Genomic DNA, 55,645 nt, shown 5'->3' on the forward strand with positions numbered 1-55,645 from the left:
CCGAACGATCTGCGCCGCGCGGCGAGGCTTTCGTCGGCGGTGCAGATCAGTGCAGTTGTGGTGTCAGCGGGTATTTCAGCGGGTATTGCCGTATCGATCGGCAAGTTTGGCTTCCTGCGCCGTCAGCGGCACTGATTCCGGCTCCGGCTTCTTGCGACGGCTGAAGGTACGAGTCGGTTCGGCGGGGGGTGCGGCAGGCGCGGATACCGGCGCTTCCGGGGTCGTCTCGGTAGCGGCGTCGTCCGCTGCGAAGCCGTCGACAGCTGCTTGAGCTGCCTTCTCCTTGCGACGTTCGCGCCACTCCGCGCGAATGAAGTAGGCCAGTCCGAGCGGCGCCATGATGCCGAACGCCAGCCACTGGAACCCGTACGAGAGATAGGGGCCTGCATCGAGTTGGGGGAGAGGGATCGTCCCCAGGCCGCCGGGCTGGTCGGGTTCGAGTTGGATGTACGCGTCGATCAGGTCCGTTCCGATGAACTCGCCGATAGGTTGTGCGTCGATCGAGTAGACCTGTTTCGCGCCGTCCTCGAACATCGGAACTCGGCCGGGCGCGGTGCCTTCCGACAGACGCACGCGACCGTTGAGAGTGACCGGATCGGTCGGCGGCGCGGCGATGGGCGGTGCCTCGGCGCCGTTGATCGGCCGAACGTATCCGCGATTGACGAGGATCGTGCGGCCGTCGTCGAGAAGGAAAGGCGTCAGGATCTCGTACGACGGTGCGCCCTCGATGGACTGCAGTCGAACGAGGATGTCGGCGTCGGGCAGATAGGTGCCTGCCGCGGTGATGTTTCGCCATTCGTCGTCCGGTGCGATCGTCGAATCGGCGATGACGTCACCGATCGGCACGGTCTCCGCGTTGATCGAGTTCGAGATCAGATCATTGCGGTGCTCGGTCTTTGTGTTCTTGCCGAGTTGCCATGGGGCGAGCACGGTGAAGCACAGGTAGGCGAAGAGCCCGACCACAGCTGCCAGTACCAACCAACCGGGCCGCAACAGGAATTTCAGTCTTCGCACACGTCCACGGTATCCGTTGCCCGAATGGGAGTGAATTTTGCTCCGGGTTCAGGCTCGCTCGCGGATCCAGTCGAGTATGTCGGGAATGGCTGCTTCGATCTGGTCTCGCACCAGTTCGAAGTCCTCCTGATCCCCGTAGTACGGGTCCGGAACCGATTCTCCGTCCGCCTCGGGGTCGAACGATCGCAGTAGGCGCCGACGCTCGGTGGGCACGCCGAGATGAGCAAGCTCACGTTCGTGCCCGGTGTCGAGGGCGACGACAAGATCGGCGGCGAGATGATCTGCATTGACCTGCGCGGCACTGTGGCCCGTCGGATATCCGGCCGCTCGGAGCACGACGTTGGTCCGCTCGTCGGCCTCGCTACCGGTGTGAAACCCCTCGGTACCTGCACTGCTGACACGGACTCGGTCGGCGAGGCCTTCACGGTCCAGATGCGCGAGCAAGATCTTTTCGGCCATCGGTGACCGGCAGATATTGCCGGTGCACACAAACGTCACATGAAGTGGTTCAGTCACGTGGAGTGGTTCAGTGGCGGCCATCGAGAAGTCCTCCCAGTTCGGATGCCGACGATACGGAGCGAAACGCTTGCCGCGCTTCCTCGGCGGAACCGTAGCCCCATTCGACGACGACGGTGGGGATGCCGTACTTCGCGGCGCCGAGCACGTCGTGATCACGGTCGCCGATCATGAGAACGTCGGGGGTTCCGCCGTCGGATGCGAGGACGGGAGTGATCCCGAGTGAGGTCAGCGAATGCGCGATCACATCGGGTTTAGCCCGACGAGTTCCGTCGTCACTCGCGCCGCCGATGAACTCGAAGTGCTCGGCCAGGCCGAAATGCTCGAGGATTCGAATGGCGAATCGCTCCGACTTGGAGGTGGCGACGGCCAGTCGGGTGCCGCTCGCGCGAGCCTTACCCAGGACGACGTCCATGCCTTCGTACACCGAGTTCTCCTGCCACCCGGTCGCGTCGTAACGCTCGATGTACGCGGCGATCGCCCGATCCACGTCCGCCGGGGCCATACCGAGTGACCTGAAGGTGTCGACCATCGGCGGGCCGATCACCGATGCCAACATCGCTTCCGTCGGCTCCGGATGGCCGACAGTTGCCAACGCATGTCGGAAGCCGCCGTGAATGCCGGGAGCGGAATCGGTGATGGTGCCGTCCAGATCGAACAGAACTACGGGAAAACGGTCGAGGGGTGGTGTCGTCACGGCACTCATTGTCCCGGACGGCAGGGGTGATGTCCGCGCACGGTGCTCGACCGTAGGCTGACCGGGTGAGTACCGGAACGGTTGACCTGGAGAGCTTGCGACATCACGGCGATGTCGAAGCGGAGCCCGGGTTACTCGATTTTGCCGTCAACGTTCAAGGCTCCGGCCCGCCGAATTGGTTGCGGGATCGGCTGGCCGCAGGGCTGGCGACGCTTGGTTCGTACCCGTCGGCCGCAGCGGAACTGAAGGCTCGCGAAACGGTCGCGCAGCGGCACGGGCGCCGGCCCGAAGAGGTGTTGTTGCTCTCGGGCGGTGCCGAGGGATTCGCGATGCTGCCGCGCCTGGGCGCTCGTTCGGCAGCGCTGATCCATCCGTCGTTCACCGAGCCGGAACTGGCACTGCGAGAGGCCGGTGTGCCGGTGACTCAAGTGATTCTGGAGCCGCCTTTCGAGCTTCGGACCGCGCAGGTACCCGAATCCGCGGACCTTGTCGTTCTGGGCAATCCGACCAACCCGACGTCCGTGCTTCACCCCAAGGCCGATGTGTTGGCATTGCGTCAGCCGGGCCGGATCCTGGTGGTGGACGAGGCCTTCGGCGACGCGGTCCCCGGCGAAACGGAGAGCATCGCCGGTGTCGAGTCGGCGGATGTACTGGTCCTTCGGAGCCTGACCAAGACGTGGGCGCTCGCCGGATTGCGGTGTGGATACGCGATCGGCTCTCCCGATCTTCTGGCTCGACTCAGTCACGGCCGAGCCCACTGGCCATTGGGCAGTCTGCAGATCGAGGCCATCACGGCGTGCTGCGAACCGTTCGCCGTCGAGCAGTCGAGGATCAAAGCCGACGCGATTGCCGTGGACCGCCGAGACATGTCGCGGCGACTGACCGAGATCGGGATTGCCGTGCACGAACCCGCTGCGGGGCCGTTCGTGCTCATCGACGTCCGTGACGGCGCCACGATGCGAGAGCACCTGCGTGCCCGCGGAATCGCCGTCCGCAGGTGCGACACCTTTCCCGGACTCGGCCCGGATCGGCTGCGCGTGGCCGTCCGTCCAGCCGAGCAGGTTGCGGTACTGATCGAAGCGATGAAGGAGATCTTGTGAGTGGCCCAACCCTTGCGGACGTCATAGCCGTGCTGGAATCCGCTTATCCGCCGGCCCTGGCGGAATCGTGGGACTCGGTCGGCCTGGTCTGCGGCGATCCGGCCGACGCTGTGACGAGAGTGGTTTTCGCGGTGGATCCGACCGAGGCAGTGGTCGACGACGCCATCACCTCCGGTGCCGACCTTCTGGTCGTTCACCATCCACTTCTGCTGCGTGGGGTGGACACCGTCGGTGCTCACACACCCAAAGGTGCGTTGGTTCACAAGCTCATCAAGGCGGGGTGCGCACTGTTCTCGGCGCACACCAATGCGGACTCGGCCGACCCCGGAGTGTCCGACGCGTTGGCGCAGGCTCTGGGCCTGACCGTGCTTCGCCCGATCGAACCCAAGCCGACGCAGCCGCTCGACAAGTGGGTCGTCATGGTTCCGGTGGAGAATGCATCGGCCGTGCAGGATGCACTTTTCGAGGCCGGGGCTGGGCGGATCGGTGACTACCGCCAGTGCAGTTGGACCGTCACCGGCACGGGTCAGTTCCTGCCCGCCGACGGAGCGAATCCGACGATCGGGACCGTCGGCGCTGTGGAGCAGGTTCGCGAGAATCGTGTGGAAGTGATTGCCCCTCGCGGAAAGCGAAGCGCAGTGCTGGGCGCATTGCGTGCCTCCCATCCGTACGAGGAACCGGCCTTCGATGTCTTCGAACTCGCAGCGTTCCCCAGTTCACTCGGACTGGGGCGGTTGGGTGAGCTCGACCACCCCGAAACCTTGCGGGAATTCACCGCGCGAGTGGCGCGCTCACTGCCCTCGACCGAGTGGGGTGTTCGCGCGGCCGGAGATCCAGACACGACCGTTCGTACCGTGGCGGTGTGCGGCGGTTCCGGCGACTCGTATCTCGACGTGGTGGCGGCACTGGGTGCCGACGTCTACGTCACTGCGGACCTGCGGCATCATCCCGCGGACGAGCATCTACGCGCCGGTGGCCCGGCTTTGGTCGACGTCGCGCACTGGGCGAGTGAATACCCGTGGTGCGCACAGGCGAAATCGGTGCTCGACGCCGCGTTTGCCCACAATCCGGAGTGGGAAAGCCGGGTTTCGACAATTCGCACCGATCCGTGGTGTTTGAGTGCGCATTAGTGCAGCGCTCTGCAAGGTACGGTTGCACGAACAATTCAAGAGCAGTTCTTCGAGAGCCGTCCTTCGCGAGCACTGCCGACATCGGACTTACAGCAGGAGTTATACAGCGTGAACGTCGAACCACAGGTGCAATCCAAGCTTCTCGACCTCGCCGGGGTGGATGCTGAGCTCACTCGGATCACCCACCGACGCGGAGCGCTTCCCGAGCAGCAGGAAGTCGAACGTCTCGAGGCCGAGCGAATCAGCCGTAAAGACGCGTCCGTAGCCGTCGAAATCCAGATCGACGACATCGATCGCGACATTCGCAAGCTCGAAGGCGAGGTCGACGCGGTTCGTCAGCGCGAGGATCGTGACCGCACACTCCTGCAGAGCGGGTCGGTCGGGGCGAAGCAGCTCACCGAACTCGAACACGAACTCGGCAGCCTGGTCCGGCGTCAGGGGCTCCTCGAAGACGAGTTGCTCGAAGTGATGGAGCAGCGTGAGGCGTTGCAGGCCGATCACGATCACGCCGGTGCCCAGCTGTCCCAGGCCGAAGAAGAGCTGATCGACGCCAAGCGTCGCCGCGACGATGCCGTCGCTGATCTGGACAAGGCGCAGGAGCGTTGCGCCGCCGATCGTGAACGACTCGTCGGTGAATTCCCCGCCGATTTCCTTGCTGTCTACGAGAAGCAGCGCACCCTGGGCGGACCGGGCGCGGCGCTTCTGCAGGCACGCCGATGCGGCGCTTGCCGGATCGAGATCGACCGCGGCGAGATCTCGCGAATCGCCGCGACGCCGGCCGACGTCGTAGTTCGTTGCCCAGAGTGCAATGCAATCATGGTGCGTACCAAGGAGTCCGGTCTGTGAATCCCACGCAGGTCATCGTCGAGGCCGACGGTGGATCGCGCGGCAACCCCGGCCCGGCCGGCTACGGCGCCGTGGTCTTCGACGCCTCGCGCTCGGTGTTGGCCGAACGCAAGGAAAGCATCGGTATCGCGACCAACAACGTCGCCGAGTACCGCGGACTGATCGCCGGGTTGACCGCTGCCGGTGAACTCGGCGCGTCGACGGTCGACGTCCGCATGGATTCCAAGTTGGTCGTCGAGCAGATGTCCGGGCGCTGGAAGGTCAAGCACCCGGACATGATTCCGCTGCAGCGGCGCGCTGCCGAGCTGGCGACGCAGTTCTCGCGAGTGACCTACACGTGGATTCCTCGCGGCGAGAACTCTCATGCCGATCGCCTTGCCAACGAGGCGATGGACGCGGCTGCCGGCATCGAAACCGGCCCAGTCGCACCTTCGGCCCCCGCACCTGCTGCACCTGCCGCGCCGTCCGAAGAGACGTCGGAGCCGCAGATCGCCGGCTCTCCGGGATGGATCGCCACCACCGGCAAGCCGACACGAATGTTGTTGCTACGTCACGGACAGACAGCGATGTCGGTCGATCGCCGGTACTCCGGACGTGGGAATCCGGAGCTCACGGAACTGGGCCGCGCGCAGGCTGCCGGCGCAGCCGGACGCTTCGGGAACCGAGGCGGTATCGACGCCATCGTCTGCTCACCCCTCGGCAGAACCCGTGAGACGGCAGAGGCATCGGCCCGCGTGCTCGGCTTACCCGTCGTCGAGCACAAGGGTTTGATCGAAACCGATTTCGGCGACTGGGACGGACTCACGTTCCGCGAGGCAGCCGAGCGTGACCCGGACCTGCATCGCGAATGGCTCTCGGACACTTCGGTGCGTCCACCGGGCGGCGAGAGTTTCGACGAGGTACGCGAACGAGTCGTCGCCGCGCGTGACGACCTGATCTCGACCTACGGCGGCGCGACGCTGTTGGTCGTCTCTCACGTCACCCCGATCAAGACTTTGGTGCAGCTGGCCCTCGATGCCGGGCCGTCGTTGCTGTACCGGTTGCATCTGGATCTGGCGTCGCTGAGTATCACCGAGTTCTATCCCGACGGGGGAGCCTCGGTCCGGTTGGTCAACGACACGTCACACCTTCGCTGAAAGAGCCCCGACGGCTGATCAGCCTCTGATCAGATCACCAACCACAGGGCGCTCACGGCGGCGAGCAGCGTCAGTGGCGTCGTGATGACCCCGAGCAGAGTGAATGTCGCCAGCGTGGGCGGTGCGCCCGCGCTGGTGGCGACTCGTCGCCAGAGCATCGTTGCCAGTGAGCCCACGTAGGTGAGGTTGGGGCCGAGGTTGACGCCGATCAACATCGCAAGCACCAGAGCTGGAGGTGCCGCCGTTCCGAGCGCTGCGATCATCAGCAAGGTTGCCGGCAGGTTGTTGACGAGATTGGACGCAACCGCCGCTACCGCGGCGACAAAGAGCAGTGAGCCGTAGCTGGTGTCGCCTGGCAGGATCTGCGCAATCCATTCGCCCACCGGCCCGTTCGCGACTCCGGCGACGATGATTCCGAGAACCAGGACGAACGCGCAGAACCAGAGGTCGGCAGCGTAGAGCATCTTGGCGGCGGTCGTACGGTGCCGAGCCAGAGCGATCGCTCCCAGGACACTCGCACCCACCACCGCGATCCAGGCGGGCTCGATCCCGAAGAAACCCGAAACCGCGAAACCGAGCAGCGTCATTCCGATCACCGTCAGCGGCAGAATCGGCGCAGGCGCAGATCTGGCTGCCACCGGCGGTTCGGCGCTGTCGCCCCGCGCGAGTTCCGAACGGAAGAACAGTCGAAAAATCAGGTACTCGACAGCGATCGTCACGACCCACGGCAAGGCCATCAATGCGGTGAAGTGCAAGAACGTCAAACCTGTTGCGGCAAACGCGATGAGGTTGGTCAGGTTGGACACCGGCAGCAGGGTCGACGCCGAATTCGACAGGTGCGCACTGGCATAGGAATGCGGCCGGGGACTTGCTCCGATGGATCGTGCGGCCGCGATCACCGCGGGTGTCAACAGCACGACGGTGGCGTCGAGGCTCAGGACCGCCGTGGTCAGGGCGGCGGCGCCGAACACATAGATCAGCAACCGGTGTGGATCGGCGAGGGATTTTTGCTGCAGGATCTGGCTGACCCAGCGAAAGACGCCGAGAGCATCGGCGGCATGAGCGAGAACCAGCACGGCAACCAGGAAGACGACGGTGGGTGCCATGCTCGCCAGTTCGTCGCGGGCTTCGTCGAGAGTTACGACGCCGGTCAGGAGAACGACGACAGCTGCCGGCCCGGCGATGACGATCTCGGGAAGCCCGCGTGGACGCACTATCGCGAAGACGAGGACGAGGGCGACGAGCAGGATCGGTAGAAGAGTCACGCGATGGTGCTCCGTGTCGGGGCGAGCGTCATTTGAGCAGTTTGTAGAGCGTGTTCAGGTTTCGGGTTGTGGTGAACGCCTTGAACTTCGGTTTTCCGGTGTTCCTGCCGAACGCGCTCTTGACGGTCTGCCCCTTCTCGACCTCCCAGTACAGGACTCCGTCGCCTGCCGCCACACGCTCGACCGAGGCATCGAGTTGCGCTGCTGCAGTGCTCAATTCCTCCAGGATTTCCGGCTCGGAGGCAACCATCGCATAAGCATGCCAACCCTCGCGTTCGCGCTCGAACGGGTAGTTGTCCACGATCGCCTGCAGTGTCGGAAGGTCGAGGACGAACACCCAAGCCTCGTAGCCGAACTCGCGGGCAAGGGCGGATTCGATCTGTTTCTTCAGCGTCGGGATGTCGGTGCTCGGACTGTCGAACAGAACGTTGCCTGAGGCCAACACGGTTTTCACCCCTTGGAATCCGAGGTCACCGAAGACTCTCGCCAGGTCCGCCATCTTGATGTTGATGCCGCCCACGTTGATACCGCGTAGCAGGGCCACGTACCGAGTCATACGGTGACCATAGTGCCGGCCACCGACAGGCGCCCGGTAGCATACGGGGGCGGACGAGTTGGCCGGGCGGCCGCGGCTTCTGGAACCAGCGCGTATCGCGCACAGGCCTGGGGCCGAGGAAAGTCCGGACTCCACAGAGCAGGGCGGTTGTTAACGGCAACCCGAGGCAACTCGCGGGACAGTGCCACAGAAAACAGACCGCCTGCCTTTCGAGGCAGGTAAGGGTGAAACGGTGCGGTAAGAGCGCACCAGCACCTCGGGTGACCGGGGTGGCTAGGTAAACCCCGCCCGGAGCAAGGTTGAAGGTCGCATCGCTCGCGGTGCGGCTGCGCAGGTGTTCGAGGGCTGCTCGCCCGAGCCTGCGGGTGAACCGCTCGAGGCACCCGGCGACGGTGTGCCCAGATGGATGGTCGCCACTCGGCACTTCGGTGCCGCAGGACAGGATCCGGCTTACACGCCGACTCGTCCGCCCGCGATCTGCAAGAGAGCACAAAGAAGACCCCCACCGGATCGGTGGGGGTCTTCTCTATGGTCGAAAGCTGTCAGACAGGCTTGATGACCAGCAGCGTAGCCCAGTACGTTGCCGCGTCATGGCCCATGAGCGGGAGGAGGTAATCGTAAAGAATTGCGGACATGCGCACTCCATTTTCTGTTCGTAGCTTGTGTTGGGCATTCAAGCAGAACTCACCGTTCGAATGTCCGGTTCTCACCTGCCAGGCCAAGTAGAAAGAATATCAGTCTCACAGCGATCTACAAGCTTCTATCTCACTCTGATGTCACACTGTGGATATGACTGATGAAGATCGACTCTGGTACTTCGACGTGTCCGACGGTTCCGTCACGCAGGGAAAGGGTGCGTCCTCGCTGACGAGGATGGGGCCGTACCCTGATCGGGACTCTGCCGAGCATGCATTGAAGATCGCTGCCGAACGCAACAAAGCCGCCGATCGGGCAGACGAAGACTGGAACAACTGAGCCTTGGAATAACTGAGCCTTGGAACAGCCGGGACTCGAACAACTGGGACCGGTACTGCTGCTACACCGGCCCGAACCGATCATGGAGGATGCGTGCCCGCAAGTCGAATGATGGTGCAGGGAATCGACTTCGGAGTGGTTCGGGCGGAGTTCGACTTGCCAGGAGCATTCTCGGCTGCGGCGCAGGCCGAGGCCGAGAATGCCGTGGATCGTTTCGGCGCCGGGCGTGTCGACGAAACGGGTATCGCCTTCGTGACCATCGACCCTCCCGGATCGATGGACCTCGACCAGGCAGTGCACATCGAGAAGATCTCGACCGGGTACGTCGTGCACTACGCGATCGCCGACGTCGCGGCGGTGGTGACGCCGGGTGGCGCTCTCGACATCGAAACCCGCAAGCGGGGCCAAACCTTCTATCTCCCGGACGGTTCCGTCCCGCTGCATCCCCGAGCGTTGTCGGAGGGATCGGCGAGTCTGCTGCCGGACGTGGTTCGTCCCGCCGCGCTGTGGCGGATCGAACTCGACGCGCAGGCCGAGCCGACGTCGTGGCAGGTGAGACGCGCTCTGGTGAAATCGGTGGCACGTCTGGACTATTCGACCGTGCAGCGCGATGCCGACGCGGGAACCTTGCATCCGTCCATCGCCGCACTACCGGAGTTCGGACGATTGCGCAGTGTCTCGGCGGTTGCCAGGGGTGCCATCGAGCTGAAACTGCCCGAGCAGTCAGTGGTTCGGGATCAGCCGGAGGACGAGTCCTCGGCTCGCTGGCGGATCGAACTGGAGCCACGCACCGAAGCGGACGACTGGAACGCAGAAGTGTCGCTGCTGACCGGGATGTGTGCCGGCCGCATGATGATCGACGCAGGTATCGGGTTGCTTCGCACGCTGCCGCCGGCCGAGGAGTCCGCGGTTCGGACCTTGCGGAGAACTGCAGTGGCGCTGGGTATCACGTGGCCGGAGGGGCAAAGCGTCGGGCAGATTCTTGCCGGACTCGATTCCAACGAGCCGTCGACTATGGCGCTGATGTCGGTTGCGCCGTCGTTGCTGCGCGGGGCAGACTACGCGGCCTTCGACGGCCGACTACCGGAGTTGACGGTGCATGCGGGGATCGGAGCGCCCTACGCTCACGTGACTGCTCCGCTGCGCCGGCTGTCCGACCGCTTCAGCACCGAGGTGTGTCTGGCGATCACAGCTGGTACGCCGGTACCGGAATGGGCGCGCACTGCCCTTCCCGAGCTGCCCGACATCATGAGTGGGTCCGACTCGCTGGCGAACAAGGTCGACCGTGCGTGCATCGATCTGACCGAGTCCACGCTGCTCGACGGCCGGGTCGGCGAGGTCTTCGACGCAGTGGTGATGCGCGCCAAGGACGGAAAGCGCTCGGCGGAAGTGTTTGTCCCGTCGGTCGCCGTGATTGCGAAATGCGTCGGAACGCCCGACGACGGTGAGCGCGCAAAGGTGCGACTCACCGCCGTCGACACCGTCAAACGGACGGTGGAGTTCACGTTCCCGGCGTAGCGAGCTACCGGTACGAATCGGTGGCTTCCACCAAGTGATGTGCGATGCCGGGCTCCATGGCGGAGTGTCCGGCGTCGTCGACGATCACGAGCTTGGATTCGGGCCACGCCTTGTGCAGCGCCCACGCGCTGGTGGCGGGGCAGACGACGTCGTAGCGGCCCTGGACGATCGTCCCCGGAATGCCGTGCAGTGCGGAGCTTTCGCGTAGGAGTTGACCCTCGTCGAAGAATCCGCCGTTGACGAAGTAGTGGTTCTCGATACGAGCGAAGGCCAAGGCGAACCTGGTCTCGGAGTTCTGTTCGATCTTGTCCGCCTGTGGGTACAGGTAGCTCGTCGATCCTTCCCAGGCCGACCAGGCGATGGCTGCCCGGGCTGCGACGGCGGGGTCTTCGGAATGGAGCAGTTGGTGATAGACCGCGACGAGGTCTTCGCCGCGCTGCGCCTCGGGTACCGGTTCGAGGAATTTGTCCCAGCGCTCCGGGAAGATGTTTCCCGCGCCGCCGTTGTAGTACCAGTCGATCTCGCTACGACGCAGGAGGAAGATCCCGCGCAGGACCAGCTCAGTGACGCGCGTAGGAAATGTTTCGGCGTAGGCGATGGACAGCGTGGAACCCCAGGACCCGCCGAAGACCATCCACTTGTCGATCGAAAGATGTTCACGCAGGGCTTCGATGTCGGCCAGCAGCTTGTCCGTCGTGTTCACCGACAGGTCGGCGCCGTCGGCAACGTGAGGGGTGGACCGCCCGCAGCCGCGCTGGTCGAGTAGAACGATGCGGTATGCGGCCGGATCGAAGAACTGGCGTACCGCCGGTTGCGCACCACCGCCGGGGCCACCGTGCAGGAACACCACCGGCTTGCCGTCCGGATTTCCGCTGACTTCCCAGTACATGCTCTGGCCGTCACCGACATCGAGGAAGCCGGTGACGAAAGGCTCGATCGGGGGATACAGACTCCGGAGAGCCGACGGCTGCGCGGAAGTGTCGGTCATCAGAAGCCCACCAGGCCGGAGGCGAGATCGGGGATCTCGAGTGCGGAAATCGCGCCGCTCCGGACGTCGGGGCACGCGGCTGAGGTTGCCGCGTCGATGCTTTCGCGGTTCTGAGCGAGATCGAGCAGGTTGATGCCGTTCTGCGTCGCCCACGTGATGACGATCGTGTTCAGTCCGCCCTTGCCGAGCGTCGGGGTGACGGTCCGCCAGTTCTGCAGCTGCCCTTCCATATCCGAGCACAACTGCTGGATTTGAGCGTCGGTGAACGTCGAACCGGACGCGGTTGTTGCCGGCGCCGTCGTGGTGGAACTCGCGGGCGTAGTGCTGCTGGGCGCGGGAGAGTTGGTGGACCCTCCCGCGCATCCGCTCAGCACCGTGACGAGAGCTGCCGCGCCGACTACAGCTGCGGCAGTAGAACTTCGACGGTTACCGATCATTGAACGCACCCCTGGCTGGTTGAGAGACAGGCGGCGTTCGCCGGTCTCGGATCAGAAACTGTGTTCTGCGGCCGGGAAAGCGCCAGTGCGAACTTCTGATGCATAGGCTGCGGCTGCGGAACGCAGTTCGTCACCGACGTTACCGAAACGCTTGACGAACTTGGCTGTCTTACCACTCGTGTAACCCGCCATGTCCTGCCATACGAGTACCTGAGCGTCGCATTCGGAACCGGCCCCGATGCCGACGGTGGGGATGGTGAGTTTGCGGCTGACCTGGCCCGCGATCTCGGCCGGAACCATTTCCATGACGACGGAGAACGCCCCGGCTTCCTGGACTGCAATGGCGTCCGCCACAAGCTGCTCGGCCGCGTCGCCGCGACCCTGGACGCGGAAACCGCCGAGCGAGTTCACGCTCTGCGGGGTGAATCCGACGTGAGCCATGACGGGGATGCCGGCCGAGGTGATAGCCGCGATCTGCTTACTCATCCGCTCGCCGCCCTCGAGCTTGACGGCGTGCGCGAGGCCTTCCTTCATGAACCGCGTCGCAGTCGCCAGGGCCTGCTCGGCGGAACCCTCGTACGTGCCGAAGGGGAGGTCGGCGACGACGAGTGCGTGCGGGGCGCCGCGAACCACGCCACGCACGAGCGGGAGCAGTTCGTCGACGGTGATCGGCACGGTGGTGTCGTAGCCGTAGACGACGTTGGCGGCAGAGTCGCCGACGAGCAGCACCGGGATGCCTGCGTCTTCGAAGATGCGTGCCGTGGAGTAGTCGTAAGCGGTGAGCATCGACCAGCGTTCGCCGTTCTGCTTCATCTCGGCGAGGTGGTGAATGCGCGTCTTACGCTTCGGTGCATCGGTAGAGCTTGCAGTGGGTACAGAAACTGCACTGGGTACAGAACCGTAGAGAGGTGTTTCGGACATCGTTGTCCCTTTCTGGCCTCGAGGCCCTGAGCGTTGATCGCCTTCGGGTCCCCGGGTGTGGGTGATGACGTGTTCAGTCTGCCACCGGACATCGCCGACACGAATAGTTGACGGGGTGCAATGGGTCACATCACCGCGCGCGTATCAGGTAGGTGCCGAGACGAGGCGAACCGCTGGCTATCGCGGTTTCCTGGCACCATCGATGGCATGTCGAAGTTCGTTCGCCTCTCCGGTGCCCTCGCCGGAAGCGCAGCAGTGCTCGTGTTGGTTGTCGGTTGCACCAGTTCGGAAGGCACGCCCGAATCAGTGGAACCTGCTGGTTCTGCCGCGTCCGCGGTGCCGTCCGGCCTCGAGAAATTCTACGAGCAGACGCTCGACTGGGGTTCGTGCGACCAATTTGTCGAAGAAGGAACTGCGCCGCTGGGGCGTGGGATCGACTGCGCCGAGGTGAGCGTTCCCGTCGACTACGCGAATCCGAACGGCGACACCGCGAAGGTGGTGATCTCGCGTTCGAAGGCAACCGGCGACCGCATCGGCTCACTGTTGCTGAACCCCGGCGGGCCGGGTGGGTCCGGGCTGTCGATGGCGACCTCGGGTTCGGGCACCGAATTGCAGGAACGTTTCGACATGATCGGCTTCGATCCGCGGGGGATCGGGGCGTCGACCCCGCAGGTTCGGTGTTTGACGCCGGAGGAGACCGACGCGGAGCGTGCGGAGGTCAACGTCGACATGACGCCGGAGGGCATCGCTCTCGCCGAGGCGGACAGCAAGGACTACGCCGCCAAGTGCGCTGAGCGGACCGGTACGGAGTTCCTCGCTCATGTCGGTACCTACGAGGTGGTGCGAGATATGGACGTCATTCGGGGCGTTCTCGGCGATCCGAAGATGAACTACCTCGGGTTCTCGTACGGGACCCGGCTCGGATCCACGTACGCGGAAACCTTTCCGCAGAACGTCCGAGCGATGGTCCTCGACGGCGCGCTCGACCCCGAGCAGGATCCGGTCGACGAAGTGGTCTTGCAGGGGCAGGGCTTCCAAGGCGCGTTCGACGCCTTTGTCGCCGACTGTGTCTCGCGAACGGATTGCCCGCTGGGTGATGATCCGGCGCAGGCGCAGGCACGCTTTCAGGCACTCGTCGATCCGTTGATCGAGAAGCCGGCACAGACCACCGATCCGCGAGGGCTGAGTTATTCCGACGCGATCACCGGCGTCCAGCAAGCTCTGTACTCGCCACAGTTGTGGACGCCGCTGCGTGGGGGTCTGTCGAGTCTGGCCGACGGACGCGGCGACTCGCTGCTCAATCTCGCCGACATGTACGAAGGCCGTGAGGATGACGGCAGCTACTCCAACATCAACGACGCGTTCAACGCCATTCGCTGCGTGGACGATCCGGCAACCACCGACCGCGCCGAGGCCGGCGAATCCGACACTCGGTACCGCGAGGCGGCGCCGTTCCTCGACGACGGCCGCGGGACGGGTCAAGCGCCGCTCGACCTGTGCGCGTTCTGGCCCGTTCCGGCTACCGGCAGCCCTCACGCGCTCGACCCCCAGGCGCTCGCTGACGCCGGTCTGCCGCAGCTGGTCGTCGTGTCCACGACGCAGGATCCGGCGACCCCGTATCAGGCCGGAGTGGATCTCGCGAAGCAGTTGGGCGCTGCTCTGATCACGTTCGACGGAACCCAACACACGGTGGTTCTGGACGGAAACTCCTGCGTCGACGATGCCGTCGTCGACTACTTCGTTTACTTGAAGGCTCCGGAAGAGGGTCTGACATGTTAACCGGCGCGACGCCGTACGCTGCGCCTATTCGATGGTGACCAATCACTCTGTTAACCGGGACCACTGATGTAACACAGATTTAACGTGGCTTGCTTAGTCTCGCGTGCATGGATCGCCAAAAAGAATTCGTGCTTCGTACCCTGGAAGAGCGCGACATTCGGTTTGTCCGCTTGTGGTTCACCGATGTTCTCGGGTACCTCAAATCGGTGGCGATCGCCCCCGCCGAACTCGAAGGCGCCTTCGAGGAGGGAATCGGATTCGACGGTTCCGCCATCGAGGGATTCTCTCGAGTCTCCGAAGCCGACACCGTCGCTCGGCCCGACGCCTCGACATTCCAGATCCTGCCGTGGGCGCACAAGGACGGTGCGCAGCATTCCGCTCGCATGTTCTGCGACATCACGATGCCCGATGGTTCGCCGTCGTGGGCCGATCCGCGCCACGTACTGCGTCGCCAGCTGAGCAAGGCCAGCGACTTGGGCTTCAGCTGCTACGTCCACCCGGAAATCGAGTTCTTCCTTCTGGAGAACGGCCCGATCGACGGCACTCCACCGATCCCGGCCGACTCGGGCGGATACTTCGACCAGGCCGTGCACGATTCGGCTCCGAATTTCCGCCGCCACGCCATCGACGCACTCGAGTCGATGGGCATCTCGGTCGAGTTCAGCCACCACGAGGCCGCGCCGGGTCAGCAGGAGATCGATCTGCGCTACGCCGACGCACTCTCGATGGCCGACAACGTGATGACGTTCCGGTACGTCGTCAAGGAGGTCGCGATCGGTGAAGGCGTCCGGGCGAGCTTCATGCCCAAGCCGTTCAGCGATCAGGCCGGCTCCGCGATGCACACCCACATGAGCCTGTTCGAGGGCGACACCAACGCCTTCCACAATCCGGACGATCCGATGCAGCTCTCCGAGACCGGCAAGGCGTTCATCGCCGGCATCCTCGAGCACGCCAACGAGATCAGTGCGGTCACGAACCAGTGGGTCAACTCGTACAAGCGACTCGTCCACGGGGGAGAGGCACCCACTGCTGCGTCGTGGGGCCCGTCCAACCGATCGGCTCTCATTCGCGTCCCGATGTACACGCCCAACAAGGCGTCCTCGCGCCGCGTCGAGATCCGTAGCCCAGACTCGGCTTGCAACCCGTACCTGACTTTCGCGGTCCTGCTTGCTGCCGGTCTTCGCGGCATCGAGAAGGGCTACACCTTGCCGCCCGAGGCAGAAGACGACGTGTGGTCGTTGACCTCCGCCGAGCGCCGCGCCATGGGTTACAAGGAACTGCCGAGCAACTTGGACAGCGCTCTGCGCGAGATGGAGAAGTCGGAGCTCGTGGCCGAAGCACTCGGCGAGCACGTCTTCGATTTCTTCCTGCGCAACAAGCGTCGTGAGTGGGAGGAATACCGCAGCCACGTGACGCCGTTCGAGCTCAAGACCTACCTCGGTCTGTGACGGTGAAACCGCCCGCTGCGAGATCAGCAGTTCCAGGACCGGGTCGTCTCGGGCTGGTCGAGCCCACCGCCGCCGACGAGTTGCGTCAGCTCGGTTGGGTCGACGCCGAGAGCATCGAACTCTTGTGGTCGCTTTCGCGTGCCGCGAACGCCGATCTAGCTCTGCGCACTCTTGTGCGGATCAAGGACGGGCTCGGCGACGGGTGGCGTGAACTCGATCAGGCAGTGCGCAAGGACAAGAGCCTGCGCGGCCGTTTGTTCGCGCTGGTGGGTGCATCGTCGGCATTCGGCGATCACCTGGCCGCGGATCCGATCGGCTGGAAACTTCTCGACGGCACAGCTCTGCCGACCAAAGACGAGGCGACTGCGGCCTTGCTCGAGGCCGTGGGTGCCACGCTCGACGAGGGTGCCACCGAAGGCTCACTGACCTACCGCGCCACCGTGACCGGACCGGAAGCTGTTGTTGCTCTGCGTAAGAGCTACAAGGATCAGCTGATGCTTCTGGCCGCGGCTGATCTTGCGGCGACCGTCGAGAACGAACCGGTGGTGCCGTATCAGACTGTGGGGCATCAGCTTTCCGACCTGGCCGACGCTGCGCTGACCGCTGCACTCGCGGTAGCCATCGCAACGGTGTGCCCTGAGGGCAGTTGTCCGATCCGGCTCGCAGTCATCGCCATGGGCAAATGTGGTGCGCGCGAACTGAACTACGTCTCCGACGTCGACGTCGTGTTCGTCGCCGAACCGGCCGACGCGACGGCAAGCCGCGTTGCCGGTGAGATGATGCGTATCGGAACCTCCGCATTCTTCGAGGTCGATGCTGCGCTGCGTCCCGAAGGTAAGCGCGGAGAACTGGTTCGCTCGCTCGAATCCCACATCACGTACTACAAGCGTTGGGCCAAGACCTGGGAGTTCCAGGCGCTGCTCAAGGCTCGTCCGATGACGGGCGACATGGAGCTCGGTCGCCAGTACTCCGAGGCGATGAGCCCGATGGTGTGGATCGCCTCCGAGCGCGAGGACTTCGTCCCCGAAGTTCAAGCCATGCGTCGACGCGTCGAGGAAATGGTTCCCCCCGAACTGCGTGAGCGCGAACTCAAACTCGGCCGCGGAAGTTTGCGCGACGTCGAATTCGCCGTCCAACTCCTGCAATTGGTGCACGGGCGCGCTGACAGTTCGTTGCATGTCCAGAGCACCGTCGATGCACTGACTGCATTGGCGGCGGGTGGATACGTCGGCCGCGACGACGCCGCCAACCTGACTGCGTCGTACGAATTCCTGCGTCTGCTCGAGCACCGTCTGCAGTTACAGAAGCTCAAGCGCACACACACCCTGCCGCCGCCGGACGACGAGGAAGCGCTGCGTTGGCTGGCCCGCGCCGCGCACATGCGACCCGACGGTCGTCTGGATTCCCTGGGAGTCCTGCGCGCCGAGATCAAGCGGAATTCGCATCGGATTCGCCGCCTGCACGCCAAGTTGTTCTACCGCCCGCTTCTCGAATCGGTGGCGCGGATGGACAAGGAAGCACTGGTCCTGGGGCCAGAAGCCGCGGTTCGCCAGTTGGCCGCTCTCGGTTACACGGCACCCGAGCATGCTCTCGGGCATCTGACTGCACTGACGAGTGGCGCTTCACGCAAGGGTCGCATTCAAGCGCTCCTGTTGCCGACTCTGCTCGAATCACTCGCGGACACACCGGATCCCGATGCCGGTCTGCTCGCCTACCGCAGGCTCTCGGACGCGCTCGTCGACCAGACGTGGTTCCTGCGCCTGCTCCGCGACGAGGCTGCGGTGGCCGAGCGTCTGATGACCGTGCTGGGCTCGTCGGCGTACCTACCCGACCTGCTCATCAAGGCTCCCGACGTGATTCGCTTGTTCGCGGATTCGCCGAGTGGACCGCGCCTGGTCGAGCCGAAGCCCGAGGACGTCGCTCGCGGAATACTCACCGCCTCCGGCCGACACAGTGATCCCAATCGTGCTGTTGCCGCGGCCCGCTCGCTGCGGCGACACGAACTTGCGCGCATCGCTTCGGCCGACATCCTCGGCATGCTCGATGTTCCTGCAGTCTGCAAGGCGCTGTCCTCGGTGTGGGCCGCGGTGCTCAATGCATCGCTCTCCGCGGTGATCAAGGCCAGCGTCACCGAACTCGGGACCGAGGCGCCGGCCAGTTTCTCCGTCATCGGCATGGGCCGACTCGGCGGCGGCGAACTCGGCTATGGATCCGATGCGGACGTGCTGTTCGTGTGCGAACCCCGCGAGGGCGTCGACGAGACCGTTGCGGTCAAGTGGGCCAACAGCATTGCCGACAAGGTGCGCAAGCTTCTCGGGGCACCGAGCACGGATCCTCCGCTCGAAGTCGACACCGGATTGCGTCCGGAAGGCCGCAACGGGCCGATGGTTCGCACGCTCGAGTCGTACGACGCGTACTACGCGAAGTGGGCTCAGGCGTGGGAGATTCAAGCGCTGCTTCGTGCGCACCCGGTTGCCGGTGATCCTGAACTGGGACTGCGGTTCCTGCACATGATCGACAAGACGCGCTACCCCGAAGGCGGCGTCAGTGACGCGGCGGTGCGCGAGATCCGGCGCATCAAGGCGCGAGTCGATTCCGAAAGGCTTCCTCGCGGAGCCGATCCGGCGACGCACACCAAACTGGGTCGCGGTGGCTTGGCCGACATCGAGTGGACTGTGCAATTGCTGCAGCTGCGCCACGCCGACAAGATCGAGTCGCTGCACAACACGTCGACCCTCGAGACTCTCGACGCCATCGGCGCCGCGGAACTGCTCAGCGAAGGTGACGTCGAACTGCTGCGTGACGCCTGGATCACCGCGACGAAGGCACGCAACTGCCTCGTTCTGGTGCGAGGCAAGCCGACCGATCAGCTTCCCGGCCCGGGCCGTGTTCTCGCGGCGGTGGCGCAGGTCGCTGGATACGGCGACGACGCAGGGGAATTCCTCGACAATTACCTGCGCATCACGCGTCGGGCAAAAGCAGTGGTGGAGAGGGTCTTCGGCGGGGAGTAGCGTTTTTGCTCAGTCTTGGCGAACCGGCGCATTCGCGGCGAACTTGCGGACTTCGGCGTCCTGCCACACGTGGGCGGGAACTCCGCCGCCGAGTAGCTCGCGCGCGAGCGCGGGTTGCCCGCCGATCGGTACGTCGCTGCCCGCGATGATCATGTTGCCGTAGCGGCGGCCCTTGAGCATCGCGGGATCGGCGATGATCGCCATGTGTTCGAACTGTGCGCCGATGGTTGCGGCCTCGCTGCGCGCGCCCTGGAGATCCGGGGTGTCGCCGCAGTTGACGATGTAGATGCCGCCCGGTGCGAGCACGCGTCGTACGTGGGTGGTGAATTGCGCCGTCGTCAGTGGTGTCGGAGTTGTGCTGCCGGCGAAGACATCTCGAATCACGATGTCCCGGGTGGACTCGGTGAGAGTTTCGGTGACGGCGCGGGCTTCTCCGACGCGGATGCGCAGAAGAGGCGCGCGCGGGAGGTCGAACCAATCGCGTACAAGTTCCGCCAGAGCACCGTCGATTTCGACCACCACTTGACGCGCGTCAGGGTAGGTGGCGGCGAAGTATCTGGCCATGGAGCAGGCGCCACCGCCGAGATGAAGCACCCGCAGGCGCTCGGCCTTGTCACGTTCGGAATCGACCAGATGCGCGATCCACCGCATGTACTCGAAATCGAGCACCGTGGGATCCGCGACGTTCACGTGGGAACTGGGCACTCCGTTGATCTGGATGATCCAACTGTCATCGGAGTACTGATCGCGGACTAGTTCGCACGTCCCGGTATCGATCGGAAAAGTGCCGGCGACGGGACCGGACTCGCCTCGCTCGGGAGCACTGCTGCGAGTTCTGGTCTTGCGAGTTCCCTTGGCCACTGTGTCCATGTTAGCCGTGCGCCTTTTTGGTAGTGCCCACCACCAAAAAGGCACACGGACCGACGGTATTCTCGGGCTACTTCAGGCACACTCGTACATGGAGTGTGATCGGCGACACAAATGCCGGCGCGTTCTTTCGTCGTCCGTGCATCACGAAGAATTTCGAGGAGTGCAGGTGAAGGTCAAGGCAGCGGTAGTCAAGGCGCCAGGTCAGGCGTGGGAGATCGAAGAGGTCGAGCTGGGCGACCCGGTCTCGGGTGAGGTGCAGGTCCGACTCGCCGCATCGGGACTGTGCCATTCGGACGAACATTTGCGTACGGGCGCCAGCCCGCTGCCCTTCTACCCGGCCCTGGGCGGGCACGAAGGCGCCGGAGTGGTGACGAAGGTCGGACCAGGTGTCGCGAGCGTCGAAGAAGGCGACCACGTGGTTCTCGCCTTCATCCCGGCGTGCGGACGTTGTCCGTCCTGTGCGAAGGGTCTGCAGAACATCTGCGACGAGGGCGCCGGCCTGTTGACCGGGCAGGCGATCTCCGACAAGACGTACCGCGTCACCCTCGACGACGAGCCGGTCATCCAGATGTGTCTGCTCGGAACATTCTCGCCGTACGTGACCGTCAACGAGGCGTCGGTGATCAAAATCGAGAAGGACATCCCGCTCGACAAGGCGGCCTTGCTCGGCTGCGGTGTTGCCACCGGTTGGGGATCGGCCACCGCGATCGGTGGAGCCAAGGTCGGCGACACGGTGGTGGTCGTCGGCGTCGGCGGCGTCGGAATCAACTCGGTGCAGGGTGCGGCGTCCGCCGGAGCACGATTTGTGATCGCGATCGATCCCGTCGAGTTCAAGCGCGACAAGGCAAAGGAATTCGGCGCCACACACACTTTTGCCTCCCTCGAGGAAGCGCTACCGGTGATCGGCGAGATCACCTGGGGCAAGATGGCCGACGTCACCGTGATCACCGTGGGCGAGATTCACGGCGACATCATTCAGCCCGCGCTCAGCGCGACGGGCAAGGGTGGCCAGGTCGTGGTCGTCGGAATGGGGCATTACGCAGATTCGCAGGTGACGCTCAGCCTCTTCGAGCTGACCCTTCTGCAGAAGCGTTTGCAGGGAGCCATCTTCGGCGGGGTAGGGCCACGGTCCCAGATTCCCAAGTTGCTCGATCACTACCGAAGCGGCGCGCTCAAACTCGACGAGTTGGTGACCAAGACTTACAAGCTCGAGGAGATCAACGAGGGGTACGCCGACATGCTCGAAGGAAAGAATCTGCGCGGGATGATCGTCTACACGGAGGACGATTACTGATCGTTTCCCTTTGACTGAAGGCTCCGGCCCGGCACCACGCTTCGTGGTGTCGGGCCGGAGTCTTCTGCCCCCACGCACATTTCTGTCGATCGATGAGTCGACTGCCCCCGTAGTGGGCACTCGCAGAGTGAGGAAACCGGGCACCGTGTCCGGATCTCAGTCCACGACTCGACAGAGAAGAGCAGAGCATGCCCTACATCACCACCTCCGACGGAACCGAGATCTACTACACCGAGCACGGCGTCGGCCGGCCGATCGTCCTCAGCCACGGGTGGCCGCTGAGTTCTGACGCGTGGCAGGTCGAGATGAAGTTGTTCGCCGACGCCGGATACCGGACCATCGCGCACGATCGTCGAGGACACGGTCGCTCGTCGAAGACGTACACCGGCAACGACATGGATACATATGCCAAGGACCTGGCTGAGCTGATCGACACACTCGACCTGAAAGACCTGGTCCTGGTTGGCCATTCGACCGGCGGCGGGGAAGTGGTCCGGTACGCGGCGCAGCACGGCAAAGGGCGCGTGGCGAAGGTGATCACCGCCGGCGCCGTACCGCCGATCATGGTCAAGTCGGACGGCAACCCCGAAGGCACACCGATCGAGGTCTTCGACGGCATCCGTGAGGGAGTTCTGCGAGACCGATCGCAGTTCTACAAGGATCTCAGCGAGAGCTTTTACGGCGCGAACCGCGAAGGTGCCGACGTCTCGCAAGGGGCGAAGGACGACTTCTGGCGGCAAGGTATGTTAGTCAACCTCGCCGCGGCCTACGACTGCGTCAAGGCATTCTCGGAGACGGACCAGACCTCCGATCTCGAAGCCATCGACGTTCCGTTCCTCATCGCTCAGGGCGACGACGATCAGATCGTGCCGATCGGCGCAGCGGCCGAGAAGGCGATCAAGCTGGTGAAGAAGGGCACGCTGAAGGTGTATCCGGGCGCACCTCACGGCATCTACGGCTCATATCAGAAGACACTGGACCAGGACATTCTCGCGTTCATCGAGGACTGACGTCAGCGAGGCGGAAGGACCGGAGTCGAAAGGACCAGAGTGGGAAGGATAAAATTGCCATGTCTACACACGTTGCCACGTTGCGCGATGGTCCCAGCGTTTTCGAGAACGAACTCGGATCGATCTCGCAGCTCGACACGAGTTCGTTGCCCATCCTGTCCGGTCTGTCGATCAAACGAATTGTTCTCGGCCCCGGCGCGATCCGCGAACCACAATGGAACGTCAACGCGAACCAGATCGCCTACGTCACCAGCGGAACCGTGCTCGTCTCGTTGCTGGGCAATGCCGACGAGTTCGCCAGTTTCGTGGTGCGAACGGGGCAGATGTATCACGTCGAATCCGGCGCGATTTATCACATCGAGAATGTCGGAGAGGAGGAAGCGGAGATCATTGCTGCCTTGCGAACTTCTCTCCCGCAGCACTTTTCATTGCAGAGCAGCGTAAGCGCAATGTCGAACGCGGTGCTCGGCAACACCTACGACCTCGCCGCATCGGCCTTCGACGTCTTCGGTAGAGCCGATGCGTCCCAGATAGTTCGGCGGGACGGCGCCGCCGTCGTTCCCGACACCGCCGGCCTTCCCAACGCGCATCTCTTCGACCTCGAAGGCCAGATCGCGCCTCTCGCATATCCGTACGGACAGGCGAAAGTGGCGCGAAAGCAGTATTGGGCGGCGCTGGAGGATCTTTCGATGTACTCGTTGACTATTCGCGAGAGTGGGATGCGTGAGCCACACTGGCATCCCGTCACTGCCGAAATGGGATACGTGCATCGTGGTCACGGGCGGATGACGGTCCTCGATCCGGACGGTTCGCTCGACACCTACCTACTGGAGCCTGGTCAGGTGTATTTCGTTCCGCGTGCCTATCCCCATCACATCGAGGTTCTAGGTGACGAGGACATCAACTTCCTCATCTTCTTCGACCAGCCGACGCCGGGCGACATAGGCTACCGTGCAACGGCTTCCGCGTTCTCACGCGGCGTTCTCTCGGCCTCGTTCGGTGTTCCGGAACGGGATCTGCCGCACTTTCCTTTCACCCCGATCGATCCGCTCATCGTCTCGCGGATCAATCCGATCGACCGCCAGCACTGATCGGCAAGGACGCCCATCATGACCACCACGCTCACCGTGACCGATCACGGGACGACGCTCGACTTCACGTACGAGGACGCCCTCCGCTATCACGGTCCGCAGGCCCCGGGCGGCGTGGCGCATGCCTACAAGGTTCTCGAGCGCGCTCTCGGTGTGCTCGGCGGGGAAGGCTCCGTCGAGCGTCGCGAGCTGGTCGTCACCACCGCACACGGCGGACCAGGAGTGCGCGATTCGTTCGAGTTGGTCACGCGCGCGGTGACCGAAGGGCGGTACACCGTTGACAGTTCCTTGGCCAGGCGTGAACGTGGAAACACGCTCGCGCTGTACGTATTTCGGATCACCTATCGCGGCGCGAGCGTCACGCTGACTGTTCGGGAGGGGTTCGTCGTCGACGAGTTCATCACTCTGTCCCGTAAGTCCGACCGGACGGCCGAAGACGAGTCACGGCTGACAGAGCTCAAGCAGGAGATGGCGGATCGAGTGATGTCGAGCCCGGCCGAGAGCGTGTACGACGTCGAGACCGGCACGCTCCCCGTCTGAGCGACGGCGGCGCAGGCGTCGGCGTGCAGAAATCTGGGCTGTCTGAAGTCAGCGGCTGGCGAACATCCTTATTCGTTGGTCGCGGCTGCGCTCGAGATGGTTGCGCATGTGACCACGTGCGGACGATTCGTCCCTGGCGCGGATGGCGTTCAGGATCTCTTGATGCTCCGAATTGAGCAGGTCAGGTTCGCCGTAGTTCGACGGCGGGCCGCTGTCGTAGATTCGCAGTTGGGTGGTGAGGCGGATCAGCAATGAGGTGATCGTGGAATTGTGGGCGGCCTGCCAGAGGGCCTCGTGAAACTTGAAGTTTCCGGCACGAACCTCGGTGCCTTCTGTTGCAGTGCAGCAGAACTCGTGCAATCCGTCCAGGCGGGCAAGGTCGAGATCGCTGTGGCGGAGTGCGGCGGCGCCGGCGGCTTCCGATTCGAGGGCAACCCGCGCTGCGTAGATTTCGATGACGTCCTCGGGTGTGCCGGAACGGACACGAAAACCGCGGGCGGCTCGTTCGAGTAGACCGTCGTGCGCGAGCCAGTTGAGTGCCTCGCGGATCGGGGTACGCGATGCGCCGTACGATTCGCACAATTGAGTCTCGTGCAGCGGAGAGCCCTGGGGGAACTTGCCGGCCAGGATGTCGGCTCGCAGGCGCAGGTACTGCCGCGAGGTCTGATCGGACCGGCCCAGCGCAGCCTCCGGCACCAGCAGATCGGTGGTGCTCGTATCGGCGTCGAGATCCATGTGTCCTCATTCCTGTGCATGCAAGTAGAGCGCGTTCGATTATGCCATCGGCGACGAGTGAGTACTTGCGTATACGCTAGTACTCATTTAGGTTCGTGCTTGTTCGTTTCCGAGGGAGAGGGTCTGAAGTGGCTGGAGAGACCGCGTCGCCGCTGGTGAGTGCTGCTGAACTCGACGCGATGCTGCGCGAGGGAGGCGTCGCTGTGCTCGACGCGACGGTTCATTTTCCTCCCGCGCGATTCGACGGCGACTATCGCCCGGAGTCCGGGTACGACGGCTGGGTTTCCTCGCACATCCCGGGTTCCCGACACGTCGACCTCATGGACGTCTTTTCCGAAAGGGAAGCGGCGCTGCATTTCACACGCCCGTCAACGGAGCAGTTGATTTCCGATCTCCAATCCAGTGGTATCGAACCGGGTGCGACAATCGTGATCTACGACCAGGGTTCGACCACTTGGGCATCACGGCTCTGGTGGGTGTTTCGCAACGCCGACATCGAAGCAAGGGTCCTCGACGGTGGCCTCGCCGAATGGACTCGATGCGGCTTCGCCCTCGCGAGCGGCGACGACGTCACCCACACGTCGGCGTCGAAGCGTTGGAGTGTGACGGACCTCGGCCTGTGGGTCGATCTACCTCGCGTTGCCTCACTGTCCTCAGGAGAAGAAGCCGGAACGCTGGTGTGCGCGCTGGCGCCTGAGCAGTACGAGGGAACGGAGAAGACGCGATATTCGCGACGCGGACATATTCCGTCAAGTGTGAATCTGTCTGCGAAGGGTCTTCTCGACGCCGATGCCCGGATGCTTCCGGCGGACGATGTTCGGTCGAAATCTGCTGACGTTCTACCAGCCGCCGCTGAACCTGTCGTGATCTATTGCGGCGGTGGAGTTTCGGCGTGCCTGACAGCACTCGCACTGATCCGCGGCGGCTATGAGGACGTCAAGGTCTATGACGGTTCGTTGGAGGAATGGACTGCAGATCCGACTTTGCCGATGGTTGTCGGCGGTGAGCCCGGCGGCGCGCTTGCGGATGTTCGATGTCCGCGGTCCTGAATCGCCGCAGTCCTCAATTACCTCCCGTCCTGAAGGAATTCTCATGTCTGACACTGTCTCTGTCGAAACCGTCGCGTCGGCGATCGACGCACTCCGCGATCAGGTACCGCTCGTCCAGTCGCTGACCAACATCGTTTCTGCGAACTTCTTGACCAATGTTCTGCTCGCCGCCGGCGCAAGCAACGCTCACATCGACAACGTCCACGAAGCGGGTGGGTTCGCTGCCATCGCCGGGGGAGTGCTCGTCAACCTCGGAACGCCGGACGACGGGACAGCCGAAGCTTTCCTGATAGCAGCAGAAGCGGCCCGAACTGCCGGTACGCCATGGGTTTTGGATCCCGTCGGTGTCGGCGGACTACCCTGGCGGAGCGGTATCGCTGTGGACTTGTTGCGCTTTCACCCCAGCGCAATCCGGGGGAACGCGTCGGAGATCATCGCTCTGGCCGGACTCGGCGGTGACACCCGCGGCGTCGACAGTGCCTCCGATTCCGCCGACGCAGTGCCCGCCGCTCTGTCACTCTTGAAGCATGCAGATGCCGTGTCGGCATCCGGACCGGTCGACTACATCGTCGGCCGCGATGCGGGCGGTGACGTTCGGGGCATCCGAGTCTCCGGTGGCAGCGCACTGTTGCCGCGCGTGACCAGTACCGGTTGCTCTCTGGGCGGTCTTGTCGCCGCCTACCTCGCCGTCACGTCGACCGCGCTGGACGGATTGGTTGCCGCGCACACGCATGTTGCCGTGGCATCGGAGATCGCCGAGGAAAATGCCTCGGGCCCCGGTTCTTTCGCGGTCGCGTACCTCGACGCGCTCTACAACGTGAATGCGGACACCATCCGCTCACGTGCCCGAATCGAATCGTTCGACCTGCCGGCTGGAGTGCAGAACTGATGGGCATCAAGACATTCTGGTATCTCACCCAGGCCGACGGGGACTACCCGTGGAGCCCCGGTGGGCTGTTCCCCGTGGACGGGGCCAGGCAGATCGAGCTCGCGAAGACCATCGACGACGGCGGATTCGAAGGTGCGCTTGTTGCCACCTGGCCGAACGATCCGTTCATCTCGGCGACGTGGGCGGCAGCGCACACCACGCGCATGAAGTTCCTCGTCGCCGTCTACGCGAACATGACGCCGGCGCGACTGCTGGCGGAGAAGGCATTGACTTTCGACGCCTTCAGCGGCGGCCGACTGTTGATCAACTCGGTCAACGGACGCGAGAACATCCTGACCAAGTACGACATGAACGTGCCCCACGACGAGCGTTACGAGTTGGGGGAGCAGTACTGGGCGGACTTCCGCCGCATCTACGCCGAAGGCACGGAGTCGAACTTTCCCAACACACCACTGCGTATCGATGCGCCCGCTGGGCATCAGGTTCCGCTGTGGGGTACCGGTGATTCGCCTGCAGGCCTGGCGAATTCAGGCAAGGTGCTCGACACCTACTTGGCGATGCTGCGCGAGACTTCGTTCATCGAAGACAAATTCTCTGCCGCACGGGCGGCGGCGGAGGCAGCCGGGCGCGAGTTCACCGACTTCGGTGCGCTCACCGGTGTGATCGTTCGCCCCACCAAGGCGCAGGCGCACGACCGGTTCCGTTCGTTGTTCGAGAAGACGGGCGTCGAGCAGATCGCTCATGTCTTGGACAACGCAGTGCGTCGTCGTACTCAGGGGAAGCAAGACCTCAAGACCTTCACCGCCCGCGACGCTCAGCGGCAGGGTTGGGCGGACAAGATTGCCTCCGGCCGACTTCCGGAACCGGAGGAGTTGTACGTCGGTGACGGGCTGTACGCGGGTATCACGGCGTGGTCACCCCTCGACATCTTCGGCACCGGGTCATCGGCCGTGTACTACGTCGGCGATCCGGATTCGATCACGGACTCGGTACGGACGCTTCGCAGCCGAACCGGTTTGACTGCACTGATCCTGGCAGGTTGGCCTCTGATCGAGGAAGCGAAGTGGGTTGCGGAGCATCTTGTTCCGCGATTCGACGAACTCAGCTGACGGCGCGCCGCAAGACAGTGGCACCGAGACCTAGAACGTCGCGGAGAAATGCTGTGGCAGTGTCGATTTCAGACGCAGTACATTCGAGAAGGATCTTGACTTCCACGTCCTTCTTGACGATGTCGGCAACAACGGCCACGGCGACAACACCGTTGCCGACGGCCGAGCCTCGGAACAGATCGATCCCGTCGCCGTCCGCGCTGACCGTGCCGTCGAGATAGCCGTAGTCGAGCGGATAGATCGCATCGGGGTACCGCGGGTGTGCCGACCCTCGGGGGCGATCGATCACGACAGCTGACGTGGCAGCCAGGTGATCGAGGGCGGCGAACAGATCTTCGCTCATCGTTACCGGTGCTCGCGCAGTAGCTGAGTCGGTGTCAGACCTGCCAGTGCACGCGTATCGCGTGCGAGGTGGGCTTGGTCGGCGTAGCCGGCGCGACCGGCCAGCGACGACAGCGTGAGTTTTGCGCCGCGGCTGAGAGTCAACACGTCCTGCATTCGTTGCACCTTCTGAATCAGTTTGGGGGACAGCCCGACCGCTGACGTGATCGATCGTCTGAAATGACGTTCGGAAACACCGAGGTCTGCAGCAATCTCTCGTGTCGGCGTGGAAGGGGAGGAGATGAGCGCGGAGTAACCACGCTCGATTCCGTGGTCGGGTTCCAGTCCGCGCCACAACTGGCCCAGTAGGTGTGCGTCGACTGCCTCGTGGCGCAGGGCGTCGGCAAGTACCCGCGCTTGTCTGGAAGTGAGGATGTCGTCGATGGCGATCTTCGAATCCTGCACCGCGTCGGCAGCTGTGCCGAGCAGGCTCCGCAGAGCCGGTGGATTGATCCGGATGCCCCACATGGTTGTACCGGCGGCGACCGAAACCAGATCGGCACCGGTGGCAGGTCCGACGAGCCACGACTTTCCGGTGCTGTCGACGATGAAGTCGGCGCAGAGATCGGGAAGAATCCGCTTTGCTTCCGTGGGCGCATGGGGGTCGGTAGTGCTTTTCCACGTGCAACTGAAGAGGCCGGCCGAACCGGTGATCCAAGTCTCGACATAGGTGTGGCCGTTTTGTTCAAGACTCGACGCTACCGTCCGACTACCGTCAAGAGCGAGGGTGTCAGTGCCGGTCATCAGATCATCGTCACACACTCGCCGATCACTTCTCGACCCGAAACAGGAGAAATACCGTGTCCGTCTCTCCGAGACTCGATCTCGTCGGAATCGTCACCAACGATCTCGCGCGTTCCCTCGCGTTCTACCGAACCCTCGGGCTCGACATTCCGGAAACACCCGCTGACGCTCCACACGTGGAGTTCACTTTCGACAGTGGGCTTCGGCTGGCCTGGGACGCGCTGTCCACCATCACGAGCTTCGATCCGGACTTCGCTGTCGGGGAAGGTCGACACCCCGTCGCTTTGGCCTTCGATTTCGGGACTCCCGCCGCAGTAGACGAGGCGTATCAGCGCATGACAGCCGACTTCCCCGGGCACAAGGCGCCCTTCGACGCCGTATGGGGGCAGCGTTACGCCGTTCTTCTCGATCCCGACGGCAATACCGTGGATCTCTTTGCCGCGCTCTGAATTCGAACGACGCAGGCCCCGAACGAATATCGGTCGGGGCCTGCGGTTGTCGGTGATCGAGTCGTTGTCAGTTCACCAAGCGTTCAGGGTGTCGAGGATCTGGCCTCGGGCCTTCCACAGTTCTGCACCCCAGTACGGCCACGAATGAGTGCCGTTGGCCGGGAAGCTGTACGTTGCCGGAATTCCCAGGGAGTTCATGCGCAGTTGGAATGCCCGTGAGTTCATCAAGGCAAGGGCCTCGAGCCCGATGGCACTTCCGGTATTCACGAAGTCGACGGGCCGACGCGGTTGATCGAACTGCCCGGGCAGGCCGCTCGCAGCGGATATGTACAGCGAGAGCCCAGCCAGTTCGGGTGCAAACACGAAGGGATCGTTGCGGAGCCAAGCGGGGTTCCACGGCGGTCCCCACATTGCATCGACATTGAAGGACCCGGCGCTGACCATGGCCACCCGGATCGCCTCACGCATGCCTGGAGCTGAGATGTTGAGGTATCCCGAGAGCGAACCGGCGAACTTGAACTGATCGCGGTGGTAGGCGGCTAGCGTCAGTGCCGCGCTGCCACCCATGGACAGTCCGAGCACGCCGTTGTTGGTTCGGGAGACGCCGCGCGATTCCAGATAGGCGGGAAGTTCCTGGGTGAGGAAGGTTTCCCATTTGTACGTGACCGGCTGGCGATTCAAATTGCTGTTCGCATACCAGTCGGAGTAAAAGCTGGACTGCCCGCCGACCGGCATGACCAGGGTGACGTTGTCGCCGCGATACTGCTCGAGAGCGTTGGTCTCGAAACTCCATGCGTTTCGGTCGTCGCGTGCTCGTAGGCCATCGAGAAGATAGAGTGCCGCGTTGCCGCCGCGCGAAGCCCACTGGATCTGAACCTTGATCGGTCCCATCGACGAGTCTACGAACACTTCCTCGTAGCCACCGGCCGGGGCGGTACGCGCGGGCGCTGCGGTCGCTACCGATCCGCTGATCAGGCCTGCGGTCAGGGGGAGTGCGAGTGCTGTCGCTGCGAGGCCCAGGATCCGACGCTTGATTCGTTTCGAAATACGGTTTCTCGAAAGATCCGGGTTCGAAATATCTGGGTTCTTCGCCAAATCTGTTTGAGCCTCGTGCATGTATCACTCCCGCCCCAAAGGTGCTTGCACACCGAAATCCGACCGAGCCCCCCGAGGCGCGGAATTCCTTATGACACTAAGTGGTCTGTATTGACCTCGACGGCACCGTTACCGGTTCGTTATCAAACTGGTCTGATTTACCGTAATGCCGTCAGGCGTCGTCGACCGGAGGTTGCGCCTCGATTTGCCAACCTCCACGAATCAAGTGTTCACGCACCCGAGCGACGTCCGATTCGTGCGGAATATCGTCGGTGACCTTGGTGATGAGGACGCCGATGTCGATCGGATCGACCGAACCGGGAAAGTCGATCGGATCGACCGGAAGCGGAAAGCCGGCGACGAGATCGTCAGCAAGAACGGCGATCTCGTCGTCGGACAGTTGTCGCCGGAGCAGGGCCATCAAAGGGACGTAGTCCTGCTCCGGCACACCGTTCGGATACCCGGCACGCAGCCAGCCGAGTATCGAAGCCAGAAGTGGTGGAAGACTCAACGAATCGAGCTTCAGTGGTTGTCGAGATCAGCGAGGGGCCACCCGGCGGCAGCAAGGACGGAGGCAACGCGCGCGATGTCCTCGTCCGAGGGAGTCTGGCTCGTCAGATCGGCGATCTGAGCGCTGATCTCGTCGCTCGAGATCACCTGGTCGCTGTTGACGTCGCTCAGTTCTGCGAGTGCAGCGCCGATGGCAATGTCTCGAATTTGCGCGTCCGAGAGTTTGCGTCGTAGCAATGCGACCAGCGGAATGCGGTCCTTGGGCGGTATGCCTTCGGGGTAGCCGGCGCGAAGCCAGTCAAGAATGGATTGAGGAAGGGATGGAGTCGGTGCAGTCACGGTGATGTCTTTCCGCTCGTGAGGGCGCACGGGATCAGAAGATCTCGATGCCGAATGTGTGGCTGAGGAAGCCCTGCATGATGAAGAGGATTCCGGTGACGATCGCGATGAGCACGACCGCGAAGCACACCACTGCGCCTGCCACGGCCAACGGACTGCGAGCCGCGACGGCAGTGCTCCCGCCGCCACTGCCACGTTGTCCGGCGTCGAGCGACTTCAGGCCGATTGCGAAGATCGCCGGTAGTCCGGCGCCCAGCAGGAGGCCGACCAGTACGACCTGCCAGAGCGAGTCGACGGTGTTTTTCAAGATATCCATGTCGATTCCCTCTTTCAGGCTTTGACGTCGGTGGTGACGCGGGCGTCCGGACCGGGGACCTCTGCGGGTACCAGGCCGCCGTCCCACTCGGCGTTGACGTTGCTCGGATCGATGGGCTCCTTGCGGGAGCGCAGGTACATCCAGCCGGCCAACGCGATGAGCACGGCGAAGACGACCAGGACACCGGGCAGGCCGCCGACGATGTCGGCCAGTCCCCAGCACAGAGCGCCGACGATCGCAGCGGACGGGAGAGTGATCAACCAGGCGACCGCCATACGTCCGGCGACGCCCCAACGAACCTCGGCGCCCTTGCGTCCCAGACCGGTTCCCATGATGGAACCCGTCGCCACATGAGTGGTGGAGAGCGGAAGGCCGAGGTGGCTGGAGGTGAGAATGATTGCAGCAGAGGATGCTTCGGCTGCCATGCCTTGTGGTGCGGCAATCTCGACAAGTCCCTTGCCGAGAGTGCGGATGACTCGCCAACCGCCGAGGTAGGTTCCGGCAGCGATCGCGAGCGCACAGGTGAGCTTGACCCAGAACGGCATGTCCGCGTCGGCGGAGATGGTTCCGTGGGCGACCAGGGCGAGGAAGATGACGCCCATGGTCTTCTGTGCGTCGTTGGTGCCGTGGGCGAGGGAAACGAGTGAAGCCGAACCGATCTGGCCGAGTCGGAAACCTTTGTCCTTGGTTTCTTCTCCGACGTTGGAGGTGATGCGGTAGATGAGCCAGGTGCCGGCCGCGGCAACCAAGCCGGCCACGACGGGCGCGAGAACTGCGGGGATGACAACCTTGCTGAGGACGCCGCTCCAGGCGACACCGCTCATTCCGAGGGACGCGATGGCGGCGCCGATCAGTCCGCCGAACAGCGCGTGTGAGGAACTCGAGGGGATGCCGAGCAACCACGTTGCCAGGTTCCAGATGATGCCGCCGACAAGGCCGGCGAAGACGATGGTGAGCAGCGCTTGGCCACCCACATTTCCGAGGTTCACCACGCCCTTGGCCACGGTGGCAGCAACCTCTACCGAGAGGAAAGCTCCGACCAGGTTCAAGGAAGCAGACAGAGCGACTGCCACCTTGGGCTTGAGGGCGCCGGTTGCAATCGACGTGGCCATAGCGTTGCCAGTGTCATGAAAACCGTTGGTGAAGTCGAACCCCAGAGCGGTTACGACGACGACGAGGAGAACGATGAGTTCCGCATTCACGAGAAGTCATGTTCCAACACCTCCGGGCCTCAAATCGACCTCAGACGTGGTCGTTCCGCGACATTTCCACCACTCGGCACCTGTTGTTCACCTTCGTCCGGATAATTGTCCGTTTTGAAACTCCTGGGGTAGAGAAAATTCATTCGCGTGCATGGTCGTGGAGGTTGTGGAGGCATACGCTCGTTTCATGTCCCTGGGCGAAGAGAAGACGATCTCGGTCACCACATTCCGTAAGAGCGGTGACGGCGTAGCCACGCCGACGTGGGTCGTGCCTCTGCCTGACGGACGTATCGGCTTCTGGACTTCCTCGAAGTCGGGTAAGGCCAAGCGTCTGCGGAACAACCCACGCGTCACCGTGGTGCCGTGCAACAACCGCGGAAAGGTTGCCGACGGTGCGTCGCCGGTCACCGGGACCGCTCAGTTGGTGAGCGGTGGAGCTGAATTCGACGAGATTCGCAGCAAAGTCAAAGCGAAATACGGTGTGATGGTGCCTATTTCGAAATTCTTCAACACCCTCGGTCACATCGGTAATGGTCCGTTCCCGTACGGCGACACCGGCGTGATCATTTCCGTCGATGCGTAGTCGGGATTGCGTAGCGGAGTAGTCTGAAGGTATGGAACCCACGACCGGGCACCTCTGCCTGACGGTTCCACGAATCCTCCGTCAAGGAGCCTCGTCATGGCGCACATCAGCACTCTCGACTATGCAATGGAAGCGCCGCAGCGCCATGTCGGGCAACCTTTCCCGTCGCCGACGCGGACTCCGCGATTCCTGCTTCGTGGGCAAGGTGCCGTCAAGGCATCGGTTGACGGCGCGTGGTTCCCGTGGACCACGAACGTCACGGCGGAGCTTCACGATCTGATATCCGCACTTTCGCTGAGGTTGGGGCCGATCGCGCGGGTTGCGTTCGACTGGAACATGATCAGCAGCGCGCAGCGTCGTATCGACGAGGTCGACGGACTGGAAGTGCGGGGTCCGTACCCTGGCCAGCCCCACGATTTGATGTATCTCGACGACATCTATGGTCGTCAACTCGTTCTGATGATGATTCCGCCGTACACGGATCCGGACCGCGCGTACGAGATCATGCGGCGGTTGGTTGATCCTGGCCGCAGCGAAACCTATCGGGTGCAGTGAGATTTTTCTGACGTGCGGGGTCGAATCCCTCGATTCCTGAACATGCGTCCAGTTTGTCTGGTTTGATGGTTCTCGTAACCACGATCTCAGGCGCATTCCTTCAGGTCAGCGCTTGGGCGCGGCAGCTTGACTCCCTGCCGTGTCGTCGGTCCGGCATGTCCACCACCCTCCCACTGTGCGTGAGCGCCGGACCAGAGGAAGCCCCGCCCTCCCCACGGGGGTGGGGCTTCTACTCTGTTCGGGCTGAGCGGCGTTCGCATCGCCGAATCCGCCCGCTTGTTCGGCAGTTCGGGACGCCCTGGCCCGTAGCATCGCCACCGTGAACATTTCCCTACTCGGTGCGGCTGGGCTTCAGGACTGCGCCGACAGTGGAATGGACTGCATGGACGGATTCGAAGCATTCTTTCTTCTGTACGGCGGCGGATTCATTCTCGCCTTGATTTGGATTTCCCTGTGTCTTGTCGGAACGGCCGATGTGGTTTCCGTGTCCGGGCGAGTCGGTGTGTGGCGCGCTGTCGCCTTCTCTGTCGGGATTTGGCTTGTGCCCATCGTCGGGTTGAGTGCATGGTTTGTTTACCGACGCTCTCGCCAAATCTCGAAGAAGGTCGGTCCGGATCAAGCCCCCTACTGGACTTGAATGAGACTGACATTTTCACTGAGCCCGCACCTAGCCTTGAAACTATGTGGCATCCTGCCGCTGCAGCCAGTTCAAGATCGCTTGGTTGGTCTCTTCGGGTCTTTCTTGCTGGATCCAGTGACCGCAGTCGAGATTGACTACTTCCACATTGGGCACGAACTCTGTCAGGTTCTCAGCTCTCGCGATCGCGTCACGGTCGCCGTAGATCATGAGTGCGGGCTGTTGGATGATCGGGTCCACCTCCGCCAGCAAATGCCAGTTGCGGTCAAGGTTCCTGTACCAGTTCACACTGCCCGTGAATCCTGCCGATTCGAAGGCGGAGACGAAAACGGCCAATTCGCTATCGCTCATCAGGGGCTCACCGAGTGGTGTCTCTGCTCTGGCGAGATCGATCAGCGCCATACCCGGCTCAGGCTCCCTGATGGGTTCGTTCTTCCGGTACAGGTTGCGGAGGAACCGGAAGGTGTTGTCTTCGAACACCGCGTCCGCAACGCCCGGCTGTCGATTGAAATGGACGAAGTAGAAATCACCGCCAAGCACGGCTTCCATGAACTCAATCCACGGCTGCTCTCCGCGATCCTGGTAGGGCAGGCTCAGGTTGATCACTTTGTTTACCCGGTCCGGGTGCAACAGGGTCAGGCCCCACACGACAAAGGCGCCCCAATCGTGACCGACAAAGGTGGCATCTTCGTAGCCGTAGTGATCGAGTAGTGCGATGAGATCACCCGCCAAATGTTCGATGTCATAGTCCGTCACATCGGTCGGACGTGACGAATTGCCGTAGCCGCGTTGGTTCGGGACGATGACGTGGTAGCCCGCCTCGACAAGGGCGGGCATCAGGTATCGCCAGGAATAGGCGTGCTCTGGCCATCCGTGACACAACACGATGGGTTTCCCGGCATTGTGTCGCCCTGCTTCGAAGACTTCGAGTTCCACGCCGTTCACTGGGATGAGGACGGGCCTGGGGAAGTCGGATGGATTCACGGATGCTCCTTTGAGTCGAGTACCGATCTCGTGTCTGGATCGACCGGTTGCTCCGACGATAGGGAGCATCGTGGACACATAAAGTCCTAGATCGCTGGCAATCTGAAGAAATGCGGAACGATCCCACAGGCCGAGCACTGCAACTGCTCTCGCTCCTTCAGACTCATCGCTTCTGGCACTGTGCCGAACTTGCCGCACGACTCGATGTCACGCAGCGGACGGTACGCCGCGACATCGATCGCCTACGCGACCTCGGCTATCCGGTCGATTCCACGTCCGGAAAATACGGGGGCTACCGACTTGCAACGGGGGCGCACGTGCCGCCCTTGATCCTCGACGATGACGAGTCCGTGGCCGTAGCCGTCGGACTGCGCTACGCCGCCGAGGCCGCCATCGGCGGCATCGAAGAAACGTCGCTGCGCGCGCTGACGAAGATCGAAACACTCCTGCCCCATCGACTTCGCCGACGTGTGTCGGCATTGCATTCGAGCGTCAGTTCCATACGGCGGGCAGATGACGACATCGTCGATCCCGAAGCACTCAGTGTGCTCGCTGCGGCATGTCGTGACCACGAGCACGTTCGTTTCGACTACCGGCGAGGTGATGGCGAGAGCAGCAGACGGCTCGTCGAGCCGCACCGCCTTGTCACGGCGGGACGTCGTTGGTATCTCGTAGCATGGGACCACCATCGTTCGGATTGGCGAACATTTCGACTGGACCGGCTCTCGGAGCCCTGGCTGGCAGGCAGTCATTTCACTCCCCGCGAGATACCGGGCGGTGACGCGGCAGGCTTCGTCGCGAGATCAGTGGGCTCGCCACCCCGTCACCACGATGCAAAACTTGCCATCGAAGCCACGTTCGCCGACCTCGCGGGCGTACTCAGATGGATTGACCACACACCGATCGAGGTGGCAGCGGACCGCTGCCTTGTCCAGATCCGCAGCGAGGATCTCGGCAGGCTCGCCATGACGGTTGCGCGCATTGCGCTCACCGCCCCAGTGGTCGTCATCGAACCAACCGAGCTCGCCGACGCCGTCAGTCGGCTCGCCCTTCACCTCAAGGTCTCGCCACCATGACAGTCAGAAGAGGATTGCGCGACAAGACCATTCACGTCCAAGTTGCCGCGGGGACGTGTTCCCTGCGCAGGCCACTCGTCTATCGAGACACGTATCCGATTCCCTCTAGGCTTGGAGAGTAAGTGACCGATTCGAAATCATCGCCGCCGGCTTCCGTCCACCCCCAGACGTGGAAGTTCGACTACCCGATCATCCACGCCGAGACTCGCGAACAGTGGCGAACTTGGTTGACGGACAATCACACGTCAGGCCGTGGGGTGTGGTTGTGCTCCTGGCGCACCACCACCAGCCGACCACGCTGCCCCTACCCTCAGGCCGTTGAGGAAGCGATCTGCTTTGGGTGGATCGATTCCACCAACACCGTCTTCGACGAAGAGCGCAATTTGCAACTGTTCACACCGCGGAGACGCAAGAGTTCCTGGACCCGACTCAACCGCGAACGCGCAGCTGATATGGAGGCGCGTGGCCTCATGACCGCTGCTGGTCGTGGTGCCATTGCTGCCGCGAAATCCACTGGTTGGTGGACGATTCTCGACCAAGTCGAAGACCTCGAGGAACCATCTGACTTGCAGGCGGCGCTGGACCTGGACACGCAAGCGCGAAGCAACTGGGACAGTTTTCCGCCCAGCGCCCGCAAACAGATGCTGTGGTGGATCGTCAGTGCCGCTCGAGACGCAACACGGGCAGGTCGAATCGCCCATATCGTCAACAATGCGGCCATCGGTCAACGTGCCCGCAGCTGATCCGCGATTCGACCGCGTCCGGTATGAAGGCCGGTCATCATCTGTCCGAGGGGTTTCCCTCGGACCGAAACAAGTCCACCCGCCCCGCAGAAGCGGGACGGGTGGACTCGGTACTCGCAGGTCTGACTTACGTCAGGATGCGGATCACACGTCGTAGTAGAGCTCGAACTCGTACGGGTGCGGACGCAGGTTGACCGGAGCGATTTCCTGCTCACGCTTGAGCGAGATCCAGGTCTCGATCAGGTCGGTGGTGAAGACGCCACCCTCGGTCAGGTACTCGTGATCGGCTTCGAGGCGGTTGATGACCGTCTCGAGGCTGGTCGGAGCCTGCGGGATGTTGCGAGCCTCCTCCGGGGGAAGCTCGTAGAGGTCCTTGTCGACCGGAGCCATCGGCTCGATCTTGTTCTTGATGCCGTCCAGGCCGGCCATCATCTGTGCAGCGAAGTTGAGGTACGGGTTACCCGAGGAGTCGGGTGCGCGGAACTCGAGACGCTTTGCCTTCGGGTTGTTGCCCGTGATCGGGATACGGACAGCTGCCGAGCGGTTGCGCTGGCTGTACACGAGGTTGATGGGGGCTTCGTAGCCCGGCACCAGACGGTGGTACGAGTTGATCGTCGGGTTGGTGAAGGCCAACAGCGACGGAGCGTGGTGCAGGATGCCGCCGATGTAGTGGCGCGCCATGTCCGAGAGGCCTGCGTAGCCGGACTCGTCGTGGAAGAGGGGCTTGCCGTCCTTCCACAGGGACTGGTGGACGTGCATGCCCGAGCCGTTGTCACCGAAGAGCGGCTTCGGCATGAAGGTTGCGGACTTGCCGTGCTGCCAGCAGGTGTTCTTGACGATGTACTTGAACAGCTGCAGGTCGTCAGCAGCTGCGAGCAGCGTGTTGAACTTGTAGTTGATCTCCTGCTGTCCGCCGGTGCCGACCTCGTGGTGGCCGCGCTCGAGCTCGAAGCCTGCGTTGGTCAGGTTGGTGGAGATTTCGTCGCGCAGGTCCACGTAGTGGTCGTACGGAGCGACGGGGAAGTAGCCACCCTTGGCGCGAACCTTGTAGCCGAGGTTCGGGGAGCCGTCGGCGTTGGTCTCTGCGCCGGTGTTCCAGGAACCGGAGATGGAATCCAGTTCGTAGAAAGCGGAGTTCATGCCGGAGTCGTAGCGAACCGAGTCGAAGATGTAGAACTCGGCCTCGGCGCCGAAGAATGCGGTGTCCGCGATGCCGGTGCTGACCAAGTACTCCTCGGCCTTGCGGGCAACGTTGCGCGGGTCGCGGCTGTAGGACTCACGGGTGAACGGGTCGTGCACGAAGAAGTTGATGTTGAGGGTCTTCGCCTTGCGGAAGGGGTCGATCTGCGCCGTGGTGACGTCGGGAAGCAACATCATGTCGGACTCGTGGATCGACTGGAATCCGCGGACCGAAGATCCGTCGAATGCGAGGCCGTCCTCGAACACGTCCTGGTTGAAAGCAGACGCCGGGATCGAGAAGTGCTGCTGGACGCCGGGCAGGTCGCTGAACCGAATGTCGACGTACTCGATGTTCTCGTCCGCGATGTACTTGATGACCTCTTCGGCCGTGGTGAACGCCACGCTTGTGCTCCTTAAGTCGCTTCAGCCAAGTGATGTCGGTTGAATCCGTCGAGGCAGACGGTAGGGAGCTGGTGTTGCCCGCTCGTCAACCCTTTGTTTCGGCAGTGTTACGCGTCGCAGCATCCTGGGGATTTCCGAAGTCCATGTGACCGGCCACACAGTTAAAACCCGGCAAATCTGGACTACGGTGCTGCGACGCCTATCCTGGACAGCATGGCACGTATCACCGGAACTTGGCTCTCTGGGCCGCAAGCAGCTTTGCCGAAGAGCGCGGACGGCCGTGAGCAGTCGTACCGTGGCGAGCTCCTCGGTTTCCCTCAGGAGGGTCCGGGTTCGCTGGTCGGTTCGGGCCGTCGTATCGCGGCACTGTTGGTGGATTGGGTGATGGCTGTGGGAGTGGCCTCGCTCATCACCGGTGACTTCTTCGACGGTATGACCTCGACTGTCACGCTGATGGTGTGGTTCGCCGTCGGTGTCGTCACCGTGGCTCTGTTCAACTTCACCCCGGGGCAGTTCGTCCTCGGACTTCAGGTTGCGCGTATCGAAGGCCCGATCCGAGTGGGCTTCGTGCGCGCGCTCGGACGTCAGGCACTGCTTGTGTTCGTGATTCCCGCGACCATCACCGACATCGACGGTCGCGGTATGCAGGACCGCGCGACCGGCACTTTGCTCGTGAAATCGCGCTGACACAAACTTCTCGAACGAAGAAAGACCCGGGTCCGTATGGGCCCGGGTCTTTCGTTTGCTGTGGGGGAGTGTCAGCGACGACGAATGGTTCGCTGCATTCCCTTCATCTTCGCGCCTCCGGGCATCGGGCCCTTGGGAAGCGCTGCTCCGCCGCCGCGTGCGCTGAGCGCAGCGAGGCGACCTTCGATGTTGTCCATGCGCTTGGTGTCGATGTTGCGGGGCAACTTGTTCAAGTAGCGCTGGAGCTGCGAGAGCGGAACCTGGCCCTCGTCGTTTCCGATGATGATGTCGTAGATCGGGGTGTCGCCGATGAGGCGGGCAGTCTTCTTCTTCTCCTGCGCGAGGAGGCCCTTGACGCGTTGCGGCGAACCTTCGGCGACGAGGATGACACCCGGCCGTCCGACGACGCGGTGAACGGCATCGAGTTGGGTAGTGCCGGCGACGGCATTCGTGACGCGCCACGCACCCTGCATGTTGTCGAGCGCCCACGCAGCGGCACCGGCCTGACCTTCAGCCTTCTTGTACACCGATTTTTGGACGCGACGACCGAAGATGATGAAGGCGCCGAGGAGACCGAGAACGATGCCGATCGGCAGCAGGAACCACTGAAGGCCCCAGATGAGGCCGACCAGGAAGAAGACCAGAGCCGCACCGACGAGGGTGCCGATCATCAGCGGCAGGAGGAGCTTGTCGTCCTTGCGCTGCATCTGGAATGCCTGCCAGAGCTGAGTTCTACGTTCCTTGGAAGCCTGCTTGCGGGCAGCCTTCGCTGCAGCCTTTGCCTCTTTGGTGGGTTTGCCCTTACCGGATTTGCTGCCGTTCGCCATGTACCCAGGATACGTCCATTGCTGTGCGCCTTTACTAACCGCCCGCGGTTAATAAAGGCGCACAGCAAAAAGTGGATCAGCGATTCAGGCGCGCCATGAGTGAGCTGGCTTCCTGGGAAGCGTCGCCGCCCTCGGTCAGATGACGCTGCGCCTCGGGAAGTTCACGGCCGTGATGTGCCATGGCCTGCGCATACAGGCGGCCGGCGCGGTACGACGAGCGAACCAACGGACCGGCCATGACGCCGGCGAAGCCCATCTCTTCTGCAGCCTTGGAGTGTGCGACGAACTCCTCGGGCTTGACCCACCGCTCGACGGGGTGGTGCCGGGGCGAGGGTCGAAGGTACTGGGTGATGGTGAGGATGTCGCAACCGGCGGCGTGGAGATCTGCCATCGCCTCGGTGACCTCTTCAGGGGTTTCGCCCATGCCGAGGATCAGGTTGGACTTGGTGACCAGTCCGTAGTCGCGTGCTGCGGTGATGACGTCGAGGCTGCGCTGGTACCGGAATGCCGGACGGATCCGCTTGAAGATGCGGGGGACGGTCTCGAGGTTGTGTGCGAGGACCTCGGGGCGTGAGGCGAAGACCTCGTCGAGCAGTTCGGGCTTGCCGTTGAAGTCCGGAACCAGGTTCTCGACGCCGGTGCCCGGGTTGAGTTCGTGGATCTTGCGGACGGTCTCGGCGTAGAGCCAGGCGCCGCCGTCGGGGAGGTCGTCGCGGGCGACGCCGGTGATCGTGGAGTACCGAAGGCCCATGGCCTGAACGCTTTCCGCGACGCGACGGGGCTCGTCGCGGTCGAGGGCTTCGGGCTTGCCGGTGTCGATCTGGCAGAAGTCGCAGCGGCGTGTGCACTGCTCGCCGCCGATCAGGAACGTGGCTTCGCGGTCTTCCCAGCATTCGTAGATGTTGGGGCAGCCCGCTTCCTCGCAGACGGTGTGCAAACCTTCACGCTTGACCAGGCCCTTGAGCTCTGTGTACTCGGGGCCCATCTTTGCTCGGGTCTTGATCCAGTTGGGTTTGCGTTCGATGGGCGTCTCCGCGTTTCGGATCTCGAGACGGAGCAGCTTACGTCCTTCTGGGGCGATAGTCACGACAGTGATCCTACGCCCGGTGATTACTGCAACGGGGTTCGGGCGAGCCCGTCAGCTGTACTGAACGGTAGTAAAAGTCGGAGTAGGCGAGGCGCTTTCGAAGGTGACGCGCTCGACGTTCCGTTCGGTGACGGGCATGGTTCCGTCGAGAGCAGCGATCACTGCCTCGGTCACAGCGGGAGTGACTTCGTCCACGGTGACGTCGCGACCGAGTTCCTGCGACAGCGTCGTGACCCCGGCGTCACGGATGCCGCAGGGAATGATGTTGTCGAATCCGGTCAGGACCGAATTGCAGTTCAAGGAGAAGCCGTGCAGTGCCACGCCCCGTTGGACGCGCACGCCGATGGCAGAAACCTTGCGCTCGGGCTTCCATTGCCCGTTTGCGAGTTCGGCGGGCAGCCAGACGCCGGAGCGGCCGTCGATGCGCCCGCAGTTCAGGCCGAGGTCCGTGCACACCGTGATCAGTGCTTCCTCGATGCGTCGGACATACCGCACCACGTCGATGGGCTCGGCCAGTTTCACGATCGGATATCCCACCAGCTGGCCGGGGCCGTGCCAGGTGATCTTCCCGCCGCGGTCGACGTCGATGACAGGCGTGCCGTCGACGGGACGATCTTCGGGTTCCGTGCGTCGTCCTGCCGTGTACACCGGCGGGTGTTCGAGGAGCAGTAGCGTGTCCGGTCCGATGTCGTCCGCCCGCACTGCCGCGAGCTCACGCTGGCGGTCCCACGCGGCGTTGTAGTCGATCGAACCGAGTTGCTCGACGGCGATCGGCAGTTTCGAGAACCGGGCGGAAACGGCAGCGCTGCTCATGGACGTAGAGATTACGCCCGACTTCGGAATCAACCGAGTGCGGCCGCCAGCGCTTCGCCGATCGTGTTGTGGCGGAAAGAGAATCCCGCCTTTTCCAAAGCTGCGGGAATGGCGCGCTGGCCACCGAGGATGCCGCTCTTGGCGAATTCTCCGATCAACGCTTCGAGTGCGAACCCGGGAACGATCCAGGGAGCCGGGCGGTGGACCGCACGGGACATGGCGTCATTGAACTGGGCATTGGTGACAGGGGCCGGACCGGTCAGGTTGACGGGACCGGAGAGTTCGGAATTCGTGAGCGCGAACTTGATCGCGTCGCACTCGTCCTCGAGTGAGATCCACGGAAAGTACTGGCGACCGTTGCCCAGTCGCCCGCCGAGGCCGAACGAATAAAGGCGCCGAAGCCGACCGAGCATGCCCCCATGAGGTGAAATCACGACGCCGGACCGCAGATTGACGACGCGGGCACCCGCCGCACGCGCCGGTTCGGTGGCAAGTTCCCAATCGCGACACGTCGTGGCGAGAAAGTCTGTGCCTGCCGGCGAATCCTCGTCGACGATCTTGTCGCCGGTGTCGCCGTAATAGCCGACGGCGCTCGCGTTGGCGAGGACGGGAACCTTCTGACTCGCGACCGCTTCGGCCAAGACGTCGGTCGCGACGATGCGGCTGTCACGGATCGCTTGCTTGTAGGAACCCGACCACCGTTTGTCGCCGATGCCGACGCCGCAGAGGTTCACGACGGCGTCGGCGCCCTGCAGGACGGAGAGGTCCAGACGGTCGTGGTCCGGGTCCCAACGCGATTCGTCGGGGCCGGCGGTCGAGCGTCGCACCAGACGCACCACGTCGTGGTTGTCGGAGCGCAACGATGACACCAAGGCCGTTCCGATCAAACCGGACGAGCCGGCGATGACTACTCGCATTCGGAAAGCCTCCTTCGATTCAGCGTGCTTCGATATCCGAACGTATATCTCCGACCGTACTGAAAAAGCCGGGGCGCCACCTCCTGATGGAGATGACGCCCCGGCCGGCCGAGCAGTTGCTTACAGGCCCAGATCAGCTTCGAACGAGGCTTCTTCCAACCGCTGCTTCACAGTGGTGAGGAATCGGCCGGCGTCGGCGCCGTCGACCAGACGGTGATCGTAGGTCAGCGGCAAGTAGATCATCGAGCGAACGCCGATGGACTCGTTGCCGTTCTCGTCGGTGACCACCATCGGGCGCTTGACGATCGCGCCGGTTCCGAGCATGGCCGCCTGCGGCGGTACCAGGATCGGGGTGTCGAACAGCGCGCCCTGGCTGCCGATGTTGGTGATGGTGAAGGTGCCACCCGAGAGCTCGTCCGGCTTCAGGCCACCCGAGCGTGCACGCTTGGCGATGTCGGCGATGGCGCGGGCCAGGCCGGCCAGGCCGAGATCGCCGGCGTTGTGGATGACGGGGGAGAGCAAGCCCTGATCGGTGTCCACTGCGATGCCGAGGTGCTCAGCGTCGTAGTAGGTGATCTGCTTGGCAGCCTCGTCGTAGCTTGCGTTGATGTTCGGGTGCGACTTCAGCGCCTCGACGACTGCCTTGGCGAAGAACGGAAGGAACGTCAGGTTGACGCCTTCGCGCTCGATGAAGCCGGCCTTGGCACGGGCCCGCAGGGCGACGATCTTGGTGACGTCCACCTCGAAGGTCTGCGTGAGCTGAGCGGTGTTCTGCAGCGACTCACGTGTCTTGGTGGCCGTGATCTGCCGAATACGGTTGGCCTTCTGCGTGGTTCCACGCAGGTGTGCCAGTTCGGGTCGGACGCCTGCGGCTGCGGTGGCGGCCGGTGCGGCCGCGGGTGCTGCAGCAGGAGCAGCGGCGGCGGGAGCCTTCTTGGCCTCCGCAGCGGCGAGCACATCCTGCTTGCGGATGCGGCCGCCGACGCCGGTGCCGGTGACGGTCGCGAGGTCGACGCCGTTGTCCGTTGCGAGCTTGCGCACGAGCGGGGTGACGTACGGGCTGCTGTCGCCGGAAGCTGCGGGTGCGGCCGCCGGTGCGGGAGCCGCAGCAGGCTTCGGAGCGGGTGCGGCCGGTGCGGCAGCAGGCTTGGGTGCTTCAGCCTTGGGTGCTTCGGCCTTCGGTGCTTCAGCCTTGGGGGCAGGGGGTGCGGCCGGTGCTGCGGGAGCGGCCTTGGGTGCCGGAGCCGCGGCGGGTGCGCCGGATCCGACGACGGCCAGCTGGCCACCGATCTCGACGGTGTCGTCTTCCTGCGCATTGATCTCGAGCAGGATTCCGGCGACGGGGGACGGGATCTCTGTGTCGACCTTGTCGGTCGAGACTTCGAGCAGCGCCTCGTCGACGGCAACCTCGTCGCCGACAGCCTTGAGCCAACGGGTGACGGTACCTTCGGTGACGGACTCGCCGAGGGCGGGCATCGTCACGGCGGTACCTTCAGCGGAACCGCTCGAAGCGGCGGGTGCCTCGGCAGCGGGAGCTTCTTCAGCGGGAGCTTCGGCAGCCGGCGCTTCCTCGGCGGGAGCTTCCTCGGCGGCGGGGGCGGGTGCCTCTGCCGCGGGTGCTGCGGCTTCGCCGGCTTCACCGATCTGGGCGAGCTCGCCACCGATTTCCACGGTGTCGTCTTCCTGCGCGACGATCTTGGTCAGGACGCCGGCGACGGGAGACGGAATCTCGGTGTCGACCTTGTCCGTGGAGACTTCGAGCAAGGGTTCGTCGACTTCGACCGTGTCTCCTTCCTGCTTGAGCCACCGTGTGACAGTTCCCTCGGTGACGCTCTCACCTAGGGCTGGCATCTGGACGGAGAAGGCCATGTCTTTTGACTCCTCGACAGTTGTGTTCGGGTTGTTGAATTTTGTCGACTTGTGGTCGTAATGCATTGTGCTCGAGTGGCGCGCGACGTGCGGCTACTTGTAGCTATTTTGCCGATGTCGACGCGCGGGCGCGGCGTCACCGTCGTTCATCTTTCCATTGATACGCCGGGCGTGTCCGATGAGGGGGATGCCGTCCGTTTCGGGTGTGTCGGCTACTGGCGAGTAGGTATGCGTCGGGGGTCCGGCTGTAACGTCGTAAGCGGACCAAACGGTATGTCGTGCGCAGGCACAACGGACATCGCCTGGCAAACTTGACATATCGCCGGGGTGCATCCGCGGCGTCGGTACCGAGGAGGGTACGACCGTGGGACTGTTCGATCGTTTCAAGCGTCCGCCAAGTGCGGCTCAGGCCGCAGCGCAAAGTGATGCGGATCATCTGGCGAATTGGGCGCACTCGCACGAAGGCGTCGAGGCCTATGTGGAACCGCAGACGACGGTGACCGAGGTGACCGTCGTCCTGGTTGCGAAGGACGGGGAGTGGACTCGTCGTCGTGTCGGCGGCGAACGTGGCGCCCGCAAATTGGGACAAGACTTGAAGATCCCGGTCTACGACGTCCGCAAGACGGGATATCCGCAGCGTATGCGCGATCACGACGAACGTAAGCGAATCGAACGCAAGCGGGCCCGAGAGCAGGAATTACGCGACGGCGCCTGAACTGCTGTGCGCCTTTATTAACCGCGGGGGGTTAATAAAGGCGCACAGCAAGGGGTCAGCCGTTTACCGCGATGTCCTCCAGGACCGAGATCATCGTGCGAACGGGAACGCCGGTACCGCCCTTGCCGGTGTAACCCCACGGCCCTGACGTGTTGTAGGCCGGACCCGCGACGTCGATGTGCGCCCACTGGACACCCTCGGGAACGAATTCCTTGAGGTAGTGAGCTGCGACCAGCATGCCGCCCCAGCGGTGTGGGGTGACATTGGCCATGTCGGCGACCTTGGAGTCGAGATCTCCGCGCAATTCCTCCGGCAGCGGCATGGCCCAGCCGTTCTCGCCGACGCTCTGCGAGATGGAGGCGACGCGGTCACGGAACTCGTCGGTGCCCATGACTCCGGGGGTGCGGTTGCCGAGCGCGACCATCTGCGCACCGGTCAGGGTGGCGGTGTCGATCATGTAGTCGGGATTGTCCTCACCCGCGCGAACCATCGCGTCGGCAAGAATCAAACGGCCCTCGGCGTCGGTGTTGACGACCTCGATGGTGATTCCGCCGTACTGGGTCAGCACGTCGCCGGGACGCTGGGCGGTCGCGGACGGCATGTTCTCGGCCATCGGTACGTATGCGACGACGTTGACGGGCAGGCCGAGCTTGGCGGCAAGCACGACGGTGGAGATGACGGCTGCGGCGCCGCCCATGTCCGAGGTCATGTTCTCCATACCGGCGGCGGGCTTGATGGAGATTCCGCCGGTGTCGAAGGTGATGCCCTTACCCACCAGTGCGACCTTGCGGGCACCACGCTTCTTCGACGCGTATTCGAGGCGGACGAGACGCGGCTGGCGTGACGAGCCCTTGCCGACGCCGATGATTCCGCCGTAGCCACCCTTCTCGAGTGCCTTCTCGTCGAGAACCTGGACGGTGAGCCCGGCCTCGACGCCCAGTGCCTTCGCGCGCGCGGCGAACTCGGCGGGGTAGAGGTGGCTCGGGGGAGTGTTGACGAACTCGCGTGCGGTGGCGACGGCCTCGGCGATGGCAGCCGACCGTGCCAGCGTCGCTTTGGTCTCCTTCGTGCGCGGCGACGGCACCAGAAGTTCGACGCGGGCCAGTGGCTGCGAATCGGGACCGGGAGCCGTCATGGACGACTTGAATTCGGTGAAGCTGTACGCGCCCAACGCAAATCCCTCGGCGGCTGCACCGAGGTCGAGGATCGAGAGCGTGGTTGCGACGGTGTCGATGCCGGACAACGAGCGAGCTGCGGCGCCGGCGGACTTACGGATCTGCTCGCTGCCGAGCTTGTCGGCAGAGCCGAGTCCGACGGCGAGAACGCTGGTGACCGACAGTTCGCTCGGTGCCGGGACACGAGTGAGCTGCTCGGGCTTGCCGGTGGCGCCGACGGCGATGAGGCTGTCGAGGATCTCGGCGAGTACGTCTTCGGCGACGATGCCTTCGCTGAGTGCGATTTCGGGGCCGTCCGGACCCGACGTCAGACCGACGACCAGTATCTCTGCGCGCTTGGCGACTGTGCCGGCGAGAACGAGGTCGGGTCCCAACGATCGGGCTGTGCGAGTGCTCAAGGTGTCTCCTGTGAGGTGAGTGTGCGATGCGTCCGGTTCTGGCGGATGCCTGAGTCGATGTTAGGCCCTTTGCAGTTTGCGGACGGGCGATCGTCACGGCCGGGTGAGCTCTCGCTGCGGACATGTTTCGATCGGCGAAGTCCGATAGGTTGTGGGCCATGACCGACGAACAACTGTTGCAGGGCCCGATCCACCCCGTCCACGTCGAACTCGGCGCGACGTTCGCGCCGTTCGGGGGGTGGCAGATGCCGGTTTCGTACGCCGGCGTCGTGGCCGAACACACCTCTGTGCGTGAGAATGTCGGACTCTTCGACGTCAGTCACCTCGGCAAGGCCGTCGTGCGTGGCGCGGGCGCCGCGGAATTCGTGAACTCCGCACTGACCAACGACCTGAACAAGATCGGGCCGGGTAAGGCTCAGTACACGTTGTGCTGCAACGAGTCCGGTGGTGTCATCGACGACCTCATTGCGTACTACGTCAGCGACGACGAGATCTTCCTCGTCCCGAACGCAGCCAATACCGCGGACGTCGTTGCGGCTCTGGTCGCTGTGGCACCGGACGGAATCACCGTCGAGGATCAGCATCGTGCCTACGGTGTGCTGGCTGTGCAGGGTCCGAAATCGGTGGCGGTTCTGACCGCTCTGGGACTTCCCACCGAGATCGAGTACATGGCGTACGAAGATGCGGAATGGAACGGCGTGCCTGTTCGTGTGTGCCGCAGCGGTTACACCGGTGAGGTCGGCTACGAACTCCTGCCGCGGTGGGACGACAGCGAGCCGTTGTTCCGCGCGCTTCTCGAGGCAGTGCGCGCCGAGGGTGGGCAGGCCGCAGGACTCGGCGCCCGTGACACTCTTCGTACCGAGATGGGGTATCCGCTGCACGGGCATGAGCTTTCGCTCGAGATTTCTCCGCTCGAAGCGCGCTGCGGATGGGCGATCGGTTGGAAGAAGCCGACATTCTGGGGCAAAGAGACCTTGACCGACGAGAAGGCTGCCGGCCCGGCTCGCAAACTCTGGGGGATCAAGGCTCTCGATCGCGGCGTGCTTCGTGCCGGCCTCGGTGTTCTGCGTGACGGCGAGGCAATCGGCGAGACCACCTCGGGGACGTTTTCGCCCTCGCTCAAAGTGGGAATTGCGTTGGCGCTCCTCGATTCCGGTGCCAATGTCTCGGCCGGCGACGAGATCGAAGTCGACGTCCGTGGTCGTGCTCTTCGGTGCGTCGTGGTGTCTCCTCCGTTCGTGGAGACCAACACCAAGTAGAGAGCTTTTTCACGTTCGATAGGATTGCGCCCATGACAGGTGCCGCCGATTTCGTTCGTGTTCAGAGCTCGTCCCCGAAGTCCGACGCCGAGCGCCGTGACATTTTGGCGGCGCCCGGCTTCGGGCGGCACTTCACCGACCACATGGTCTCGATCGACTACACCGCGGGCAAGGGCTGGCACGACGCCCAGGTGTTGCCGTACGGAAACATCGAGCTCGATCCGGCCGCAATGGTTTTGCACTACGGACAGGCCATCTTCGAGGGCCTCAAGGCATACCGTCAGCCGGGTGGCGAGATCAGTTCGTTCCGCGTCGAGGCCAACGCCGAGCGTTTCGCGGCATCTGCGCGCCGTCTGGCCATGCCGGAGCTCCCGTCGCAGATGTTCATCGATTCCATCACCGAACTGATCGACGTCGATCTCGACTGGGTTCCCGCAGCCGGTGGCGAGGACGCGCTCTACCTCCGTCCGTTCATGTTCTCCACCGAAGCCGGACTCGGTGTCCGTCCCGCCGACGAGTACCGCTACCTGCTGATCGCCTCGCCTGCCGGTGCGTACTTCCCGCGCGGCGTCAAGCCGGTCAGTGTGTGGCTGTCCACCGAATACGTTCGCGCGGCCCCCGGTGGTACCGGCGCGGCCAAGTTCGCCGGCAACTACGCCGCTTCACTCCTCGCCCAGGCGCAAGCCGCCGACGAGGGTTGCGACCAGGTGGTCTGGCTCGACGCCATCGAGCGCACGTACGTCGAGGAAATGGGTGGAATGAACCTGTTCTTCGTCTTCGGCTCGGGCCCCGACGCTCGCCTCGTGACGCCGTCGCTGTCCGGTTCGTTGTTGCCAGGCATCACGCGCAACTCGTTGCTCGCCCTTGCCGCCGATTCCGGTTTCGCCGTCGAGGAGCGCAAGATCAGCACCGACGAATGGCGCACCAAGTGCAAGAGCGGTGAAATCACCGAGGTCTTCGCTTGCGGCACAGCAGCAGTCATCACCCCCGTCGGACGCGTCAAGTCCGCCGAGGGCGAGTTCACCATCGCCGACGGCGAGCCGGGTGAGGTGACGATGGCACTGCGCGACACCCTCACGGGTATCCAGCGCGGAACCTTCGCCGACACCCACGGCTGGATGACGAAACTTCACTGATCGCTGGTTCGTTCCGCGAGCAATCGCTCCCGGAAGAACTGCAGAATCTCGTCTCGTGCGACGGTGGTGGGCGATCCCGCCTCGTCGACGAGATGAGCCGTCACCACGCTGTGTGGATTGGCAATGACGTGTTCGAAGAACGGCGACGTTGTCGCGTTGGCCGCTTCGTCGGGTAGTACCTTCCCGACGAAGCGCTCGCCCAAGGCCTTCGAATAGGCGGCGAATCGTTGTGCGCGGCAGAACGAGTCACCTCGAAAGCGGTATGCAAGCACCGTGAGGTCTTCGGCCTCGAGTCTCGAGCGCACGGCTTCGAGTTCTTCGGGCCCGCTGTCGGTTTCGTCCGGTCGATCGAGCGGTAACGACGGTTGGGCGAGAACCGGCGCGATGACCGAGGGTTCGAGCATCATCGACAACGCGAAGTTACCGGTGAAGCACATTCCGATCACGCCGACGCCAGGTCCGCCGCTCTCCTCATGGGCGGAAGCGGCGAGTGAACGCAGCCAACGGACCGCCGGACTCGGTTCGTTGGCAGCGAGGGTGCGGAATTCTGCACTGACGCAGGCTCTCTTGAACACCGTCAGCCCCTCGTTCACTGTGGGGACCGCGCCGTCGCGGCCGAACAGTGACGGAACGAAGACAGTGAAACCGGCGTCGCGCACCCAGCGGGCGAATCGCGCTACATGCGGGCTGATGCCCGGCATCTCCGGCATGACGATTACTGCGGGACCGGTGCCGGCCACGTACACGGACTTCGCCACTGCGTCGATGGTGATCGTTCGACGGTCGAAGTCTTCGAGCGGATCGTCTTCGGTCATGCTCCGGTTCGGCACGGTGAGCCCTCTCAGTAGTCGAAACAATTCCTCTGCACAGTCTTTCGGCGCGGGATCGACTACAGAAGAGGGCGGTTCGCCATGTTTTCGGGCGGGCTCGCCTCGCACCTATCCGGCGCCGCCGTTGCGGAATCGCTTTCGGTAGTCGGCCGGGCTGATGCCGACGCGGTCGGTGAACAGGCGACGGAAGGTTCCAGGATCCTGATAGCCGATGTGCCCCAGAATCTTTCCGAGAGGCCAGTCGGTCGATTCCAACAACCGTTTCGCTTTTCGGATCCGTGCACGCTGCAGATAACTGCGCGGCGATTCCCCGGTCTCGTCCTTGAACTTCCGAAGCATGGTTCGGGTGCTGAGGTGAAAAGCACTCGACAGCAGATCCAAGTCGTAAGGTTCCGCCATCCGTTCGACCAGCCACCTTCCGACGTCGTCGGCAAACTGTGTGTGTTTGGCGGGCAGCATCGAGTCCAGGATGTACGGAGCTTGACTGGTTCGGTTTTCGGGCGCCAGCGTAATTCTTGCGGTCGTACGCGCAATCTTGTCGCCGAGATGCTCGCGCACGAGTGCTGTTGCGAGGTCGAGCGCGGCGGTGAACGCAGCAGTGGTGGTGACGCCGTCGTCCTGGACGATCAACGAGTCGGTTCGAACCGTCGCACCGGGGTAACGACTCGCGAGGTCCGCACCGTACAGCCACGACGTCGTACATCGGCGTCCGTCGAGCAGTCCCGCCTCGCCCAGCAGATACGCGCCGACGCAGACCGACGACACCCGAACGCCGCGCGCCTCGCACGCACGGATGAACTCGATTTCTCTGTCCCACAGCGACAAACGCGTCGCAGGGTCTTCGGACGGCACGAGTTCGAACCCCGGCACAACCAGGTGATCGATGTCGTGATGCCCCTCCTGCACGCCGAGCGAAAATCCACCTGCCGCAACGACGGGCGTGCCGGACGCTGCGATGACCGATACCTCGAAGGGGTCGGCGGGCGCTCCATCAGCGACGCGATTGGCGATCAGGAGAAGGTCGGTGAAAACGAAGATCTCGGCCGCGAGGCAACCTTCGTACGCAAGGACACCTACTCGCACGACGTCGGATCACAGTCCGAGAGTGAGGCCGACGGCCGTAAGCGTCACAGTGAGTTCGAGTGCGAATCCGAGAACGTCTCCGTTGAGTCCGCCGAATCTACGGACGCAGTGACGCACGCACAGCACACTGATCACCAGCGCCGACGCGGTCACGAGAGGGCCGAGCCACCACCGGTCGGTGGCAAAGCCGGAAGCGGCGATCAGCGGAACCGACCACACGATTGCGGCCCACAGCGGTTGTGAATCGGCGACGAGCGCACCGAATCCGCTCGGGCTCGACGCGAGAATACCTCGGCGGCAGGCAAAAACGACGGCCACACGACCCGCCGCGACAGATACGAGAACGGCGATCCACTGCGTGGGGGAGTCGGCAACAGCGAGGACGCCGAAGGAGACCGATTGCAGCCCAAGGAAGATGAACAGTGCCGCGACCCCGAACGGTCCGGCACCGCCGCTGTGCATGACCTCGCGGGCGCGCTCCGGTGGACCGTAACAACCCAGTCCGTCGACGGAGTCTGCCAGTCCGTCCACGTGCATCCCGCGTGTCCCGAGAGCGAGCGCACCTACCGTCAGCAAGCCTGCGAGATAGGGATTCAGGCCGATACTGGTTGTGCCCCAGAGCAGAAACGTCGCGGCAATGCCGAGAGCGATCCCGGTGAGCGGAGCTGCCGCGATGGCGCGACGGCCGGCAGTTCGATCGATGTCGGAGGGACCACGAACCGGAAGGACCGTCAGCCACGAGAAGGCCAGCGGCACTCCGGACAGCGGGCCCGCCACGCTCACTCCGCCGTATCGGTCTTGGTCAGGTCGATCGACTCCGGTTCGTCGGCAGGTGCGCTGCCCTGAGTGCTGACACCGGCTTCGGAGAATGTCGCCATCTTGCTCAGGATCGCCACTGCGCCCTGAAGAATCGGGAGAGCTGTGACTGCACCTGAACCTTCACCGAGACGCATGTCGAACTCGACGATCGGGTCGAGACCCATGCGGGTCAATGCGATGGTGTGGGCGGGTTCGGTGGAGCGGTGTCCGGCGACCCACCATTCACGTGCGCCGAAAGCCAGTTCGTCGGCAACCATGGCGGCTGCGGTGACCACTACGCCGTCGAGGATCACCGGCGTGCGACGCGAAGCTGCCTGGGCCAGAAAGCCGGCCATCGCGGCGAGGTCGGCACCCGAAGACGTGCGCAGCAGCGCGACTGTGTCGCGAACGTGCGGACGGGCACGCCGGAGAGCGTCGCGAATCGCTGCGGTCTTGCGGATCCATCCGGCGTCGTCGATACCGGTACCTCGACCCACGACCGCGACGGGTTCACTGTCCGTGAGTGCGGCGATGAGTACGGTTGCGGGCGTCGTATTGCCGATGCCCATGTCGCCGGCGATGAGAAGATCTGCGCCCCCGTCGATTTCCTCGTCCGCGATCGCTCGGCCGGCGGCGATGGCCTGAAGGGTTTCCTCGTTCGACATGGCGTCTTCGCGGTCGATGGACCCGGAAGACCTGCGTACCTTGTGGTTCGAGACGGACGGATCGGTATCGCCGTCCACTGCGATGTCGACGACGCGTACCGTGGCGCCGGCAACCTCGGCGAGGACGTTGACCGCCGCGCCGCCCCCGAGGAAGTTGGCGACCATCTGTGCGGTCACTTCCGGCGGATAGGCGGAGACCCCGTTGCGGGCGATTCCGTGATCACCCGCGAACACGACGACGCGAGGCCGAGCGAAAGCATGTGGGGGACAAACTCCTTGGCAGGCTGATGCCCAGCCGGCGAGAGCCTCCAGTCGGCCCAGCGAACCGGCCGGCTTGGTCAGATCACGCTGACGCGCATCGGCCTGCGCTCGCACCTCGCGGTCGGGCGGGGTGACGGGTTCGAAGTCGGCGCTACTGACTGGCGCGACGTCAGGGTTGGCATCTGGATTCGCCCCTGAAATGGCCCCTGGATTGGCCTCGGTACTCACATCGTGCCTTCCGGTTGTGCAGCAGTATCTTTCAAGATGAGCGGTAACCCTGCAACCACTAGTACGACACGATCGCACACCGCCGCGATACGAGCGTTGAGAGTGCCGATCTCGTCGCGGAACAATCGTCCGGACCGCGTCTCGGGGATGACGGCCAAACCCACTTCGGGGCTGACCAGCACCAGGTGTCCGCGATAGTTCTCGACACTGGCGACCAGGCTGTCCGCAGCGGGAGTGACGGTGCCGCGCGGAGCGTCCCAGGCGCCTTGCCGATCGAGTTCCGTGGTCAGCCACGTTCCCAGATCGTCGACCAACGTCGCTGTGTGTGAATCGCTTTCGAGCTGCGCCGCGAGATCGCCGGCATCTGCGGTTTCGACCGTCGACCAATGGGAGGGCCGTCTGTTGCGGTGCTGGTCGATCCGGCTCTCCCAGTCTGCGTCGGAGACATCACGTCTGGCTGTCGCCAGGTACCGGACCGGTGCCGAACTTTCGGGTAAGTAGCCTGCACAAACCAAATCCTCGGCGTGCGCGGACTTACCAGACCGCGCGCCGCCGAGGACCAAGGTTCTATACGTGTTCGTCACGCTCAGATTGCGTCGCCCGGCCCCACACGAGGCTTCGGTGCGCGCAGCTTACGGATCTGCGACGCGCGAACGAACGCGTACCAGCCGAGCTTGAATCCGCCGTCGGTGCTGTCGGGGAAGCGCTCGGCGACGCGGTTGTTGATCATGCGACCGAGCCAGATGCCTTCACCGACCATGAAGAGCATCATCACGAGCATTGCCAGTGTGACGATCTGCTGGAGCGCGGGCGTGACGAACATGGTCATGATGAGGATCAACGCGAGCGGCATGAACAGCCCGACGAGGTTGCGGCGAGCGTCGATGAAGTCACGGACGTAGGCGCGAACCGGTCCCTTGTCGCGGGGGAGCAGGTACTTGTCCTCGCCGGCGAGCATGCGGGCGCGGCGGTCTGCCGACGATGCGCGACGCTCGGCGGCTTCGGCCTTGCGGTCCTCCTTGGAGCCGCGGGTCGCCTTGCGGCGGGCGCGGGCTTCCTTCGCGGTCAGCGGGGCAGGGGCAACGGGGCCACGCCTCTTCGCCTCGGCGTCACGACGCTTGGGTGTGGGGCGGCCCTTGCCCACCTGCTCGATGGGCGCCTCTTCGGAGGCCGAGGATGCCTCAGTGCCCTCGACGTCACGTTTGTCGGAGTTGTCTGAGTCACCGCGGCGTAGCAATTTCACACCTCCAGGCTATTGGATAAGTGCACGGTCTGGGAAACCGACCTCGGTCTTTCTGAAAAACCCGATCGCCCGAGGCACTGAAACGCGCGAGATCGTGAAACATCGGGGTCATTCGGGACTCTTAGACTTCGGCTATGCGGGTAATAGTTGCTCCAGATTCGTTTGGTGAGACGTTGACGGCCGTCGAGGCGGCTGAGTCCATTTCTGCCGGTTGGCGACGTGGCCGACCCGAAGACGACGTTGTCACCGCGCCACAATCCGACGGTGGGCCGGGTTTCGTCGACGTCTTGGCCACGGCTGGGGGCGACATCCGGACTGCACGGGTGTCCGGGCCTTTGACCGCCGCCGTCGACGCCACGTGGCTGTTCGATTCGGACACGGCGTACATCGAGTCCGCCGAGGCCGTCGGGCTCGGCCTGCTCGGAGGTCCGCCGACGCGGGACACTGCGCTCGCCGCGCACAGTCTCGGTGTGGGAGAGCTGATCGCTGTCGCGCTCGAGGCAGGCGTGAAGACGGTTGTCGTCGGACTCGGTGG

Annotated in this window: 58 protein-coding genes and 1 other RNA gene (1 of these 59 cut by a window edge); 28 read left to right on the forward strand and 31 right to left on the reverse strand. The window is 63.6% G+C overall.

Features of this window, described 5'->3' with window-relative positions:
* Positions 1 to 75: 75 nt before the first annotated feature.
* Genes QRN54_RS17780 through QRN54_RS17790 form a run of 3 tightly spaced genes read right to left on the reverse strand, consistent with a single transcriptional unit; the run spans position 76 to position 2,236 of the window.
* Entirely contained in the window at positions 76 to 1,014 is a 939-nt protein-coding gene (locus QRN54_RS17780; protein ID WP_042445745.1) for an SURF1 family cytochrome oxidase biogenesis protein, read from the reverse strand.
* A 48-nt stretch (positions 1,015 to 1,062) separates the two neighbouring features.
* The gene (locus tag QRN54_RS17785; RefSeq protein ID WP_007735468.1) at positions 1,063 to 1,554 is read right to left on the reverse strand and encodes a low molecular weight protein-tyrosine-phosphatase; all 492 of its coding nucleotides are present in this window, start codon (positions 1,552 to 1,554) and stop codon (positions 1,063 to 1,065) included.
* Positions 1,541 to 2,236, reverse strand: coding sequence for an HAD hydrolase-like protein (locus QRN54_RS17790; RefSeq protein WP_042445748.1), 696 nt, complete (start codon positions 2,234 to 2,236; stop codon positions 1,541 to 1,543). Before QRN54_RS17790 ends, QRN54_RS17785 begins: the two co-directional genes overlap by 14 nt.
* Positions 2,237 to 2,292: 56 nt before the next feature.
* On the opposite strand from QRN54_RS17790, the gene cobC reads away from it, so the two are divergent.
* The 4 genes from cobC (at position 2,293) to QRN54_RS17810 (ending at position 6,439) form a co-directional block, all read left to right on the forward strand.
* A complete protein-coding gene (gene cobC, locus QRN54_RS17795; protein ID WP_285182711.1) occupies positions 2,293 to 3,327 on the forward strand; it encodes an Rv2231c family histidinol phosphate aminotransferase CobC in 1,035 nt (344 codons plus the stop codon).
* Positions 3,324 to 4,457 carry a Nif3-like dinuclear metal center hexameric protein gene (locus QRN54_RS17800; RefSeq protein ID WP_217017216.1) on the forward strand — a complete coding sequence of 378 codons (1,134 nt, stop codon included), beginning with the start codon at positions 3,324 to 3,326 and terminating at the stop codon, positions 4,455 to 4,457. The genes cobC and QRN54_RS17800 overlap by 4 nt, the downstream gene beginning before the upstream one ends.
* Positions 4,458 to 4,565: 108 nt before the next feature.
* Positions 4,566 to 5,303, forward strand: a complete 738-nt coding sequence (locus QRN54_RS17805; RefSeq protein ID WP_019748955.1) for a zinc ribbon domain-containing protein — start codon at positions 4,566 to 4,568, stop codon at positions 5,301 to 5,303.
* The gene (locus QRN54_RS17810; protein WP_081558006.1) at positions 5,300 to 6,439 is read left to right on the forward strand and encodes a bifunctional RNase H/acid phosphatase; all 1,140 of its coding nucleotides are present in this window, start codon (positions 5,300 to 5,302) and stop codon (positions 6,437 to 6,439) included. Before QRN54_RS17805 ends, QRN54_RS17810 begins: the two co-directional genes overlap by 4 nt.
* A gap of 29 nt (positions 6,440 to 6,468) precedes the next feature.
* Here QRN54_RS17810 and QRN54_RS17815 read toward each other — a convergent pair whose 3' ends face one another.
* Both QRN54_RS17815 and QRN54_RS17820 read right to left on the reverse strand, forming a co-directional pair.
* Positions 6,469 to 7,704 carry an SLC13 family permease gene (locus QRN54_RS17815; RefSeq protein WP_007735459.1) on the reverse strand — a complete coding sequence of 412 codons (1,236 nt, stop codon included), beginning with the start codon at positions 7,702 to 7,704 and terminating at the stop codon, positions 6,469 to 6,471.
* A gap of 28 nt (positions 7,705 to 7,732) precedes the next feature.
* Positions 7,733 to 8,260 (reverse strand): DUF1697 domain-containing protein, encoded by a 528-nt coding sequence (locus tag QRN54_RS17820; RefSeq protein ID WP_007735458.1) that lies wholly within the window; start codon positions 8,258 to 8,260, stop codon positions 7,733 to 7,735.
* A gap of 54 nt (positions 8,261 to 8,314) precedes the next feature.
* Between QRN54_RS17820 and rnpB the strand changes: the two genes are divergently transcribed.
* The 3 genes from rnpB (at position 8,315) to QRN54_RS17835 (ending at position 10,753) form a co-directional block, all read left to right on the forward strand.
* An RNA gene (rnpB, locus tag QRN54_RS17825) (RNase P RNA component class A) lies at positions 8,315 to 8,729 on the forward strand.
* A gap of 320 nt (positions 8,730 to 9,049) precedes the next feature.
* Entirely contained in the window at positions 9,050 to 9,235 is a 186-nt protein-coding gene (locus QRN54_RS17830) for a hypothetical protein (RefSeq protein ID WP_007735457.1), read from the forward strand.
* 108 nt (positions 9,236 to 9,343) lie between these two features.
* Positions 9,344 to 10,753: an RNB domain-containing ribonuclease gene (locus tag QRN54_RS17835; protein ID WP_007735456.1), complete on the forward strand. Its 1,410-nt coding sequence runs from the start codon at positions 9,344 to 9,346 to the stop codon at positions 10,751 to 10,753.
* Positions 10,754 to 10,757: 4 nt separating this feature from the next.
* On the opposite strand, the gene pip is transcribed toward QRN54_RS17835, so the two are convergent.
* The 3 genes from pip to panB are packed head-to-tail and all read right to left on the reverse strand — an operon-like array spanning position 10,758 to position 13,099.
* Positions 10,758 to 11,741: a prolyl aminopeptidase gene (pip, locus tag QRN54_RS17840; protein ID WP_269613605.1), complete on the reverse strand. Its 984-nt coding sequence runs from the start codon at positions 11,739 to 11,741 to the stop codon at positions 10,758 to 10,760.
* Positions 11,741 to 12,178 carry a hypothetical protein gene (locus QRN54_RS17845; protein ID WP_172403512.1) on the reverse strand — a complete coding sequence of 146 codons (438 nt, stop codon included), beginning with the start codon at positions 12,176 to 12,178 and terminating at the stop codon, positions 11,741 to 11,743. Before QRN54_RS17845 ends, pip begins: the two co-directional genes overlap by 1 nt.
* A gap of 51 nt (positions 12,179 to 12,229) precedes the next feature.
* Positions 12,230 to 13,099: a 3-methyl-2-oxobutanoate hydroxymethyltransferase gene (gene panB / locus QRN54_RS17850; protein WP_007735454.1), complete on the reverse strand. Its 870-nt coding sequence runs from the start codon at positions 13,097 to 13,099 to the stop codon at positions 12,230 to 12,232.
* A gap of 207 nt (positions 13,100 to 13,306) precedes the next feature.
* Between panB and QRN54_RS17855 the strand changes: the two genes are divergently transcribed.
* The 3 genes from QRN54_RS17855 to QRN54_RS17865 all read left to right on the forward strand — a co-directional run bounded on the left by QRN54_RS17855 (position 13,307) and on the right by QRN54_RS17865 (position 19,337).
* Positions 13,307 to 14,878: an alpha/beta hydrolase gene (locus QRN54_RS17855; protein ID WP_007735453.1), complete on the forward strand. Its 1,572-nt coding sequence runs from the start codon at positions 13,307 to 13,309 to the stop codon at positions 14,876 to 14,878.
* Positions 14,879 to 14,985: 107 nt separating this feature from the next.
* Positions 14,986 to 16,326, forward strand: a complete 1,341-nt coding sequence (locus QRN54_RS17860; RefSeq protein WP_003941637.1) for a glutamine synthetase family protein — start codon at positions 14,986 to 14,988, stop codon at positions 16,324 to 16,326.
* Complete coding sequence (locus QRN54_RS17865) at positions 16,323 to 19,337, forward strand: bifunctional [glutamine synthetase] adenylyltransferase/[glutamine synthetase]-adenylyl-L-tyrosine phosphorylase (protein WP_285182716.1); 3,015 nt, start codon at positions 16,323 to 16,325, stop codon at positions 19,335 to 19,337. The genes QRN54_RS17860 and QRN54_RS17865 overlap by 4 nt, the downstream gene beginning before the upstream one ends.
* A 9-nt stretch (positions 19,338 to 19,346) precedes the next feature.
* Here the strand turns inward: QRN54_RS17865 and QRN54_RS17870 are convergent, their stop codons facing one another.
* The gene (locus QRN54_RS17870; protein WP_285182717.1) at positions 19,347 to 20,207 is read right to left on the reverse strand and encodes a spermidine synthase; all 861 of its coding nucleotides are present in this window, start codon (positions 20,205 to 20,207) and stop codon (positions 19,347 to 19,349) included.
* 166 nt (positions 20,208 to 20,373) lie between these two features.
* Between QRN54_RS17870 and QRN54_RS17875 the strand changes: the two genes are divergently transcribed.
* The 4 genes from QRN54_RS17875 to QRN54_RS17890 all read left to right on the forward strand — a co-directional run bounded on the left by QRN54_RS17875 (position 20,374) and on the right by QRN54_RS17890 (position 24,142).
* The gene (locus tag QRN54_RS17875; RefSeq protein WP_003941634.1) at positions 20,374 to 21,501 is read left to right on the forward strand and encodes an NDMA-dependent alcohol dehydrogenase; all 1,128 of its coding nucleotides are present in this window, start codon (positions 20,374 to 20,376) and stop codon (positions 21,499 to 21,501) included.
* Positions 21,502 to 21,689: 188 nt separating this feature from the next.
* Positions 21,690 to 22,511 (forward strand): alpha/beta fold hydrolase, encoded by an 822-nt coding sequence (locus tag QRN54_RS17880; RefSeq protein ID WP_003941629.1) that lies wholly within the window; start codon positions 21,690 to 21,692, stop codon positions 22,509 to 22,511.
* A gap of 59 nt (positions 22,512 to 22,570) precedes the next feature.
* Complete coding sequence (locus tag QRN54_RS17885; protein ID WP_285182718.1) at positions 22,571 to 23,602, forward strand: cupin domain-containing protein; 1,032 nt, start codon at positions 22,571 to 22,573, stop codon at positions 23,600 to 23,602.
* An 18-nt stretch (positions 23,603 to 23,620) separates the two neighbouring features.
* Positions 23,621 to 24,142, forward strand: coding sequence for a hypothetical protein (locus QRN54_RS17890; RefSeq protein ID WP_054186672.1), 522 nt, complete (start codon positions 23,621 to 23,623; stop codon positions 24,140 to 24,142).
* 48 nt (positions 24,143 to 24,190) lie between these two features.
* Here QRN54_RS17890 and QRN54_RS17895 read toward each other — a convergent pair whose 3' ends face one another.
* The gene (locus QRN54_RS17895) at positions 24,191 to 24,877 is read right to left on the reverse strand and encodes a GntR family transcriptional regulator (RefSeq protein ID WP_003941581.1); all 687 of its coding nucleotides are present in this window, start codon (positions 24,875 to 24,877) and stop codon (positions 24,191 to 24,193) included.
* Between the two features lie 128 nt (positions 24,878 to 25,005).
* Here QRN54_RS17895 and QRN54_RS17900 point away from each other — a divergent pair, with 128 nt between their 5' ends.
* Genes QRN54_RS17900 through QRN54_RS17910 form a run of 3 tightly spaced genes read left to right on the forward strand, consistent with a single transcriptional unit; the run spans position 25,006 to position 27,924 of the window.
* Positions 25,006 to 25,926: a sulfurtransferase gene (locus QRN54_RS17900; RefSeq protein ID WP_285182719.1), complete on the forward strand. Its 921-nt coding sequence runs from the start codon at positions 25,006 to 25,008 to the stop codon at positions 25,924 to 25,926.
* Positions 25,927 to 25,969: 43 nt separating this feature from the next.
* A complete protein-coding gene (thiM, locus tag QRN54_RS17905) occupies positions 25,970 to 26,815 on the forward strand; it encodes a hydroxyethylthiazole kinase (RefSeq protein WP_214514269.1) in 846 nt (281 codons plus the stop codon).
* Positions 26,815 to 27,924: an LLM class flavin-dependent oxidoreductase gene (locus QRN54_RS17910; protein WP_007735443.1), complete on the forward strand. Its 1,110-nt coding sequence runs from the start codon at positions 26,815 to 26,817 to the stop codon at positions 27,922 to 27,924. The genes thiM and QRN54_RS17910 overlap by 1 nt, the downstream gene beginning before the upstream one ends.
* On the opposite strand, the gene QRN54_RS17915 is transcribed toward QRN54_RS17910, so the two are convergent.
* Together QRN54_RS17915 and QRN54_RS17920 are read right to left on the reverse strand one after the other, a co-directional pair.
* Entirely contained in the window at positions 27,917 to 28,267 is a 351-nt protein-coding gene (locus QRN54_RS17915) for an inorganic pyrophosphatase (protein WP_042921879.1), read from the reverse strand. The two genes, QRN54_RS17910 and QRN54_RS17915, sit on opposite strands and share 8 nt — an antisense overlap.
* A 2-nt stretch (positions 28,268 to 28,269) precedes the next feature.
* Positions 28,270 to 29,049, reverse strand: coding sequence for a helix-turn-helix domain-containing protein (locus tag QRN54_RS17920; RefSeq protein WP_285182720.1), 780 nt, complete (start codon positions 29,047 to 29,049; stop codon positions 28,270 to 28,272).
* A gap of 56 nt (positions 29,050 to 29,105) precedes the next feature.
* Between QRN54_RS17920 and QRN54_RS17925 the strand changes: the two genes are divergently transcribed.
* A complete protein-coding gene (locus QRN54_RS17925) occupies positions 29,106 to 29,498 on the forward strand; it encodes a VOC family protein (protein WP_209447548.1) in 393 nt (130 codons plus the stop codon).
* A 72-nt stretch (positions 29,499 to 29,570) separates the two neighbouring features.
* On the opposite strand, the gene QRN54_RS17930 is transcribed toward QRN54_RS17925, so the two are convergent.
* The 5 genes from QRN54_RS17930 to QRN54_RS17950 form a co-directional block, all read right to left on the reverse strand.
* Positions 29,571 to 30,614, reverse strand: a complete 1,044-nt coding sequence (locus QRN54_RS17930; RefSeq protein WP_193777185.1) for an alpha/beta hydrolase — start codon at positions 30,612 to 30,614, stop codon at positions 29,571 to 29,573.
* Positions 30,615 to 30,765: 151 nt separating this feature from the next.
* Complete coding sequence (locus tag QRN54_RS17935) at positions 30,766 to 31,104, reverse strand: DUF3349 domain-containing protein (protein ID WP_003941618.1); 339 nt, start codon at positions 31,102 to 31,104, stop codon at positions 30,766 to 30,768.
* 11 nt (positions 31,105 to 31,115) lie between these two features.
* Entirely contained in the window at positions 31,116 to 31,442 is a 327-nt protein-coding gene (locus QRN54_RS17940; RefSeq protein ID WP_003941653.1) for a DUF3349 domain-containing protein, read from the reverse strand.
* Between the two features lie 34 nt (positions 31,443 to 31,476).
* The gene (locus QRN54_RS17945; RefSeq protein ID WP_003941641.1) at positions 31,477 to 31,758 is read right to left on the reverse strand and encodes a hypothetical protein; all 282 of its coding nucleotides are present in this window, start codon (positions 31,756 to 31,758) and stop codon (positions 31,477 to 31,479) included.
* Between the two features lie 14 nt (positions 31,759 to 31,772).
* Positions 31,773 to 32,960, reverse strand: a complete 1,188-nt coding sequence (locus tag QRN54_RS17950) for an inorganic phosphate transporter (protein ID WP_047270833.1) — start codon at positions 32,958 to 32,960, stop codon at positions 31,773 to 31,775.
* 187 nt (positions 32,961 to 33,147) lie between these two features.
* On the opposite strand from QRN54_RS17950, the gene QRN54_RS17955 reads away from it, so the two are divergent.
* From QRN54_RS17955 to QRN54_RS17965, 3 genes are all read left to right on the forward strand, one after another.
* Positions 33,148 to 33,543, forward strand: a complete 396-nt coding sequence (locus tag QRN54_RS17955; RefSeq protein ID WP_042445944.1) for a PPOX class F420-dependent oxidoreductase — start codon at positions 33,148 to 33,150, stop codon at positions 33,541 to 33,543.
* Positions 33,544 to 33,639: 96 nt separating this feature from the next.
* Complete coding sequence (locus tag QRN54_RS17960) at positions 33,640 to 34,098, forward strand: DUF5994 family protein (RefSeq protein WP_285182721.1); 459 nt, start codon at positions 33,640 to 33,642, stop codon at positions 34,096 to 34,098.
* A 319-nt stretch (positions 34,099 to 34,417) separates the two neighbouring features.
* Positions 34,418 to 34,735, forward strand: a complete 318-nt coding sequence (locus QRN54_RS17965) for a hypothetical protein (protein WP_285182722.1) — start codon at positions 34,418 to 34,420, stop codon at positions 34,733 to 34,735.
* 42 nt (positions 34,736 to 34,777) lie between these two features.
* Here the strand turns inward: QRN54_RS17965 and QRN54_RS17970 are convergent, their stop codons facing one another.
* Complete coding sequence (locus QRN54_RS17970; protein WP_285182723.1) at positions 34,778 to 35,719, reverse strand: alpha/beta fold hydrolase; 942 nt, start codon at positions 35,717 to 35,719, stop codon at positions 34,778 to 34,780.
* A 110-nt stretch (positions 35,720 to 35,829) separates the two neighbouring features.
* Between QRN54_RS17970 and QRN54_RS17975 the strand changes: the two genes are divergently transcribed.
* Both QRN54_RS17975 and QRN54_RS17980 read left to right on the forward strand, forming a co-directional pair.
* Entirely contained in the window at positions 35,830 to 36,795 is a 966-nt protein-coding gene (locus QRN54_RS17975; RefSeq protein ID WP_285182724.1) for a helix-turn-helix transcriptional regulator, read from the forward strand.
* Between the two features lie 122 nt (positions 36,796 to 36,917).
* Positions 36,918 to 37,538 (forward strand): YdeI/OmpD-associated family protein, encoded by a 621-nt coding sequence (locus QRN54_RS17980; protein ID WP_285182725.1) that lies wholly within the window; start codon positions 36,918 to 36,920, stop codon positions 37,536 to 37,538.
* A 144-nt stretch (positions 37,539 to 37,682) separates the two neighbouring features.
* Here the strand turns inward: QRN54_RS17980 and glnA are convergent, their stop codons facing one another.
* Positions 37,683 to 39,119: a type I glutamate--ammonia ligase gene (gene glnA / locus QRN54_RS17985; protein ID WP_003941609.1), complete on the reverse strand. Its 1,437-nt coding sequence runs from the start codon at positions 39,117 to 39,119 to the stop codon at positions 37,683 to 37,685.
* 213 nt (positions 39,120 to 39,332) lie between these two features.
* On the opposite strand from glnA, the gene QRN54_RS17990 reads away from it, so the two are divergent.
* The gene (locus tag QRN54_RS17990; protein WP_003941579.1) at positions 39,333 to 39,806 is read left to right on the forward strand and encodes an RDD family protein; all 474 of its coding nucleotides are present in this window, start codon (positions 39,333 to 39,335) and stop codon (positions 39,804 to 39,806) included.
* A gap of 71 nt (positions 39,807 to 39,877) precedes the next feature.
* Here QRN54_RS17990 and QRN54_RS17995 read toward each other — a convergent pair whose 3' ends face one another.
* The 5 genes from QRN54_RS17995 to sucB form a co-directional block, all read right to left on the reverse strand.
* Positions 39,878 to 40,633 (reverse strand): DUF4191 domain-containing protein, encoded by a 756-nt coding sequence (locus tag QRN54_RS17995; RefSeq protein ID WP_003941625.1) that lies wholly within the window; start codon positions 40,631 to 40,633, stop codon positions 39,878 to 39,880.
* Positions 40,634 to 40,709: 76 nt separating this feature from the next.
* On the reverse strand, positions 40,710 to 41,720 hold the full coding sequence (lipA, locus tag QRN54_RS18000; RefSeq protein WP_003941610.1) for a lipoyl synthase: 1,011 nt from the start codon (positions 41,718 to 41,720) through the stop codon (positions 40,710 to 40,712).
* 51 nt (positions 41,721 to 41,771) lie between these two features.
* Positions 41,772 to 42,533, reverse strand: coding sequence for a lipoyl(octanoyl) transferase LipB (lipB, locus tag QRN54_RS18005; protein WP_285182726.1), 762 nt, complete (start codon positions 42,531 to 42,533; stop codon positions 41,772 to 41,774).
* A 29-nt stretch (positions 42,534 to 42,562) separates the two neighbouring features.
* Positions 42,563 to 43,450 (reverse strand): TIGR01777 family oxidoreductase, encoded by an 888-nt coding sequence (locus QRN54_RS18010; protein ID WP_003941584.1) that lies wholly within the window; start codon positions 43,448 to 43,450, stop codon positions 42,563 to 42,565.
* A 120-nt stretch (positions 43,451 to 43,570) separates the two neighbouring features.
* Positions 43,571 to 45,319, reverse strand: a complete 1,749-nt coding sequence (gene sucB / locus QRN54_RS18015) for a 2-oxoglutarate dehydrogenase, E2 component, dihydrolipoamide succinyltransferase (protein ID WP_058039509.1) — start codon at positions 45,317 to 45,319, stop codon at positions 43,571 to 43,573.
* A 364-nt stretch (positions 45,320 to 45,683) separates the two neighbouring features.
* On the opposite strand from sucB, the gene QRN54_RS18020 reads away from it, so the two are divergent.
* Positions 45,684 to 46,034 (forward strand): hypothetical protein, encoded by a 351-nt coding sequence (locus QRN54_RS18020; RefSeq protein ID WP_003941713.1) that lies wholly within the window; start codon positions 45,684 to 45,686, stop codon positions 46,032 to 46,034.
* Positions 46,035 to 46,089: 55 nt separating this feature from the next.
* Here QRN54_RS18020 and QRN54_RS18025 read toward each other — a convergent pair whose 3' ends face one another.
* On the reverse strand, positions 46,090 to 47,607 hold the full coding sequence (locus QRN54_RS18025; protein WP_007730044.1) for a leucyl aminopeptidase: 1,518 nt from the start codon (positions 47,605 to 47,607) through the stop codon (positions 46,090 to 46,092).
* Between the two features lie 158 nt (positions 47,608 to 47,765).
* Here QRN54_RS18025 and gcvT point away from each other — a divergent pair, with 158 nt between their 5' ends.
* Both gcvT and QRN54_RS18035 read left to right on the forward strand, forming a co-directional pair.
* Positions 47,766 to 48,866, forward strand: coding sequence for a glycine cleavage system aminomethyltransferase GcvT (gcvT, locus tag QRN54_RS18030; protein WP_042921858.1), 1,101 nt, complete (start codon positions 47,766 to 47,768; stop codon positions 48,864 to 48,866).
* A gap of 32 nt (positions 48,867 to 48,898) precedes the next feature.
* Complete coding sequence (locus tag QRN54_RS18035) at positions 48,899 to 50,002, forward strand: branched-chain amino acid aminotransferase (protein ID WP_003941766.1); 1,104 nt, start codon at positions 48,899 to 48,901, stop codon at positions 50,000 to 50,002.
* On the opposite strand, the gene QRN54_RS18040 is transcribed toward QRN54_RS18035, so the two are convergent.
* From QRN54_RS18040 to QRN54_RS18065, 6 genes are all read right to left on the reverse strand, one after another.
* Positions 49,996 to 50,817 (reverse strand): dienelactone hydrolase family protein, encoded by an 822-nt coding sequence (locus tag QRN54_RS18040; protein ID WP_285182727.1) that lies wholly within the window; start codon positions 50,815 to 50,817, stop codon positions 49,996 to 49,998. The genes QRN54_RS18035 and QRN54_RS18040 overlap by 7 nt on opposite strands.
* 123 nt (positions 50,818 to 50,940) lie before the next feature.
* On the reverse strand, positions 50,941 to 51,915 hold the full coding sequence (locus QRN54_RS18045) for a GlxA family transcriptional regulator (protein ID WP_019748916.1): 975 nt from the start codon (positions 51,913 to 51,915) through the stop codon (positions 50,941 to 50,943).
* Positions 51,916 to 51,924: 9 nt separating this feature from the next.
* On the reverse strand, positions 51,925 to 52,692 hold the full coding sequence (locus QRN54_RS18050; protein WP_080961137.1) for an adenosylcobinamide-GDP ribazoletransferase: 768 nt from the start codon (positions 52,690 to 52,692) through the stop codon (positions 51,925 to 51,927).
* A 2-nt stretch (positions 52,693 to 52,694) separates the two neighbouring features.
* Positions 52,695 to 53,840, reverse strand: a complete 1,146-nt coding sequence (gene cobT, locus QRN54_RS18055; protein WP_054187294.1) for a nicotinate-nucleotide--dimethylbenzimidazole phosphoribosyltransferase — start codon at positions 53,838 to 53,840, stop codon at positions 52,695 to 52,697.
* Between the two features lie 23 nt (positions 53,841 to 53,863).
* Complete coding sequence (gene cobU, locus QRN54_RS18060) at positions 53,864 to 54,451, reverse strand: bifunctional adenosylcobinamide kinase/adenosylcobinamide-phosphate guanylyltransferase (RefSeq protein WP_285182728.1); 588 nt, start codon at positions 54,449 to 54,451, stop codon at positions 53,864 to 53,866.
* Between the two features lie 2 nt (positions 54,452 to 54,453).
* Positions 54,454 to 55,110: a DUF3043 domain-containing protein gene (locus tag QRN54_RS18065; protein WP_007730051.1), complete on the reverse strand. Its 657-nt coding sequence runs from the start codon at positions 55,108 to 55,110 to the stop codon at positions 54,454 to 54,456.
* 134 nt (positions 55,111 to 55,244) lie between these two features.
* Between QRN54_RS18065 and QRN54_RS18070 the strand changes: the two genes are divergently transcribed.
* Positions 55,245 to 55,645, forward strand: partial view of a glycerate kinase family protein gene (locus QRN54_RS18070; protein ID WP_285182729.1) — the 5' end (the start) only. It continues 667 nt past the right edge of the window; the window shows 401 of its 1,068 coding nt (coding positions 1–401); it begins with the start codon at positions 55,245 to 55,247; its stop codon lies beyond the right edge, outside the window.

It is taken from the genome of Rhodococcus sp. MEB032 (genome assembly GCF_030208925.1).
In the GTDB taxonomy this organism is placed as follows: domain Bacteria; phylum Actinomycetota; class Actinomycetes; order Mycobacteriales; family Mycobacteriaceae; genus Rhodococcus_F; species Rhodococcus_F qingshengii.

Bases quoted from the DNA above. Each gene is read 5' to 3' on its own strand.
- QRN54_RS17785 (WP_007735468.1), bottom strand. From the start codon at position 1,554: ATGGCCGCCACTGAACCACTCCACGTGACTGAACCACTTCATGTGACG.
- QRN54_RS17790 (WP_042445748.1), bottom strand. From the start codon at position 2,236: ATGAGTGCCGTGACGACACCACCCCTCGACCGTTTTCCCGTAGTTCTG.
- QRN54_RS17820 (WP_007735458.1), bottom strand. From the start codon at position 8,260: ATGACTCGGTACGTGGCCCTGCTACGCGGTATCAACGTGGGCGGCATC.
- QRN54_RS17830 (WP_007735457.1), top strand. From the start codon at position 9,050: ATGACTGATGAAGATCGACTCTGGTACTTCGACGTGTCCGACGGTTCC.
- QRN54_RS17835 (WP_007735456.1), top strand. From the start codon at position 9,344: ATGATGGTGCAGGGAATCGACTTCGGAGTGGTTCGGGCGGAGTTCGAC.
- pip (WP_269613605.1), bottom strand. From the start codon at position 11,741: ATGACCGACACTTCCGCGCAGCCGTCGGCTCTCCGGAGTCTGTATCCC.
- QRN54_RS17845 (WP_172403512.1), bottom strand. From the start codon at position 12,178: ATGATCGGTAACCGTCGAAGTTCTACTGCCGCAGCTGTAGTCGGCGCG.
- panB (WP_007735454.1), bottom strand. From the start codon at position 13,099: ATGTCCGAAACACCTCTCTACGGTTCTGTACCCAGTGCAGTTTCTGTA.
- QRN54_RS17855 (WP_007735453.1), top strand. From the start codon at position 13,307: ATGTCGAAGTTCGTTCGCCTCTCCGGTGCCCTCGCCGGAAGCGCAGCA.
- QRN54_RS17860 (WP_003941637.1), top strand. From the start codon at position 14,986: ATGGATCGCCAAAAAGAATTCGTGCTTCGTACCCTGGAAGAGCGCGAC.
- QRN54_RS17870 (WP_285182717.1), bottom strand. From the start codon at position 20,207: ATGGACACAGTGGCCAAGGGAACTCGCAAGACCAGAACTCGCAGCAGT.
- QRN54_RS17880 (WP_003941629.1), top strand. From the start codon at position 21,690: ATGCCCTACATCACCACCTCCGACGGAACCGAGATCTACTACACCGAG.
- QRN54_RS17885 (WP_285182718.1), top strand. From the start codon at position 22,571: ATGTCTACACACGTTGCCACGTTGCGCGATGGTCCCAGCGTTTTCGAG.
- QRN54_RS17890 (WP_054186672.1), top strand. From the start codon at position 23,621: ATGACCACCACGCTCACCGTGACCGATCACGGGACGACGCTCGACTTC.
- QRN54_RS17895 (WP_003941581.1), bottom strand. From the start codon at position 24,877: ATGGATCTCGACGCCGATACGAGCACCACCGATCTGCTGGTGCCGGAG.
- thiM (WP_214514269.1), top strand. From the start codon at position 25,970: ATGTCTGACACTGTCTCTGTCGAAACCGTCGCGTCGGCGATCGACGCA.
- QRN54_RS17910 (WP_007735443.1), top strand. From the start codon at position 26,815: ATGGGCATCAAGACATTCTGGTATCTCACCCAGGCCGACGGGGACTAC.
- QRN54_RS17915 (WP_042921879.1), bottom strand. From the start codon at position 28,267: ATGAGCGAAGATCTGTTCGCCGCCCTCGATCACCTGGCTGCCACGTCA.
- QRN54_RS17920 (WP_285182720.1), bottom strand. From the start codon at position 29,049: ATGACCGGCACTGACACCCTCGCTCTTGACGGTAGTCGGACGGTAGCG.
- QRN54_RS17930 (WP_193777185.1), bottom strand. From the start codon at position 30,614: ATGCACGAGGCTCAAACAGATTTGGCGAAGAACCCAGATATTTCGAAC.
- QRN54_RS17945 (WP_003941641.1), bottom strand. From the start codon at position 31,758: ATGGATATCTTGAAAAACACCGTCGACTCGCTCTGGCAGGTCGTACTG.
- QRN54_RS17955 (WP_042445944.1), top strand. From the start codon at position 33,148: ATGTCCCTGGGCGAAGAGAAGACGATCTCGGTCACCACATTCCGTAAG.
- QRN54_RS17960 (WP_285182721.1), top strand. From the start codon at position 33,640: ATGGCGCACATCAGCACTCTCGACTATGCAATGGAAGCGCCGCAGCGC.
- QRN54_RS17975 (WP_285182724.1), top strand. From the start codon at position 35,830: ATGCGGAACGATCCCACAGGCCGAGCACTGCAACTGCTCTCGCTCCTT.
- QRN54_RS17990 (WP_003941579.1), top strand. From the start codon at position 39,333: ATGGCACGTATCACCGGAACTTGGCTCTCTGGGCCGCAAGCAGCTTTG.
- QRN54_RS17995 (WP_003941625.1), bottom strand. From the start codon at position 40,633: ATGGCGAACGGCAGCAAATCCGGTAAGGGCAAACCCACCAAAGAGGCA.
- lipB (WP_285182726.1), bottom strand. From the start codon at position 42,533: ATGAGCAGCGCTGCCGTTTCCGCCCGGTTCTCGAAACTGCCGATCGCC.
- QRN54_RS18010 (WP_003941584.1), bottom strand. From the start codon at position 43,450: ATGCGAGTAGTCATCGCCGGCTCGTCCGGTTTGATCGGAACGGCCTTG.
- sucB (WP_058039509.1), bottom strand. From the start codon at position 45,319: ATGGCCTTCTCCGTCCAGATGCCAGCCCTAGGTGAGAGCGTCACCGAG.
- gcvT (WP_042921858.1), top strand. From the start codon at position 47,766: ATGACCGACGAACAACTGTTGCAGGGCCCGATCCACCCCGTCCACGTC.
- QRN54_RS18035 (WP_003941766.1), top strand. From the start codon at position 48,899: ATGACAGGTGCCGCCGATTTCGTTCGTGTTCAGAGCTCGTCCCCGAAG.
- QRN54_RS18040 (WP_285182727.1), bottom strand. From the start codon at position 50,817: ATGACCGAAGACGATCCGCTCGAAGACTTCGACCGTCGAACGATCACC.